A 56,941-nucleotide genomic window follows, 5' to 3' on the forward strand; every position below is an offset into this window, starting at 1 on the left:
GCGGGCAGGGCGGGCCGCTCCTCGTACGCCTGCTCCAGGCGCAGCGCGAGGGCCGGGCAGCGCCGTACAGCCCGCTGGGCGCGCGGGCGCAGGTGCACCGGCACCGAGGCGTCGGCGAGCGCCGGGTAGCCGTCGGGGCCCATCCTGATCAGCTCCGGCACCAGGTCGGCGCAGAGCCCGTGGCCCTGGCACAGCGTCCAGTCCACCGCCAGCCGCTCGCCGCTCGGCACCGACTCCTCCAGGTCCTGGTAGCCCGGCGCGGGCAGCGGCAGCACCCCGGTCACCGGGCGGCCGCAGCCGTCGCCCAGGACGTGCGCGGCCAGGTCGTCGGTGAACGCGCCCAGCGTCGACGCGAAGAACCGCGCCGATCCGTCGGGGTGCTTGCACGCCCCCCGGCCCTTCACGGCCTGCGTCACCTCGCGCAGGGCCTCCAGGGCCGCGGGTCCGCCGCCGTTCAGCAGGTCCGAGAGGCCGCCCGCGGCGGCGGGCAGGCCGAGCCGGCAGGGGCCGCACTGTCCGGCCGTCTCGGCGGCCAGCCACTGGGCGACCCGCAGTGATTCGCCCAGGGGGCAGGTCTCGTGGCCGAGCGGAAGGATCGCGCCCGCGCCCAGCGCGCCGCCCACGGCCGCCAGGGACGCCCGTGAGACCACGGCGTCGTGCACGGCGGCGGCGCCGATCCAGTTGCCGTGGTAGCCGCCGGTGAGGACGCCCTGGGGCTCCGCCGGAGCGCCCGCCAGCTGCAGTACGTACCGCAGCGGGACGCCCGTCGGGACCTCCACGACCATGGGGCGCGCGACCGCCCCGGACAGGGTCAGCAGCACCGTGCCCGGCTCGGTGTCCAGGCCGGTGTGCGCGTAGCGGCGGGGGCCGATCCGGGCGGCGACGGCCAGCTGCGCGAACGTCTCGGTGTTCGACAACAGGGTGGGCGCCCCGCCCACCCCCGACTCCGCGGCCCGTACCCGGCGTCCGGGCGGCAGCGCGGGTCCGCCCCCGGCCGCGCGGATCACCGCCGACGCCTCTCCGGAGACCATCCGCTCCGGGGTGCGCACCACGCGTGCGCGCAGGCGTTGTCCGCGCCGGTCCGACAGACCGCGCTCGGCGAGCGCGGCCCGGACGGACACCTCGGTGGAGTTGCGGGTGACGGCCACCACCAGGGTGCGCGCCCCGAGTGCCTCGGCGGCCAGCAGGGCGCCGTCCAGGACGAGGTGGGGGGCGCGGTTGAGCAGCACGGTGTCCTTGCGGCAGGCGGGCTCGCCCTCGCTGCCGTTGACGACGACCACGGGCCGTACCCCGCGCCGCACGGTCGCCTTGGCGACCGCCCGCAGCTTGCGGGCGAAGGGGAAGCCGGCGCCGCCGCGCCCGCACAGGTTGACCGCCTCGCACAGCGCCGCCAGGCGCTCCCCGTCCACGGGCTCCAGGGGGCCGTGGACCTTGAGGTGCATCGGCAGGTCGAGCCGGTCCACCAGGTCGAAGCCCTGGGTGAGCTGGGGGAGTCCGACGACGCGGACCTCGGGGACGTCGGGGAGGGGTGCGTTCACGGGCGCTCTCCTGCCGGGGGGTTCCACGGCTCGCCGGCCGGCGGGCGCGCGTACGAGGGGGACTGCGCGGGCGGCAGCGGTGACGGGGTGGGCCAGTGGCCCGCCCGGTGCGCGGGCCCGGGGACGACGGGCAGTTCCTCGGTCATGGGCACCCGTTCGGCCAGCGGCGCCTCCTGGGGGTCCTGGGGGCCGGGCGGCGGGTAGGGGGCGGCGGTCCCGCCCAGTGACACGGCGCGGTAGGCGGCGGAGAAGCCGGAGGGCCCCGGCGCGGGTCCGCGGTACGGGACGCCGGCGTCCGGCCGTGGAGGCGCGACCGGGGGCAGCGCGGTCCCGCGGCCCTGCCCCACGGGCGGCGCCAGGGGGCGCGAGGGCGGCACCGGGTCCGGCTCGGGGCGGCGCTGGGCGGGGATGACGCCCGACAGGCCCTGCGGGGCCCCTGCGAGCGGCTCCGCGGCCTCCGGCGGCGTCGGGGGCCCCTGGGGGCCCGGGGCGGCCAGGGCGGCGATCCGGGCCGCCACGCGGCGCTTCAGCGGGGGCGGCAGCAGCCGCAGGGAGACGGCGCCGGCCACCCCGGCCAGCGCCAGGCAGTACAGGGCCACCACCCAGCCCGCCGGGGGGCGCCCCGCGTACAGGCCGTGCACCAGGGCGGCGCACCAGGCGGGGTAGGCGAGCATGTGCAGCGGCCGCCAGCGCGCGGCGATCCGGCCGCGTCCCGCCAGGGCGCTGCGCAGCGCCCCGGTCGTGGCCGCGACGACCATCAGCAGCCCGGCCAGCGACCCGAGGCCGATCAGGCCCGCGGCGCCGTCCACGCCGAGGCCGAACGGCACCAGGGCGCCCAGCGGACGCACGTGCCCGAGCGAGACCTTCACGGTGCCGTGCAGCAGCAGGAAGCCCAGCGAGGCGACGGCGGTGGCGCGGTGCACGGCCTGGGCGAGCAGCCGGTGCCGGGTGGACAGGAACAGCCGGTCGGTGGCGAGCAGTCCCCAGCCGACCGAGGCGGTCAGCGCGACCAGGGACAGCACCCCGGTGGTGAAGTCGAGGGCGGCACGGAAGCGGTCACCGCCCCCGATCGCGACCAGGGGTATGAGCAGGACCGCCGCGACGGTCAGCCCGCCCCGTAACGGTCCGCTCCAGGTGCGGTCCAGAGCGGGCGAGGAGCGGATCTTGCGATGAGGGTTCATGGGTGCGACTCCGAATGGTGCGGACGATCGGTCCCCGTGTTGCGGCATGCTAAGTGGCGCCATACCGGTCGGTACGGGGTTTGCGCGTTTACGGAGCGCGGGTCCGGCGGAACGCTCCCGCTGTTGCCCCGGATAAGGGGGATACGCGGGGTAACCCATGGGGCGTTCAGGCCCTCCCGGAAGCTCGATGCGGCCCTCAGGGGCCCTGCGGTACCCTGACGCCATGCGTGCCGTACGCCTTCTGCTTAGCGAGCCGCGCTGATCAGTCCCGACGGGTCCGGAAACCCGGTCGGAATCGGCGCGGCGTCCCCTCCTGTGCGAGGGGCTTTTTCGTTTCCGAATTCGCAGGCAGAGACGACCGATGGAGCTTCAAGGGATCATGAGCGAGACGAATTCCGCCGCCGCAGAGACGGCAGCCCCGCACCGCTACACGGCGGCCATGGCCGCCGACATCGAGGCACGCTGGCAGGACTTCTGGGACGCCGAGGGCACCTACGAGGCGCCCAATCCCACCGGTGACCTGGCCGGTGACCCCGCCGTGGTCGCCCGCCCCAAGAAGTTCATCATGGACATGTTCCCCTACCCCTCGGGCGCCGGCCTGCACGTCGGCCACCCGCTGGGCTACATCGCCACGGACGTCTACGCCCGCCACGCACGCATGAGCGGCCACAACGTCCTGCACACCCTGGGCTTCGACGCCTTCGGCCTGCCCGCCGAGCAGTACGCGGTGCAGACCGGCACGCACCCGCGCGTGTCCACCGAGGCCAACATGGAGAACATGAAGGCCCAGCTGCGCCGGCTGGGCCTGGGGCACGACAAGCGCCGCTCCTTCGCCACGATCGACCCGGACTACTACAAGTGGACCCAGTGGATCTTCCTGCAGATCTTCGACTCCTGGTACGACACCGAGGCGGACAGGGCCCGTCCCATCGCCGAACTGGTCGCCCAGTTCGAGAGCGGTGAGCGGCCCGTCCCCACCGCCGACGGCTCCACGCGCGCGTGGAGCGACCTGAGCGCCACCGAGCGCGCCGACGCCCTGGGCGAGTACCGCCTGGCGTACGCCTCCGACGCCCCGGTCAACTGGTGTCCCGGCCTGGGCACCGTCCTGGCCAACGAGGAGGTCACCGCCGACGGCCGCTCCGAGCGCGGCAACTACCCGGTCTTCAAGGCCAAGCTGCGCCAGTGGAACATGCGCATCACCGCCTGCGCGGACCGCCTGCTGGAGGACCTGGACGCGCTGGACTGGCCCGAGGCCATCAAGCTGCAGCAGCGCAACTGGATCGGCCGCTCCGAGGGCGCCCGCGTCGACTTCCGGGTCGGCGACGACGCCATCACCGTCTTCACCACCCGCCAGGACACCCTGTTCGGCGCCACCTACATGGTCCTGGCGCCCGAGCACGACCTGGTCGAGAAGCTCGTCCCCGCCGCCTGGCCCGAGGGCACCCACGACGTGTGGACCGGCGGTCACGCCACCCCGTCCGAGGCCGTCGACGCCTACCGCAAGCAGGCCGCCTCCAAGTCCGACGTGGAGCGCCAGGCCGACGCCAAGGAGAAGACCGGCGTCTTCACCGGCGCGTACGCGACCAACCCGGTCAGCGGCGAGCAGGTGCCCGTCTTCATCGCCGACTACGTGCTGATGGGCTACGGCACCGGCGCGATCATGGCCGTCCCGGCGCACGACACCCGCGACTTCGCCTTCGCCCGCGCCTTCGAGCTGCCGATGCGCTGCGTCGTCGAGCCCTCCGACGACCGCGGCACCGACCCGGCCGCCTGGGACGACGCCTTCGGCTCCTACGAGGCCAAGCTGGTCAACTCCGCCAACGCCGAGGTCTCCCTGGACGGCCTGGGCGTCGTCGAGGCCAAGGCCGTCATCACCGACTGGCTGCGCGAGCGCGGCATCGGCGAGGGCACCGTCAACTTCCGCCTGCGCGACTGGCTGTTCAGCCGCCAGCGCTACTGGGGCGAGCCCTTCCCGATCGTCTACGACGAGGACGGCATCGCCCACGCCCTGCCCGAGTCCATGCTGCCGCTGGAGCTGCCGGAGGTCGACGACTACTCGCCGCGCACCTTCGACCCGGACGACGCCGACACCAAGCCCGAGCCGCCGCTGTCCCGCAACGACGACTGGGTCAACGTCACCCTGGACCTGGGCGACGGCCCGCGCGCGTACCGCCGCGAGACCAACACCATGCCCAACTGGGCCGGGTCCTGCTGGTACGAGCTGCGCTACCTGGACCCGCACAACGCCGAGAAGCTGGTCGACCCCGCCGTCGAGCAGTACTGGATGGGCCCGCGCGAGGGCATGCCCACCGGTGGCGTCGACCTGTACGTCGGCGGCGCCGAGCACGCCGTACTGCACCTGCTGTACGCGCGCTTCTGGTCCAAGGTGCTGTTCGACCTGGGCCACGTGTCCTCGGCCGAGCCGTTCCACAAGCTGTACAACCAGGGCATGATCCAGGCCTTCGTCTACCGCGACGCCCGCGGCATCGCGGTGCCCGCCGCCGAGGTCGAGGAGCGCGACGGCGCGTTCTACTACCAGGGCGAGAAGGTCAGCCGCGTCCTGGGCAAGATGGGCAAGTCCCTGAAGAACGCGGTCACCCCCGACGAGATCTGCTCCGAGTACGGCGCGGACACCCTGCGCCTGTACGAGATGGCCATGGGCCCCCTGGACGTCTCCCGTCCCTGGGACACGCGCGCGGTGGTCGGCCAGTACCGCCTGCTGCAGCGCCTGTGGCGCAACGTCGTCGACGAGGCGACCGGTGAGGCCACCGTCGTCGACGCCGCGCCCGACGAGGACAGCCTGCGCGCCCTGCACAAGGCCATCGAAGGCGTCTCGCAGGACATGGCGGCCATGCGCTTCAACACCGCCATCGCCAAGGTCACCGAGCTGAACAACCACCTGACCAAGTCCGGCGGTGCCATCTCCCGGAGCGTCGCCGAGCAGCTGGTCCTGCTGGTCGCCCCGCTGGCCCCGCACATCGCCGAGGAGCTGTGGCGCAAGCTGGGCCGCACCGGCTCCGTCGTCCACCAGGACTTCCCGGTCGCCGACCCGGCGTACGTCGTCGACGAGACCGTCACCTGCGTCGTGCAGATCAAGGGCAAGGTCAAGGCCCGCCTGGAGGTCTCGCCCTCCATCGGCGACCAGGACCTGGAAGCCCTGGCCCTGGCCGACGAGGGCGTCGTCGCGGCCCTGGGCGGCGCCGCCGTGCGCAAGGTCATCGTGCGCGCGCCGAAGCTGGTCAACATCGTCACCGGCTGACCACGTACCGGCAGGTGAGGGCCCCGGGGGCGGCGACGCCCCCGGGACTCGGGGTTTCCCCTACGGGCAGGTTGGGGGTTCCGCTGGAACCCTCCGCCTGCCCGCTCCGTTTACCTTGGAAGAACCACCCGGCGCACAGCCACCCGATCCGAGGGGACGTCCATGGAAGCCGCGATCCTGATACTGGCGCTGCTCTTCGTCGCCTTCGTAGCCGTCGGCGCCTACGTCACGGTCAAGGTGGTCGGAGCCGCCAAGCGCGGCGTGGAGCGCACCGTCACCCAGGCCAGGCGCACGGTCGAGGACACCACCCTGCGGGCCAGGAGCCTGGGCCAGGGCGGCGTCGCAGGGGAGCTGGCCCAGCTGCGCCTGGCCCTGCGCACGTCCATGCGCGCCACCCAGGAAGCGCTCCACGCGGGCGCCGTCGAGGACGAGTCCCTGCGCGAGTCCCTGGCCCTCTTCCAGCGCCTCAGCGCCCACGGGCACGAGCTCGACGACGACCTCAAGCGCCTGGAGCGGGAGCCGGACCGCGCCCAGGTCGCCGCCCAGCTGGACGACCTGCGCGAGCGCACCCAGCGCATCACGCACTCCGCGGACGCCCTGCGCTGGGCCGCCCGCGACCGGGCCCGCAAGTTCGCCTCCGACGACCTCACCACCCTGAGCGCCGAGATCGAGGTCGAGGCGGGCGCCCTGCGCCACTGGACGGACCCCGAGCCCTCCTGGGCCCCCGCCGAACCCGACGCCTCCCCGGCTCCTGCCGCGGCGCCCCGGCAGGAGCCCGTCCGCCCGCAGGAGCCCACCGTCCCCCAGGCGATCACCGCACGCGACCCCCGCCAGGAGACCGCCTACCCCTGGCAGAAGACGACCCGCCCCGAGACCACCAACTGACCGGCGAGGGCGTCGCCCGGGTGACGCGGGACGGCCGGAACCGATCACTCGGACGGTACGCCGCAGGGGCCGGGCTGCCGACCGGCGGCATCGCCGGGTAACCTCCCGCTCATGTCCCGCCATGTCGCGATCGTCACTGATTCAACGGCCTACCTGCCGCCGCGGATGATGGAGCGGCACGGCATCACCTCGGTGCCGCTGACCGTCGTACTGGGCGACCAGGTCCTCGAAGAGGGCAACGAGATCTCCGCCCGCTCCCTGGCCCAGGCCCTGCAGAAGCGGCGCTCGGTCACCACCTCCCGGCCCAGCCCCGAGGTGTTCGCCCAGGCCTACCGCGCCGCCGCCGAGGCCGGCGCCACCGGGATCGTCTCGCTCCACCTGTCCTCCGAGCTCTCCGGCACGCACGACGCCGCCGCCCTCGCGGCCAAGGACGCCCCCGTGCCCGTACGCGTCGTGGACACCGGGATGGTCGCCATGGCGCTCGGCTTCTGCGCCCTGGCCGCCGCCGAGGCGGCCGAGGCCGGCGGCACCCTGGACGAGGCCGTCGCCGCCGCCGAGAAGCGGGCCTCCGGCACCTCGGCGTACTTCTACGTCGACACCCTCGACTACCTGCGCCGCGGAGGCCGCATCGGAACCGCCCAGGCGCTCCTCGGCTCCGCGCTCGCCGTGAAGCCGCTGCTGGAGCTGGAAGGCGGGCGCATCGAGCTGCGGGAGAAGGTGCGCACCGCGTCCAAGGCCATCGCCCGGCTCGAGGAGATCGTCGCCGAGCGGGCCGGAACCAGCCACGTGGACATCGCGGTGCACCACCTCGCCGCTCCCGAGCGCGCCGCCGCACTGGCGGACCGGCTGCGGGAGAAGGTGCCGGGGCTTGAGGACCTGCACGTCAGCGAGGTGGGCGCGGTGATCGGGGCGCACACGGGGCCGGGGCTGCTGGGGGCCGTGGTCTCGGCGAGGTGAGCGGGGGCGCCGCTGCGTGAGGCGCGCTCTGACGTGGGGCGCCGTCGCTCAGGGGAGGGGCGCGCTTCTGCTGGGCGGAGCGCCGCTGCTTCAGGGGGCGGTCACTCGGACGGGTGACCGAGTTTTCCACAAGACGCCGGTTATCCACGGAAATTGAGGCGTCTCAGCGGATTCGGACGGGTGTGCCTACCGTCTTGTCCATGGTCACTTCCTCGTCTTCGCGTCCTCGTTCCGGCTCCGTCCCCGATCCTTCCTCCGGCCCTGCCCCGGGCTCGGTCCCAGCCCTGGTTCCGAGTCAGGTCCCGGCTCCGGTCCCGGGTCAGGTCCCGGCTCCGGACCTCGTGGGAGCTTCTCCTCCTGGCCCCTCCGCGCGCAGGGTCCGTGGCGGGCGCGCGGGCAGTGGGCCCGGCCGCGGACCCGGATCCGACGGTCGCGGTCGCGGGGCCGCGCGGGCGCGGGCGGTGGCGGCCGCCCGGCGGCGGGCCGACGCGCTGTTCGCGGACGCCCCGCTCCCGAGCACCCACCCACCGCCCGCGCCTCCACCCGCACCCACGCCCCCACCACCTCAGCCCCCGCCAACTGCCGTTCCTCCTACCGCGCTTGCTCCGTCCCCGTCCCCGTCCCCGGACCGGCGGGAGCGGCTGCGGCTCGCGTTAAGGGAACGGCTCCCGGTGTGGGTGCAACTGCGGTGCGGACTGGAACCGAGGAGCCTGGCGGCGCTCGCGGTGGTCCTGGTCGTGGCGACGGTCCTGGCCGTGCAGTACTTCCGCGCAGGCAGCCCGGAGGGCGTGCGGGCCCCGGAGGTGGTGCGGCAGGCGGCGGTCGCGTCCTCGCCGGACGCCTCGCGCAGGACGGCACCTCCCGCCGGCTCGCGCCCGGGAGGCCCGCCGTCCCCGGCGGGGAGCGCCGCCGGGTTCGTCGTGGTCGACGTGGCGGGGAAGGTGCGCAGGCCCGGGGTGCTGCGACTGCCGGCGGGGGCACGGGTCGCCGACGCGCTGAGAGCGGCCGGGGGCGCCCGGCCCGGCGCCGACCTGGCGAGCCTCAACCGCGCCCGGGTCCTGACGGACGGCGAGCAGGTCGCGGTGGACGTCCCCGGAGCACCCCAGCCGGTAGCGGCAGGAGGCGGTACGGGGACGGGCACGGGCGGAGGGCAGCCGGGCGGGCCGCTGAGCCTCAACTCGGCGACCGCGGAGCAGCTCGACACCCTGCCCGGCGTGGGCCCGGTCCTCGCGCGGCACATCGTGGACTACCGCACCGAGCACGGCGGGTTCCGGTCGGTCGAGGAGTTGCGCGAGGTCAACGGAATCGGCGAGCGCAGGTTCGCCGACCTCCGGGAGCAGGTGCGGCCATGACCCGCCCAGCGGTCCACCTCGCCTCCGGCCGGACCCTCGGGGCCAGTGACCCCCGCCAGGAGGCACCGGTCGATCTCCGGCTCGTCCCGCCCGCCCTGGCGGCCTGGATCGCCGCCGCCCTCGCGGTGGGGGCGCCGGGGCGCTGGACGGCGATCGGGGTGGGGGCGCTGGCCGTGGCGGGCGCGCTGTTGCTCGGGGCGGCCGTGGCGGCTTCCGGGGCGACGAGCACGGGGGCGTGGCGGTTGCGGACGTGGTGGCTCCGGACCGGGCGCGGGTGTCCGGGAGCGGGGCGGTCGCGGGCCGAGGGCGGACCGGGTCCGGGGGCGCGGTGGCGGGTCAACGCGACGGCCGGGGCCGGGGTGTTGCTGTGCGCCGCGGCCGGGGCGGCCTCGGCGGGGCTGCACGCTGCCGACGTGCGGCGGGGACCGCTGCCCGAGCTGGCCGGGGAGCACGCGCGGGTCACTGCCGAGGTGACGGTCACCTCCGACCCGCGGCCGGTGCGCCCCCGGGTGAGCGGGGACCACATGGCGCCCGACGCGGTGGTGCTGGAGGCCGAGGCGACCCGGGTGGAACGGCCCGGGCGGGGCGAGGCGGTCGGCGGTACGCGGACGCCGGTGCTGGTGATCGTCGCGCCGGGATCGCCCGGAGACACGGCGAAGTGGCGGGGGCTGCTGCCCTCGACCCGGCTGAGGGTCACCGCCAGGGCGGTGCCGCCCCGGGACGAGGGCGACCCGCTGGCGGCCGTCCTCCAGGTGAGCGGGGCCAGGCCCCCCGTGGTGACCGGCGGGCCGACGTCCGTACAGCGCACGGCGGGTGCGCTGAGGGCGGGGCTGCGGCGGGCCGCCGAGGGGCTGGCGCCCGACGCGCGGGCGCTGCTGCCCGGACTCGTGGTCGGGGACACCTCCGGGATCCCGCCCGATCTGCGGGCCGCCTTCGAGGCGACCGACCTCTCCCACCTGACGGCCGTCTCCGGGAGCAACCTGACCGTCGTGCTGCTCCTGCTCATCGGCCCGCCGGGGGCGGCGCTCAGGGCGGAACGCGGCGGGCTCGCGCCCCGGTTGGGCATCCCGCTGCGGGCGACGGCGGTGCTCGGCGGAGGACTCACCCTGGCGTTCGTGGTGGTGTGCAGACCGGACCCGAGCGTCCTGAGGGCCGCGGCGTGCGGGGCGGTGGCGCTCCTCGCCATCGCGACCGGGCGGCGGCGCTCGCTGCTCCCGGCGCTGGCGGCGGCGGTGCTCGGCCTGGTGCTGTACGACCCGTGGCTGGCCAGGAGCTACGGGTTCCTGCTCTCGGTGCTGGCCACCGGGGCGCTGCTCACGGTCGCCCCGCGCTGGAGTGCGGCGCTGCGGCGGTGTGGGGTGCCGGCCAGGGCGGCGGAGGCGCTGGGCGCCGCGATGGCGGCCCAGGTGGTGTGCGCGCCGGTGGTGGTGGTGTTCACGGCCCGGGTCGGCCTGGTGGCGGTGCCCTGCAACCTGCTGGCGGAGCTGGCCGTGGCCCCGGCCACCGTGCTCGGGTTCGCCGCGCTCGCCGCGGCGCCCCTGGCGATGCCGGTGGCCGAGGTGCTGGCGCGGTGCGCGGGCTGGCCGGCCGGGTGGATCGCCTCCGTGGCCAGGGCGGGGGCCGCGCTGCCCGGTGCGGAGATCGGCTGGGTGGGCGGCTGGTGGGGCGCGGCGCTGCTGGCCGGTGCGACCCTCCTCGTCCTCCTGCTCCTGGTGGCCCGCGGGCCACGACGGCGGCCCTGGGTGGTGGCCGGGTGCGCGGTGCTGCTGATGCTGGCGGTGGTGCGGCCCGCGCCGTTGCCCCGGGTGCTCACCGGGTGGCCGCCGCCCGGCTGGGTGTTCGCGATGTGCGACGTGGGCCAGGGGGACGCGACGGTCCTGGCCGCCGGGGACGGCACGGCGGTGGTGGTGGACGCCGGGCCCGACCCGGCGGCGGCCGACCGGTGCCTGCGCGAACTGGGGGTCGACCGGGTGGCGCTGCTGCTCCTGACCCACTTCCACGCCGACCACGTAGCGGGCCTGCCGGGGGTGTTGCGGGGGAGGAGCGTGGGCGTGATCGAGGTGACGCCCTTCGAGGAGCCGCCCGGGCAGGTGGAGTTCGTCCGCAGGGCGGCGGCCGGAGCCCGGGTGCCGGTGGTGCGGGCGGGGGCGGGGGAGGTGCGCAGGACCGGGCGGCTCGCCTGGGAGGTGCTCTGGCCGGGGGCGTTCGGGGCCGAAGGACCCAACGACGCGAGCGTGGCGCTGCTGGTGCGGGTGGTGGACGGGCCGGTCCTGCTGCTCCTGGGCGACCTGGAGCCGAGGGCGCAGGAGGGGCTGCTGCGGGCGTACCCGGGGCTGCCGGCGGTGGACGTGCTGAAGGTCGCGCACCACGGTTCGGCGCACCAGGAACCGGAGTTGCTGCGCCGGGTCCGGCCGAGGCTGGCCCTGGTGTCGGCGGGGCGCGACAACCCGTACGGCCATCCGTCGCCCCGCACGCTGGGCGCGCTGGAGGCGGGCGGGGCGGTGGTGCTCCGTACCGACCGGGACGGGACGATCGCGGTCACGGGGAAGGGAGGGAGGGGCGGGGACCTGAGGGCGGTGCCGGAGCCGTGAGGGCCACGGGAGGCGCTGGTGGCGGTGATGGCGATGGCGGTGGCGGCGTAGGACCAATGGCGCATGGTGGCCGGGGAGGGGCGGGGACAGACTGGGCTGATGCCGACCGTGACGACGCCCGACGGGGACCACGCCCCGACGGCCTCCGCCTCCACCGAGGACCGAACCGCCGACCGCAGTGCCGATCGCGCCTCCGGCCCCGCTCCCGCCCTCACCGGTGCCCAGGCCGACGCGTATCTGCGGCGGATCGGGGCGGAGGGGGTGTCCGTCGGGTGGGGGACGGGGGAGGGGCTGCGGGAGCTGCACCTGCGGCACTTGCGGTCCGTACCGTTCGAGAACCTCTCGCTGCACCTCGGGGAGGACGTGGTCCTGGCGGAGCAGGCGCTGTTCGACAAGGTGGTGGGAGCGCGGCGCGGCGGGTTCTGCTACGAACTCAACGGGCTGTTCGCCGCGTTGCTGAGGACGCTCGGCTACCGGGTGGACCTGTTGGAGGCGCGGTGCTTCCGGGAGGACGGCGGGCTCTCGATCCCGTACGACCACATGGTGCTCAGGGTGGTCGACGAGGAGGGGCGGAGCCGGCTGGCCGACGTCGGGTTCGGGGACCACTCCCAGCTGCCGCTGGAGCTGGGCGAGCGGGGCGAACAGGCCGATCCCGGCGGGGTGTTCCGGATCGTCGAGGCGCCCGAGGGGGACCTGGACGTCGTGCGGGACGGCACGCCGCAGTACCGGGTGGACCCGCGGCCCCGGGCGCTGGGGGACTTCGAGGTGGGGTCCTGGTACCAGCGGACCTCGCCCGCCTCGCACTTCACCCGGTCCCTGGTCTGTTCGCGGCTCACCGAGGAGGGGCGGGTCACGCTCAGGGGCGCCAAGCTCATCGTGACCGACTGCGGGGGCCGGCGGGAGCGGTGGCTTTCGGGGGAGGAGGAGGTCCTGGCCGCCTACCGGGACCTCTTCGGAGTGGAGTTGGACCGGTTGCCGCACGATCCGGCCGCCGGTCAGGACGCCTCCCCGGCGGGCTAATGGCTCAAAAAGGACCCTTGGGGAGTCAAGCGGCTCTTGCGGACCCTTGGTAACAGGTGACTCTGTTTGCCCCGAACACCTCAACAGTGATCGAATGCCTCTTCGTCAGAAGGCCGCCCACCCCGACGTCCACGTGTCGTCCTGCCGCGTGCGGCCCTTGGGGAAGTGAATCGCACGGGGGTGCGTGAGGAATGTTCAGCCGTTGGTTTGGCGGGCGCGCGACCGGAGCCGGACAGCGCGGCAACCCGCTCGCGGGGCTGCCCGTGCCGGCGTCGGCGGGCGTGCTCAGCTGCCGTGTCCTGGACCCGGTCAGCGAGCCGGTCCGGCAGGCGGAGTACGTGGTCAGCGACACCGCGGGGCGCAGGGTGCTGGGCGGGGAGACCGACCCGTACGGCAGCGTGCTCGCGACCGTTCCGGCGGGCGAGTACCGGCTCGCGGTGACCTCCGAGGGGTACACGCCCTTCCACGGCAACGCCACCGTCGCCGAGGGCGGCCACTCCGGCCTCGGCGACGTGACGCTGCAGATCGCCGCGCCGCCGCAGCTGCCCGAGCCGGGCGAGTGGGAGGTCGACCCGTCGCACTCCCAGATCGGCTTCACGGCCCGGCACATCGGACTGGCCCGGATCCACGGGCGGTTCAACAGCTTCGCGGGCGCGGTGCGGATAGCCGACCGCATGGAGCACTCCGCGATGCACGTCGTCATCGACGCCGCGTCGATCGACACCGGCGTGCAGATGCGCGACGACCACCTGCGGTCCAGCGACTTCCTGGACGTGGGCCGCTGCCCGACGATCGAGTTCTACAGCGAGCGCTTCACCCACCGCGGCGGCAGCCGCTGGAACGTGACGGGCGCGCTGACGCTGCACGGAGTGAGCCGTACGGTCACGCTGGACACCCAGTACCTGGGCCTCGGCAGCGGCCTCGAGGGCGAGACCCGCGCGGCCTGCCGGGCCTCGACCGAGCTGCACCGCGAGGACTTCACGCTCACCTGGCAGACGCTGCTGGCCCGCGGGATCGCGGCGATCGGCTCCAGCATCACCATCGACCTCGACATCCAGATCGTGCCGAAGAAGACCGGCTGATCCCGACGACCGGCTGATCCCGGCGACCCCCGAGCCCGATGGCCCGCTGAGCCCGGAGAGGGTCGGCCGGTCCGGTCCGGGGCGCCGCCGTCCGCCCGCGCGCTCCTACGGGGCCTCCAGCCACCCCTCGTACTCCGCGGCGAACGCGTCCAGCGCAGCCGGGTCCAGCCGGCCGTCCGGGTCCTCCACGACCACCAGCCACTGGGCGTCCTCGGCGTCGTCCTCGCCCGCCAGCGCGTCCCGCACCAGCTGCGGCTCGTCGCGCACGCCGAAGCGGGCGGCGAGCTCCTCGGTGACCTCCTCCGCGGCGTCGCGGTCGGGCAGCACCAGTACGTGTCTCACATCGCTCACCCGCACATTCTCCGCCACGGACCGGAGTGTCAGTGGCGCGTGGGATGCTGGAACGCGATGGCCACCAGGAAGAACAGCACCGACGACCCGCTCGCCCCCGTCACGATCGCCGTGGGCCAGGAGGACCTCCTCCTCGACCGCGCCGTGCAGCAGGTGGTGGCGGCCGCCCGGGCCGCCGACGCCGACACGGACGTGCGCGACCTCACCTCCGACCAGCTCCAGCCGGGGACGCTCGCGGAGCTGACCAGCCCGTCGCTCTTCGCCGAGCGCAAGGTCGTGGTCGTGCGCAACGCGCAGGACCTGTCCGCGGACTCGGTCAAGGACGTCAAGGCGTACCTCGGCGCCCCGGTCGAGGAGATCACGCTGGTGCTGCTGCACGCGGGCGGGGCCAAGGGCAAGGGACTGCTGGACGCGGCCCGCAAGGAGGGGGCCCGCGAGGTCGCCTGCCCCAAGACGACGAAGCCCGCCGAGCGGCTGACGTTCGTGCGCCAGGAGTTCCGGGCGCTGGGCAGGTCGGCGACCCCGGAGGCGTGCCAGTCCCTCGTCGACGCGATCGGCAGCGACCTGCGCGAGCTGGCGAGCGCGGTGACGCAGCTGACGGCGGACGTCGAGGGGACCATCGACGAGGCGGTCGTCGGGCGCTACTACACGGGCCGCGCGGAGGCCTCCAGCTTCAACGTGGCCGACCGGGCCGTGGAGGGGCGGGCCGCCGAGGCGCTGGAGGCGCTGCGCTGGTCGCTGTCGACCGGGGTGGCGCCGGTGCTGATCACGAGCGCCCTGGCGCAGGGCGTGCGGGCCATCGGCAAGCTGTCCTCGGCCCGTGGCGGACGCCCCGCCGACCTGGCCCGTGAGCTGGGGATGCCGCCCTGGAAGATCGACCGGGTGCGCCAGCAGATGCGCGGCTGGACGCCCGACGGGGTAGCGCTGGCGCTGCGCGCCGTCGCGGAGGCGGACGCGGGCGTGAAGGGCGGCGGGGACGATCCCGAGTACGCCCTGGAGAAGGTCGTGGTCACCATCGCCCAGGCCGCCCGCATGCGCCGCTGAGCCCGTTCCGTTCCACGCCCCCCACACATACACACAGGCACACGTACACACAGGCACCGGACACGGGCACCGGCTTCCCGCAGGCCGTCCGTCCGTACGCGCTATCCGTCCGTACGCGCATACGCGAGAACCCCCGCTCCGGGCCCTGGGGAAGGGCTGGGGCGGGGGTTCTCGGTGATGCTCTTGGAGCTGGATCCGCACCCGCGTGGCGAACGCAGGCCGCGTGCGGATCCGGGGTGCCGGTCAGGAGCGGGAGAGAGGGCCCGCTGGGTCCGTCCCGGCGTTCACATCAAAGGGATCCGGGGACCACCGGACCCGAGGGTCGGTGGAGCCGGGGTCCGGGAGGGACTCAGCCCTGGAGGGAGGACACCTTGGACGCCAGCGCCGACTTCTTGTTGGCGGCGGCGTTCTTGTGGATGACACCCTTCGAGACGGCCTTGTCGAGCTGGCGCGAAGCGGCGCGGGCAGCGGTGGTCGCGGCCTCGACGTCGCCGGCGGCAACGGCCTCACGGGCCTTGCGGATCGCGGTCTTCAGCGACGACTTGACGGACTTGTTGCGCAGGCGCGCCTTCTCGTTCGTCTTGTTGCGCTTGATCTGGGACTTGATGTTCGCCACGAGTGAGCCTTTTCAGGTTCGATGTTTCAACAAGGGTCGTGTCCACGCGGCTGAGAGGGCACACGAGACACAGCTGCCCAGGCTACCAGCCGTCCCCCGACCGGCCCAAACCGGTCGCCCGTCCGCAGCCGTGGGACCATGGAACCTACGTATCGCTCCTAAGTCGACCCGAGCCGAGACGCCCGGCGTCTCAAGAATCAGGACCCTGCGTGCCCGCGACCCCTACCAACGTGCCCGAGCCGAGCCGTACCGATCCGGCGTTGATCCGGAACTTCTGCATCATCGCCCACATCGACCACGGCAAGTCCACGCTCGCCGACCGGATGCTCCAGCTGACCGGCGTCGTCGACCAGCGGCAGATGCGCGCCCAGTACCTCGACCGCATGGACATCGAGCGCGAGCGCGGCATCACGATCAAGTCCCAGGCGGTGCGTCTGCCCTGGGCCCCCGCGGAGGGGCCGGGTCAGGGCAGTACCCACATCCTGAACATGATCGACACCCCCGGCCACGTCGACTTCACCTACGAGGTGTCCCGGTCGCTCGCGGCCTGTGAGGGCACCGTCCTGCTCGTCGACGCCGCCCAGGGCATCGAGGCGCAGACCCTCGCCAACCTGTACCTGGCGATGGAGAACGACCTGACGATCGTCCCCGTCCTGAACAAGATCGACCTGCCGGCCGCCCAGCCGGAGAAGTTCGCCGAGGAACTGGCGAACCTGGTCGGCTGCGAGCCGGACGACGTGCTGCGCGTCTCGGCCAAGACGGGCCTGGGCGTCGAGGCGCTGCTCGACCGCGTGGTGCGGGACGTGCCGGCGCCGGTCGGCGTCGCGGACGCGCCCGCCCGCGCGATGATCTTCGACTCGGTGTACGACTCCTACCGCGGCGTCGTCACGTACGTACGAGTGGTGGACGGCCAGCTCAACAAGCGCGAGCGGATCCGGATGATGTCCACCGGAGCCACCCACGAGCTGCTCGAGATCGGCACCAACTCGCCCGAGATGCTCCCGGCCGACGGCCTGGGCGTGGGCGAGGTGGGCTACCTGATCACCGGTGTGAAGGACGTCCGCCAGTCCAAGGTGGGTGACACGATCACCCAGCAGGTCAAGGGCGCGACCGAGGCGCTGGGCGGCTACAAGGACCCCAAGCCGATGGTGTTCTCGGGCCTGTACCCGCTGGACGGCTCGGACTACCCGGAGCTGCGCGACGCCCTGGACAAGCTCCAGCTCAACGACGCGGCGCTGGTGTACGAGCCGGAGACCTCGGCGGCCCTGGGCTTCGGCTTCCGGGTGGGCTTCCTCGGCCTGCTGCACCTGGACGTCATCCGCGAGCGCCTGGAGCGCGAGTTCGGCCTGGACCTCATCGCGACGGCGCCGAACGTGGTCTACCGCGTCCTGATGGAGGACGGCACCGAGCACACGGTGACCAACCCGAGCGAGTTCCCCGAGGGCAAGATCGACGAGGTGTACGAGCCCGTCGTGCGGGCCACGGTCCTCGCGCCCACCGAGTTCATCGGCGCGATCATGGAGCTGTGCCAGACCCGGCGCGGCACCCTGCTCGGCATGGACTACCTCTCGGAGGACCGGGTCGAGATCCGCTACACGCTGCCGCTCGCGGAGATCGTCTTCGACTTCTTCGACCAGTTGAAGTCCAAGACCCGCGGTTACGCCTCGCTGGACTACGAGCCCACCGGCGAGCAGGCCTCCAGCCTGGTCAAGGTGGACATCCTGCTGCACGGCGACAAGGTCGACGCGTTCTCGGCGATCACGCACAAGGACGCGGCGTACGCGTACGGCGTGCGCCTGGTCGCCAAGCTGCGCGAGCTGATCCCGCGGCAGGCCTTCGAGGTGCCCATCCAGGCGGCCATCGGCTCGCGGGTGATCGCCCGCGAGACGATCCGCGCCATCCGCAAGGACGTCCTCGCCAAGTGCTACGGCGGTGACATCTCCCGGAAGCGGAAGCTGCTGGAGAAGCAGAAGGAAGGCAAGAAGCGCATGAAGATGGTGGGCTCCGTGGAGGTTCCGCAGGAAGCCTTCATCGCGGTGCTCTCCAGCGACGAGTCCGGCGGCAAGAAGAAGTAGTCGCAGTTCAGAGCGTGGAAAAGCGCCCGTCCGTTCCACGGACGGGCGCTTTTTGCGTTGATGTGAGGATTGGAAAACCGTCAGGGGCATCCGGGTGATTGCCAAAAAGGCCGTGGAATAAGAGTTTCCGGGTTCGGGGTCGTCCCGTTACGAATACTGAAAGCGACGTTCCGAGCGGCCAGCAAGACGCTCGGGCGGCACGACGGTCGTGACCGTGACGGACGCCGCTTCAGAAAGGGATGCTGAGATGAAGTACACGAAGGCCGCCGCTGTCGTCGCCGGTACCGTCATGGCCATGGGTGTGGCTTCCCCCGCCTTCGCCGACGACGTCGACAACGCTCCGGCCACCAACAAGGCCGACGCCCGCTCCGCCGCGGACAACCTGGTGACCAGCGACACCGTCACCAAGAACGTCGTGAAGAAGCCGAACATCAACGTCGACGCGGTCGTCGGCGCGGTCACCCGTGCCGCCGACAAGGTCAAGGCCACGAACGACTCGGTCGCCAAGACCAACGTCGGCCAGGGCGCGAAGACCGCCGCGGGTCCGATGATGGGCGGCCTGCCGATCGGCGGCTGAACCCCTCAGGGTTCGACGGCCGCGCCGCTTCCACCGGCGACGGCAGTATGAATTCCAGCGGGCCCGGCGCTTGTCGCCGGGCCCGCTTTCGTATTCTTAATGGTCTCTTCAGGTGCTTCCCGGCGGTCGGGGAGTATTTCGAGCTGGGGGGTGGAATTCGGGATTCGAATAACAATCCCGTTTGAAGGAGGCAACATCATGAATCGAATCATCATTTCTCGTGCCGCCGGTGCCGTGCTCGCCGGTCTGCTGCTGACCGGTGCCGCCGCGGGTTCCGCCGCCGCGGACGAGAACCCGGGCGGTCTGGTGCGCAGCGAGGCGAGCACCGGCCTGAGCATCGGCAACCTGCTGACGGCCGGTGCGTCCAGCACCACCCACACGGCCGGTGGCGCCAAGTCGAAGTCGGGCGTGAAGGTCGACGGCCCGGCGGGTGCCGCGGTCGTCTCGGACGTGGACGCGAACGTCGGTCTGGACCTGAACATCCTGACCGACCTGCTGGTCGGCGTGAACGGGGTCATCGACCTCTGATATTTACCTGCTGGATACACCGATCGAGCCCCCGCACGGACCGTGCGGGGGCCCGTTCGTTATGAAGCGGGTATCAAGCGGCCCCACGCGGGGCCTTACGCGCAGGTCCCCTGGGCTCTACCCTGATCACGACTCGATGGTTACTCGCCAGTTAAACAACCAGCCCGTCGTGCAGCACTGCCGCAGGCCCGGAGGACGTCGTGAGCGATACCCAGACCCTGATCGAGAACCGCCCGCCCTCCGTGGCGCACCTCTTCGTGGAGCGCGTGGGCAGGACGCCGGATGCGGAGGCGTACCGCTATCCGGTGCCGTCGGCGACCGGCCAGGGTCCCGACGACTGGAAGTCGCTCAGCTGGCAGGGGGCCGCCGACCGGGTGTACGCGATCGCGGCCGGCCTGGTCGACCTGGGCGTCGAGCCCGAGGAGCGGGTCGCCCTCGCCGCCGCCACCCGGGTCGAGTGGATCCTGGCCGACCTGGGCGTGATGTGCGCGGGCGCCGCCACGACCACGGTCTACCCGCAGACGAACGCCGAGGAGTCGGCGTACATCCTGGCGGACTCCGGCAGCCGGGTGCTCATCGCCGAGGACGCCGCCCAGCTGGCCAAGGCCCGCGAGAAGCGCGCCGAGCTGCCCGACCTGGCGCACGTCGTGGTGATCGACGCGGCCGACGCGGTGCCCGCCGAGGGCGACCCCGAGGGCTGGGTGCTTTCGCTGGCCGACCTGGAGGCGCGCGGCGCCGAGTACCTGGCCAAGCACCCGGACGTGGTCCAGGAGCGGATCGCCGCGATCACCGCCGACCGGCTGGCCACCCTGATCTACACCTCCGGCACCACCGGGCGCCCCAAGGGCGTACGGCTGCCGCACGACAACTGGTCGTACATGGCCAAGGCCATCGCCGCCACCGGCCTGGTGACCCAGGAGGACGTGCAGTACCTGTGGCTGCCGCTGGCGCACGTCTTCGGCAAGGTGCTCACCTCCGGGCACGTCGAGGTCGGCGGGGTCACGGCCGTCGACGGCCGGGTCGACAAGATCATCGAGAACCTCCCGGTCGTCCAGCCGACCTACATGGCCGCCGTGCCGCGGATCTTCGAGAAGGTCTACAACGGGGTCGCGGCCAAGGCGCGGGCCGGGGGCGGCGCCAAGTACAAGATCTTCCAGTGGGCGGCGGGCGTCGCGCGGGAGTACGCCAAGGAGTCCCAGGACAACTTCCGGCGCACCGGCTCCGCCTCGGTCTCCTTCGCGCTCGGCGCCAAGCACAAGGTCGCCGACGCGCTCGTCTACTCCAAGCTCCGCGAGGCCTTCGGCGGGCGGCTGCGCGCCTGCGTCTCCGGCTCCGTCGCGCTCGCCCCCGAGATCGGCTTCTTCTTCGCGGGCGCCGGCATCCACATCCTGGAGGGCTACGGCCTCACCGAGACCAGCGCCGCCTCCTTCGTGAACCCGGGCGAGGCCTACCGCACCGGCACCGTCGGCAAGCCGCTGCCCGGCTGCGAGGTGCGCATCGCGGACGACGGCGAGATCCTGCTGCGCGGCCCGGGCGTGATGGAGGGCTACCACGGGCTGCCCGAGAAGACGGCCGAGGTCCTGGAGTCCGACGGCTGGTTCCACACCGGGGACATCGGCGTGCTGTCCCCGGACGGCTACCTGCGGATCACCGACCGCAAGAAGGACCTGTTCAAGACCTCGGGCGGCAAGTACGTGGCGCCGACCGAGATCGAGGGCCACTTCAAGGCACTGTGCCCGTTCGTCTCCAACATCCTGGTGATCGGCGCCGACCGGAACTTCTGCTCCGCGCTGATCGCCCTGGACGAGGCGGCGCTGCTCGGCTGGGCCGCCGACAACGGCCTGTCCGGCCGCAGCTACGCCGACGTGGTGGCCGCGCCGCAGACGCGCGCGATGGTCCAGGGGTACGTGGAGCGGCTCAACGGGAACCTCCAGCGCTGGCAGACCATCAAGCAGTTCCGGCTGCTGCCGCGCGACCTGGACGTGGAGCACGGCGAGCTGACGCCGAGCCTGAAGCTCAAGCGCCCGGTCGTCGAGCGCACCTACAAGGACCTGGTCGAGGAGATGTACGCGGGCGCCAAGGAGGCCTGAGCCCCCTCGCCCCCACCGTCCGCTCCTGCGGGGCGGCGGCCCTCGTGGCCCCGCCCCGCCGGAGCTCAGTGCGCGCGACCCCGCTTGAGGTCGCGCAGGAGTTCCTCGATGCGGGCCAGTTGCGCGCGCAGTCCGGGCTCGTCCTCGTCCCGCCCGTCGAGCAGCCGCCGCTCCAGCGCCGCGAGCCGGTCCCCGATCTGGCCGAGCTGCTTCTGCTCGCGCGCCAGCAGCCGCTCCAACTGGCGGTTCTTGCGGTGCAGTTCCAGGAAGACGTTGACCTTGGCGCGCAGCACCCAGGGGTCGAACGGCTTGGTGAGGAAGTCCGCCGCCCCGGTGGCGTAGCCGCGGAACGCGTAGCCGCTGTCGGCGTCGGTGCCGGTCAGGAAGATGATCGGGACGTCCTTGGTCTGGTCGAGCCGCTTGATGTTGGACGCCGTCTCGAAGCCGTCCATGCCGGGCATCCGCACGTCGAGCAGGACGACGGCGAACGTGTGCCGCAGCAGGGCCTTCATCGCCTCCTCGCCCGAACGGGCCCGTACCAGTGGTTCGTTGAGCGACCCCAGGACCGCCTCCAGGGCGACGAGGTTGTCCTCCATGTCGTCGACCAGGAGGATGCTCGCGCGGTCGACCGCGGGTGCCTCTGTGCTCATCGTGTCTGCCTCACGTGATCGTCGGCGGTACGGCAGTCTCTCCGCTGCTGGTGGCCTGCCCGGGGAGCGCGGACGGTCCGGCGGGAAGGCCCGCCCGGTCCGCGGGTTCGCCCTCCGGGTCGAGGAGGGCGCAGACGACCGCCAGGAGGCGGTCGACGTCCACGGGCTTGGGCACGTACTCGTTGGCGCCCTGGGCGATGGACTTCTCGCGGTCGCCGGGCATCGCCTTGGCGGTGAGCGCGACGATCGGCAGGTCCGTCCACAGGGGGCTGCGCCGGATGGCCTCGATGGTCTCGTAGCCGTCCATCTCCGGCATCATGATGTCCATCAGGACCAGTTCGACGTCCGGGTTGCGCTCCAGCGTCTCGATGCCCTCCCGGCCGTTCTCCGCGTACAGCACGGGCATCCCGACCCGGCCCAGGACGTGGGTGAGCGCGAAGACGTTGCGGATGTCGTCGTCCACGATCAGCACCCGGCGCCCGGGCAGTACCCGGCCGGCCCGGCCGGACCGCCACTCCTCCAGCTTGGTGGTGGTCGGCCAGGCGTCCTCGGGCTCCGGGCGCGGCAGGTGGTCGGCGTGGTGGCGCTCGCTGGTGGTGAGCGGCGCCGTCTCGTGCGGCGCGTCGGAGTCGCCGGACGCGTGGCCGGGGTAGAGCACGGGGACGTACAGCGTGAAGGTCGAGCCGCGGCCCGGCTCGCTCTCGGCGATGATCCGGCCGCCGAGCAGTCCGGCGATCTCGCGGCTGATGGACAGGCCGAGGCCGGTGCCGCCGTACTTGCGGTTGGTGGTGCCGTCGGCCTGCTGGAACGCCTCGAAGATCACCGGCAGCTTCTCGGCCGCGATGCCGATGCCGGTGTCCGAGACGGCGAACGCGACCAGGTCGTCCATGCCCTTGAGCAGCTTGTCCTCGGGGTCCTTGACCCGGTTGACGCGCAGCTCGACGCGGCCCGACGAGGTGAACTTGATGGCGTTGGAGAGCAGGTTGCGCAGGATCTGCTGGAGGCGCTGCTCGTCGGAGAACATCTCCCGGGGCACGTCCTCGCCCACCGCGACCTCGAAGGCCAGGCCCCGGTCCAGGGTGATGGGGCGGAACGTGGCGTGCACGTAGTCCAGCAGCTTGATCAGGGGGAGCTTCTTGGGGCGCACGTCCATCCGGCCCGCCTCGATCTTCGACAGGTCCAGGATGTCGTTGATCAGCTGGAGCAGGTCGGAGCCCGAGCGGTGGATGGTCGTGGCGAACTGCACCTCCTGGTCGGAGAGGTGGCCGTCGGGGTTGTCGGAGAGCAGCCGGGCCAGGATGAGCAGCGAGTTGAGCGGGGTGCGCAGCTCGTGCGACATGTTGGCCAGGAACTCCGACTTGTACTGCGAGGAGGTGGCCAGCAGGGCCGCCTTCTCCTCCAGCTCCGCGTTGGAGCGCTGGAGTTCGGCCTGCTGGCGCTGGAGCTCGTCGGAGCGCTCCTGGAGCTGCACGGCCAGCCGCTGGGACTCGCCGAGCAGCGCCTCCGTGCGGGAGTTGGCGATGATCGTGTTGATGGCGACGCCGATGGTGTTCACGAACTGGTCGAAGAAGGCCAGGTGGACGTCGGAGAAGCGGGAGAAGGTGGCCAGCTCGATCACGCCGAGCAGCTTGTCCTCGAAGAGGATCGGGATGATGACGACGCTGCTCGGGGAGGCCTCCCCGAGCCCTGAGTTGATCTTGATGTAGCCCGGCGGCGCCTCCTCCAGGAGGATCCGCTTCTTCTCCAGCGCCGCCTGGCGCACCAGGCCGTGCCCCGGCATGCCCGTGGTGTCGAAGGTGGCGGCCTGCGCGGAGCCGTACCCCGCGATGAACGCCAGGCCCTTGGTGCTGCTGGTGGTACGGGCCGGAGCGCCGTCGCCCCCCGGGTCGGCCAGGAAGAACGCCCCGTACTGCGCGTTCACCAGCGGGGTCAGCTCGCGCAGGATCAGGTCCGCGACCTCCATCAGGTCCCGGTGGCCCTGCATCAGCCCGGCCAGGCGGGCCAGGTTGGACTCCAGCCAGTCCTTGGCGCGGGTGGTCTCGCGCAGGTTGGACACCATCAGGTTGATGTTGTCCTTCAGCTCGGACACCTCGCCGCGGGTCTCCACCGTGATCGAGCGCGACATGTCGCCCTGCGCCACCGCGGAGGCCACCTCGGCGATCGCCCGGACCTGGGTGGTCAGGTTCAGCGCCAGTTCGTTCACGTTCGTCGTCAGGCGCTTCCAGGTGCCGTACACGCCCTCCACCCGGGCCTGGCCGCCCAGTTGCCCCTCCGAACCCACCTCCCTGGCCACCCGGGTGACCTCGGAGGAGAACGAGGACAGTGTGTCCACCATGGTGTTGATGGTGGTCTTCAGCTCCAGGATCTCGCCGCGCGCGTCCACGTCGATCTTCTTCGACAGGTCGCCCTGGGCCACCGCCGTCGCCACCTGGGCGATGTTGCGGACCTGGGAGGTGAGGTTGTCCGCCATGTAGTTGACGTTGTCGGTCAGGTCCTTCCACACCCCGGACACGCCCAGCACCTGGGCGCGCCCGCCGAGCCGCCCGTCCGTGCCCACCTCGCGGGCCACCCGGGTCACCTCGTCGGCGAACGCCCGCAGCTGCTCCACCATCGTGTTGACGGTGTCCTTCAGCTCCAGGATCTCGCCGCGCGCGTCCACGGTGATCTTCTTCGACAGGTCGCCGTTGGCCACGGCGGTGGTCACCTGGGCGATGTTGCGGACCTGGGAGGTGAGGTTGGAGGCCATGAAGTTGACGTTGTCGGTCAGGTCCTTCCACACGCCCGAGACGCCGCGCACCTGCGCCTGACCGCCGAGGTTGCCCTCGGTGCCGACCTCGCGGGCGACCCGGGTGACCTCGTCGGCGAACGCGGACAGCTGGTCGACCATGGTGTTGATGGTCGACTTCAGCTCCAGGATCTCGCCCTTCGCCTCGACGGTGATCTTCTTGCCCAGGTCGCCCTGGGCCACCGCCGTCGACACCAGCGCGATGTTGCGGACCTGGGAGGTGAGGTTGTCCGCCATGAAGTTGACGTTCTCGGTCAGGTCCTTCCACACGCCCGAGACGCCGCGCACCTGGGCCCGGCCGCCGAGGTTGCCCTCGGTGCCGACCTCGCGGGCGACCCGGGTGACCTCGTCGGCGAACGCGAGCAGCTGGTCGACCATGGTGTTGATGGTCGACTTCAGCTCCAGGATCTCGCCCTTGGCGTCCACGGTGATCTTCTGCGAGAGGTCGCCGTTGGCCACGGCGGTGGTCACCTGGGCGATGTTGCGGACCTGGGAGGTGAGGTTGGAGGCCATGAAGTTGACGTTGTCGGTCAGGTCCTTCCACACCCCGGACACGCCGCGCACCTGGGCCCGGCCGCCCAGCTGGCCCTCGGTACCGACCTCGCGGGCCACCCGGGTGACCTCGTCGGCGAACGCCGACAGCTGGTCGACCATCGTGTTCACGGTCAGCTTGAGCTCCAGGAGCTCGCCGGTCGCCTCCACCGTGACCGTACGGGTCAGGTCGCCGCGCGCCACCGCCGTCGTCACCGCCGCGATGTCCCGGACCTGCGCCGTCAGCCGCGCCGCCATCGTGTTCACGGCCTCGGTCACGTCGCGCCAACTGCCCGAGAGGCCGGTCACCTTGGCCCGCCCGCCGAGCCGGCCCTCGGTGCCGACCTCGCGGGCCACCCGGGTCACCTCGCCGGTGAACAGCGACAGCTGGTCGACCATCTTGTTGACCGCCCGGCCGAGCCGGCGCAGGTCGCCGCGCAGCTGCCGGTTGCCGTCGTGCAGGTCCACCCGCTGCGTCAGGTCGCCGCCCGCCACCGCGTCCAGCACCCGCGTCGCGTTCGCCGCGGGCACCACCAGCGCGTCCAGCAGGGAGTTGGCGCTGTTCACGTCCGAGGTCCAGGCGCCCTGGCCGGGCCCCGCCTGCAGCCGGTCGTCCAGCCGCCCGTGCCGCACCACCTCGCGCCGCACCCGGGTCAGTTCGTCGGCGAAGTGCTGGTTGCGGACCGCGATCTGGTTGAACACCGCGATGAGTTCGGCCGGCAGGCCCTCGTACGTCTCCGGCACCCGCACCCGGAAGTCGCCGTCCCGCATGGCCGTCATGGCCGCGAGCAGGGGCCGGAGTTCGGATGTCCGGATCCAGCCGCCGTCCGCCGTCGGCAACGTACTGTCTTTGTCCATTGTCCGCCCACTTCGATGACTCGGCGCTTATGGGCAGGCTCAGTCTGTCACCCTGTCGGTGTCCAGAGCGGCGCAATGCCAGAACCGACCAGGAGCCGCACCGTGGGGTCCATTCCGTCCCAGCGCGATACCGCTCACCAGCCCGCACTCCCGCACGACTTCCCCGAACACCGCGCCGACGCCCGCGCCCGCCCCGCGGCCCGCACCAGCCTGCCCGGCAACCCGCTGGCGCCCGCCGAGGGGCGCCGCTTCGTGCGCACCGCGCTGGCCGGCTGGACCGCGCTCGGCCCGGACGCCGCCGGCGCGCTCACCGACCGCGTCGCCGACGACGCCGTCCTCGTCGTCAACGAACTCGTCACCAACGCCGTGGTGCACGCGGGCACCACCGTCGAACTCCTGGTCCGCTTCGAGGAACCCGCCGACGACCACCCCGGCGCCCTCGTCCTGGAAGTCTCCGACCACCACCCCTCCCGCCCCGTGCGCGGCGAGCCGGCCGCCCGCGCGGAGCGCCGCACCGGCGGCACCGACGAGTACGGCCGCGGCCTGCAGCTCGTCGCCTCCCTCGCCGAGTGCTGGGGCATCACCTACCGCCCCGGCCTGAAGACCGTCTGGGCCCGCCTCCCGCTCGCCGGGTGGGACGCCCTGCCGCACCCCGCCGTCCCCGACCCCGCGCCGCGCGACGCCGTGGTCCCCGCCGTCGCCGCCCCTCCCGCCCCCGCGCACCGCCGCGGCGTCCGCGACGACGCCGACTGGGTCAGCAGGGGCGCCCTGTCCTTCCTCGCCGAGGCCTCCGACCTGCTCGCCGGGCAGCTCGACGAGGACCTGGTCGCCGCGCTCGCCGGACAGCTCCTGGTGCCCCGGCTCGCCGACTGGTGCGCCGTCTGGCTGGAGGGCGAGGCCGCGGGCGCCCCGCGGCTGGCCCGCGTCTGGCACGCCGACGAGTCCGCCATCGAGCGGCTGCGCCTGGCCCTGGGCAAGGAGCCGCCGCCCGCCGTGCCGCACCCCGGCCCCGTCCCCGTGCCGTGGCCGTGCGACCAGGAGCGCGACGGCCGGGCGGTGGCCTACCGGCTGGTCGCCGGGGGCCGGGCGCTGGGCACCCTGCTGGTCGGACGCGAGTGCCTCAGCCGCACCCCCGACGAGGTCTCCGCGCTCATCGAGGACTTCGCGCGCCGCGTCGCCCTCGCCATCGGGGCCGCCCGGCAGTACGCGCGCCAGGCCACCATCAGCCGGGTGCTCCAGCGCGGACTGCTGCCCAGCCAGGTCGCCCGGATCCCCGGCGTCGACACCGCCCTGGTCTACGAGCCCAGCGGCGACGGGGTGGCCGGCGGCGACTTCTACGACATCTTCCCGGCGGGCCGGGGCCGCGGCGGCGACCGCTGGTGCTTCGTCCTCGGCGACGTGCAGGGCAGCGGCCCCGAGGCCGCCGTCGTCACCGGACTCGCCCGCCCCTGGCTGCGTCTGCTCGCCCGCGAGGGGTACGAGGTCGGCGAGGTCCTCGACCGGCTCAACCGGCTCCTCCTCGACGACGCCATGGAGGCCGCCGAGGCCGCCGAGGCCGCCGCCCACATGGTCGTCGCCGCCGGCGGGCGCGGCGGCACCGTCCCCGACCTCCCGCAGCCCCGCTTCCTCTCCCTGCTGTACGGGGAGCTGGAGCCGCTGCCCGCACAGCAGGGCGGCGGCGCCCGCTGCACCCTGGCCAGCGCCGGGCACCCGCTGCCGCTGCTGCTGCGCCCCGACGGGTCGGTGCGCCCCGCCGCCTCCTCCCAGGTGCTCCTCGGGGTCGTCGACGACGTCGCGTACGAGAGCCGGAGCTTCGTGCTCGCCCCGGGGGAGACCCTGCTGTGCGTCACCGACGGGGTGACCGAGCGGCGCTCGGGCACCGTGATGTTCGACGACGGGGACGGGCTGCAGCAGGCGCTCGCCCGGTGCGCCCGGATGACCGCGCAGGGCGTGGCCGACCGGATCAGGCGCGCGGTGCACGACTTCTCCGAGGAACCGCCCGGCGACGACCTGGCCCTGCTGGTCCTGCAGGCCGGGTAGGACCGGTCCGGCCGGTCACGCCCGGGCCCGCGCGCCGGGCGGGCCCGCCGTGCCGGACAATGGGGGGCATGCCTTCCGTACTGCCCGACGGCGAACCCGTGCCCGACGACGGGGCGCTGCCCGCGTCCGCCCTGGCCGGGGCCGCCGACCGCCCGCTCGGGTTCTACCTCCACGTGCCCTACTGCGCGACGCGCTGCGGCTACTGCGACTTCAACACCTACACCGCGAGCGAGCTGCGCTCCACCGGCGGGGTCCTGGCCTCCCGCGACAACTACGCCGAGCAGGTCGTCGAGGAGGTCCGGCTCGCCCGCAAGGTCCTGGGCGACGACCCGCGCCCGGTGCGCACGGTCTTCGTCGGCGGCGGCACGCCCACGCTGCTGGCCGCCGCCGACCTCGTACGGATGCTGGGGGCGATCCGCGACGAGTTCGGCCTCGCCCCCGACGCGGAGGTCACCACCGAGGCGAACCCCGAGTCGGTCGACCCGCGCTACCTCGCCGAGCTGCGCGAGGGCGGCTTCAACCGGATCTCCTTCGGCATGCAGAGCGCCCGGCGGCACGTGCTGAAGGTGCTGGACCGCACGCACACCCCGGGCCGCCCCGAGGCCTGCGTCGCGGAGGCGCGCGCGGCCGGGTTCGACCACGTGAACCTGGACCTGATCTACGGCACCCCCGGCGAGAGCGACGACGACTGGCGGGCCTCGCTCGACGCGGCCGTCGGCGCGGGCCCCGACCACGTCTCCGCGTACGCCCTGATCGTCGAGGAGGGCACCCAGCTGGCCCGGCGCATCCGGCGCGGCGAGGTCCCGATGACGGACGACGACGTGCACGCCGACCGCTACCTGATCGCCGAGGAGGCGCTCTCGGCGGCCGGGTTCGCCTGGTACGAGGTGTCGAACTGGGCCACCACCGAGGCCGGCCGCTGCCTGCACAACGAGCTGTACTGGCGCGGCGCCGACTGGTGGGGCGCCGGGCCCGGCGCCCACTCCCACGTCGGCGGGGTGCGCTGGTGGAACGTCAAGCACCCCGGCGCCTACGCGGCCGCCCTCGCCGAGGGCCGCTCGCCCGGCGCGGGCCGCGAACTGCTCACCGACGAGGACCGCCGGGTCGAGCGGATCCTCCTGGAACTGCGCCTGCGCGAGGGCGTCCCGCTGTCCCTGCTCAGGCCCGCGGGCCTGGCGGCGTCGGTACGGGCACGGGACGAGGGCCTCCTCGCCCCGGAGCCGTACGGCGCGGGACGCGCGGTACTGACACTGCGGGGGAGGCTGCTGGCGGACGCGGTGGTGAGGGACCTGGTGGACTGATCACCCGGGTGGGTGAATCCGTGTGCAAGCGGGCGACGGCTGCCTACCCTGTTCCTAGGCTGCCGTCGACAGGGACGCGGCGGATGTGGAGGACCACGGAGATGACCGCTGTGGACGAGCGTGGGGTGGCGAAGTTCTTCGACGGGTTCGAGCCTCCCGAGGGCCTCACGGCCGAGTTGCTGCGGGGGGAAATCGTGATGATGGCGGGCCCGGACCTGGTCCACAACCTCATCGTCGAGGAAGTGCAGGACCAGATCCCGCGCGCAAGGTGGGCGCGACTCCAGACGCAGGACATCGACATCGTCAGCGAGTCGAGCGAGCCCATCCCGGACCTCGTGGTGCTTGAGCGTGAAGCGCATCCCGAATCAGGACGACTGCTCCCGTCCTCGCTGGTCACGATGGTGGTCGAGGTCGTCTCCCGGACCAGTGTCGACAGGGACTACGGCGTCAAGCGCTCGATCTACGCCGCCGGCCAGGTGCCCGTCTACCTGGTCATCGACCCGATCATGGCGCACTGCGTGCTCCTCACCCTCCCGGTCGGGACGGGGGAGGAGGCCGACTACCGGGCCCAGCAGATCACCAAGTTCGGCGAGCCCCTGGCGCTGGAGCCGTTCGGGATCGAGCTGGACACGAGCGGGTTCGGCACCTACAAGGGAGCCAGGCCGCACCGCCGTCCGTGACGGGGATGCTCACTCCTCGCCGGTGCCCGTGACGAAGTCGATCAGCTCTTCCACCCGGCCCAGCAGCTCCGGTTCCAGGTCCTTGTAGGACGTCACCCGGGACAGCACGTGCTGCCAGGCCGCGCCCGTGTTCGGGGGCCAGCCCAGGGCGCGGCACACGCCCGACTTCCAGTCCTCCCCGCGCGGCACCCGCGGCCAGCCCGGGATGCCCAGGGACGACGGCTTCACCGCTTCCCACACGTCGATGTACGGGTGGCCCACCACCAGCACGTCCGCGCCCGTCACCCGGGCCGCGATCCGGGACTCCTTCGAGCCGGGGACCAGGTGGTCCACCAGTACGCCGAGCCGGGCGTCCGGGCCCGGGGCGAACTCCGCGACGATCGCGGGCAGGTCGTCGACCCCCTCCAGATACTCCACGACCACGCCCTCCACGCGCAGGTCGTCGCCCCACACCTTCTCCACCAGCTCCGCGTCGTGGCGGCCCTCCACGTAGATGCGGCCCGCGCGGGCGACCCGGGCGCGGGCCTGGGGGACGGCGACCGAGCCGGAGGCCGTACGGGTGGGGCGGACCGGGGCCGGGGCGGCGGGGCGGACCAGGGTGACGACCCGGCCCTCCAGGAGGAAGCCGCGCGGCTCCAGCGGGAACACCCGGTGCTTGCCGAAGCGGTCCTCCAGCGTCACCGTGCCCGCCTCGCAGCGGACCACCGCACCGCAGAAGCCCGTCGTGACCTCCTCGACGACGAGGTCGCGGTCCGCGGGGACCTCCGGCGCGGGGGCCGTCTTCTTCCAGGGCGGGGTCAGGTCGGGGTCGTAGCTGCGCATTCGCGTGACGTTATGACACCGCGAAGCGCCGTGCCAGCTCATCGCGTTGACGGCGGACGAAGGCGGCGTCCACGGCCGCCCCGTGCCCGGGCACGTACACCGCGTCCTCCCCGCCCAGCGCGAGCAGCCGGTCCAGCGCGTCGGGCCAGCGCGCGGGCAGCGCGTCCGGGCCCGCCTGCGGCTCGCCCGACTCCTCCACCAGGTCCCCGCAGAACACCACCTCCGGCTCCCCCGGCCCGCCCGGCACGAACAGCGCCAGGTCGTGCCCCGAGTGGCCGGGGCCGACGTTCGCCAGCAGCACCCTGCGGTCGCCCAGGTCCACCGTCGTCTCCCCGCTGACCAGGTGGCGCGGCACCACCAGCACGTCCGCCGCCTCCTCCGCCGCGTCCCGCGCCAGGCCCTGGCGCACCGCGTCCTCGCGCAGCACCTCGCGCTCCCGCAGCATCAGCTCGTCGACGCCCACAGCGCCGTACACCTGCGCCCCCGAGAAGGCCGCGGTGCCGAGCACGTGGTCGAAATGGGGGTGGCTGAGTGCGACATGGGTCACCTTGCGGCCGGTCAGCCGCTGTGCCTGCGCCCGCAGCTCCGAACCCTCGCGCAGCGAGGACCCCGTGTCGTACAGCAGCACCCCCGTGCCCCCCGCCACCAGGCCGGCGGTGGCGTCCCAGCCAGGGAGCCTGCGCCTGCCGACCCCCGCCGCGAGCCGTTCCCAGCCCGCCCCTTCCCATCGCACGTCCATGCGACGACGCTAGCGGCAACGACCGGGGCCGCGCGCGGTAGCGTGGCCGGCCGCCTTGCCACGAGCGATCCCGGCCGCCGTACACTGGCCGGGGCCCGCTGGCACTCGAACAGGGCGAGTGCCAAGGAAAGCGGCGAAGGCGAACGACCACTGGAGGTGTGCGCGATGCTCAGTGAACGCAGACTGGAAGTCCTGCGCGCCATCGTCCAGGACTACGTGGGCACCGAGGAGCCGGTCGGCTCCAAGGCGCTGACCGAGCGCCACAAGCTCGGTGTCTCGCCCGCGACCGTGCGCAACGACATGGCCGCGCTGGAGGAGGAGGGGTACATCGCCCAGCCCCACACCAGCGCGGGCCGGATCCCCACGGACAAGGGCTACCGCCTGTTCGTGGACAAGCTGGCGGGGGTCAAGCCCCTGTCCACACCGGAACGACGGGCGATCCAGAACTTCCTGGACGGCGCCGTGGACCTGGACGACGTGGTGGGCCGCACGGTCCGGCTGCTGGCGCAGCTGACCCGGCAGGTCGCCGTCGTGCAGTACCCGTCGCTGACCCGTTCGACGGTGCGGCACGTGGAGCTGCTCTCGCTGGCCCCCGCGCGCCTGATGCTGGTCCTGATCACCGACACCGGACGGGTCGAGCAGCGCCTGGTCGACTGCCCGGCGCCGTTCGGCGAGACGTCCCTGGCGGACCTGCGGGCCCGGCTCAACAGCCGGGTCGTCGGGCGCCGCTTCGCGGACGTCCCGCAGCTGGTCCAGGACCTGCCCGAGTCCTTCGAGCAGGAGGACAGGGGCACCGTCTCGGCGGTGCTCGCCACGCTCCTCGAGACCCTGGTCGAGGAGCACGAGGAGCGGCTGATGATCGGCGGCACCGCCAATCTCACCCGCTTCGGACACGACTTCCCACTGACGATCCGGCCGGTGCTCGAAGCGCTCGAGGAGCAGGTCGTGCTCCTCAAGCTGCTGGGCGAGGCCAAGGACTCGGGCATGACCGTGCGCATCGGGCACGAGAACGCCCACGAGGGACTGACTTCCACGTCGGTCGTCGCGGTGGGCTACGGTTCGGGCGACGAGGCCGTCGCCAAACTAGGCGTGGTCGGACCGACCCGCATGGACTACCCCGGAACGATGGGAGCGGTACGCGCAGTGGCACGTTACGTCGGACAGATCCTGGCGGAGTCGTAAGTGGCCACGGACTACTACGCCGTACTCGGCGTGCGCCGCGACGCGTCCCAGGACGAGATCAAGAAGGCCTTCCGCAGGCTCGCCCGCGAACTCCACCCGGACGTCAATCCGGACCCGAAGACGCAGGAGCGCTTCAAGGAGATCAACGCGGCCTACGAGGTCCTCTCCGATCCCCAGAAGAAGCAGGTCTACGACCTCGGCGGCGACCCGCTGTCGGCGAACGGCGGCGGGGGCGCGGGCGGCTTCGGCGCCGGTGGCTTCGGCAACTTCTCCGACATCATGGACGCCTTCTTCGGCACGGCCTCGCAGCGCGGCCCGCGCTCGCGCACCCGCCGCGGCCAGGACGCCATGATCCGCCTGGAGGTCGAGCTCGGCGAGGCGGCCTTCGGCACCACCAAGGACATCCAGGTCGACACGGCCGTCGTCTGCACCACCTGCTCCGGTGAGGGCGCCGCGCCCGGCACCCAGGCGCAGACGTGCGACATGTGCCGCGGCCGGGGCGAGGTCTCGCAGGTCACCCGGTCCTTCCTGGGCCAGGTCATGACCTCGCGGCCGTGCCCGCAGTGCCAGGGCTTCGGCACGGTCGTGCCGACCCCCTGCCCGGAGTGCGCCGGTGACGGCCGGGTCCGCTCGCGCCGCACGCTCACCGTGAAGATCCCGGCCGGCGTCGACAACGGCACCCGCATCCAGCTCGCGGGCGAGGGCGAGGTCGGCCCCGGCGGCGGCCCCGCCGGCGACCTGTACGTGGAGATCCACGAGCTGCCGCACGCGGTCTTCCAGCGGCGCGGGGACGACCTGCACTGCACCGTCACCATCCCGATGACCGCGGGCGCGCTCGGCACCAAGGTGCCGCTGGAGACGCTCGACGGCGTCGAGGAGGTCGACATCCGTCCGGGCACCCAGTCCGGGCAGTCGATCCCGCTGCACGAGCGCGGCGTCACGCACCTGCGCGGCGGCGGCCGGGGCGACCTGATCGTGCACGTCGAGGTGACCACGCCGGCCAAGCTGGACCCGGAGCAGGAGCGGCTGCTGCGCGAGCTGGCGAAGCTGCGCGGCGAGGAGCGGCCCACCGGCCAGTTCCAGCCGGGGCAGCAGGGGCTGTTCTCGCGCCTGAAGGACGCCTTCAACGGGCGCTGACCCACCGCTCGTCTCCCGGAGGGCCCCGCGGCAGCCGCCGCGGGGCCCTTCCGCGTACCCGGGCCCTTCCGCGTACCCGGGTCGATTCGGTCACGGAGATCGGGCGTGGCACGATGCGTGCATGTCCACCGCGCTCACCGATCTCTGCCGCTACCCGATCGTGCAGGCCCCCATGGCGGGCGGCGCCTCGTGCCCGGCGCTCGCCGGTGCCGTGAGCGAGGCCGGCGGCCTCGGCTTCCTGGCCGCCGGGTACAAGACCGCGGACGGCATGTACCAGGAGGTCAAGCAGGTCAGGGGACTGACCTCGCAGCCCTTCGGCGTCAACCTGTTCATGCCGCAGCCCGGCCACGCCGACGCCGCGGCCGTCGAGGTCTACCGCCACCAGCTGTCCGGCGAGGCCGCCTGGTACGAGACGCCGCTGGGCGACCCGGACGCGGGGCGCGACGACGGGTACGAGGCCAAGCTGGCGATCCTGCTCGACGACCCGGTCCCGGTGGTCTCGTTCACCTTCGGCTGCCCCACCCGCGACGTCCTCGACGCGTTCGCCAAGGCCGGTACGTACACGATCGTGACCGTCACCTCGCCCGAGGAGGCGCAGGCCGCGCAGTGGGCGGGCGCCGACGCGGTGTGCGTGCAGGGCGTGGAGGCGGGCGGCCACCAGGGCACCCACAAGGACGACCCGGCCGCCGGGAACGCGGGCCTCGGCCTGCTCACGCTGCTCACCCTGGTGCGCGAGACGGTGCAGCTGCCGATCATCGCGACCGGCGGGCTGATGCGCGGCGGGCAGATCGCCGCGGCCCTGACGGCGGGCGCCGAGGCGGCGCAGCTGGGCACGGCGTTCCTGGTGTGCCCGGAGTCGGGCGCCAACGTGCTGCACAAACAGGCCATGACCAACCCGCTGTTCGGCCGCACCGAGCTGACCCGGGCGTTCTCCGGGCGGCCCGCGCGCGGCCTGGTCAACCGCTTCCTGCGCGAGCACGGGCCCTACGCCCCGGCCGCGTACCCCGAGGTGCACCACCTGACCAGCCCGCTGCGCAAGGCCGCCGCGGCGGCCGGGGACGCGCAGGGGATGAGCCTGTGGGCCGGACAGGGCCACCGGCTCTGCCGCGACGTGCCCGCGGGCCGCCTGGTGCAGGTCCTGGCCAACGAGCTGGCGGCCGTGCGGGGTGCGCGATGACCGCCCCGGTGTTCGTGGTCGACCGGGTGCCCGCCGGCCCCGAGTTCGTGCTCGACGGGCCCGAGGGGCGCCACGCGGTGTCGGTGAAGCGGCTGCGCGCGGGCGAGGACGTGGTCCTCACCGACGGGCTCGGACGGTTCGCCGAGGGCGTGGTGAAGGCCGCCGAGGGCAAGGACCGGCTGGTCGTCATGGACCTGCACACCGTCGAGGAGGAGCCGCCGCCAGCGCCCCGGATCACCGTGGTGCAGGCACTGCCCAAGGGCGACCGGGGCGAGCTCGCGGTGGAGACGATGACCGAGACGGGCGTCGACGCGATCGTGCCGTGGGCGGCCTCGCGCTGCATCACCCAGTGGCGCGGCGAGCGGGCGGCCAAGGCGCTGGCCAAGTGGCGGGCCACCGCGCGCGAGGCGGGCAAGCAGTCGCGCCGGGTGCGCTTCCCCGAGGTCTCCGAGGCGATGACCACGAAGCAGGTCGCCGAACTGCTCGCGGGCGCCGACCTGGCGGCCGTGCTGCACGAGGACCGGGAGTACGGCAGCGAGGCCCTGGCCACCGCCGAACTGCCCGCGTCCGGCGAGATCGTGCTCGTCGTCGGCCCGGAGGGCGGGGTCTCCCCGGAGGAGCTGGAGGCGTTCACGCGTGCGGGCGCGCGTGCGTACCGCCTCGGCCGCAGCGTCCTGCGCACCTCCACGGCCGGTACGGCCGCCGTGGCGCTGCTGCTGGGCCGCACCGGCCGCTGGTCCTGAGCCCTTCGCGCACTCGGCCCGGGCTCGCGTCCGGGTCGCGCGGGGCGGATGTGGCCGTCCGCGCTCTGGTCCGTACGGCCCGGCGGTGGGACGCTGCACCCCATGCGGGGATCGATGCGCGTGCGCGCGGCGGCTGCCGCCCTCGGGCTCGCCGGGGTGCTGGGCGCCGCCACGGCGGCCTGCCAGCCGATCGGCGACGGGCTCGACACGGCCGGGGTCGCCTTCACCACCGACCAGACCGGGACCAGGGAGCTCCAGCGGGCGGGCGTGCAGGTGAGCTGGCTCAACTGCCGCGCCTCGCTGACCGGTTCGCCGCGCCCCACGGCCGGCCCCCGGGCGACCGGGGCGCGACAGGTCGCCCAGGTGACCTGCGAGGGCGAGACCGAGGACGGCAAGCCGGTACGGATCGACGGCAGGGTCACCGAGGAGCGCGACGGCAAGTGCGTGCGCGGCGACCTCACCGCGAAGGCGGGCGGGCGCGAGGTGTTCCGCGCCAAGGTGCTCGGCGACTGCAACGCCCCCGACACCACGCCCCCGCCGGGCGGCGGCGGCCGTCCGGGCCCGACGGTCACCGTGACGGTCACGGTCACCGAGACCGCCCCCGCGGGCAAGTAGCGGCGCCCGCACTCGAACACGGGCCGACCGGTGTCGGTGCGTACGGCTAGCATGCCTGCGTACTGATCACCGAGGGCGAGGAGGCCCGCGCCATGGCGGGAGAGCCGCAGGCGGACTGCCTGTTCTGCAAGATCGTGGCCAAGGAGATCCCGGCCGCCATCGTGCGGGAGACCGAGACGACGCTCGCGTTCCGGGACATCAACCCCCAGGCGCCCACGCACGTCCTGGTCATCCCCAAGTCGCACTTCCCCGACGCGGCCTCGCTGGCCGCCGGCGACCCGGCCGCCGCGGCCGACGTGCTGCGCGAGGCGGGCGAGGTGGCCGCGCAGGAGGGCGCCGTGGAGTCGGGCTACCGGATCGTGTTCAACACCGGCGAGGGCGCGGGCCAGACCGTGTTCCACGCGCACGCGCACGTGCTGGCGGGCCGCGGCCTGACCTGGCCGCCCGGATAGCCGCGTTGTCCGTACGCGAGCTGGTGGTGCTCGGCACCGCCAGCCAGGTCCCGACCCGCCACCGCAACCACAACGGCTACCTGCTGCGCTGGGACGGCCAGGGCATCCTCTTCGACCCGGGCGAGGGCACCCAGCGCCAGATGCTGCGGGCCGGGGTCGCCGCGCACGACATCGACCGGATCTGCGTCACGCACTTCCACGGCGACCACTCGCTGGGTCTGGCCGGGGTGATCCAGCGGATCAACCTCGACCGGGTCCCGCACCCGGTCACCGCGCACTACCCGGCCGGCGGGCAGCACTTCTTCGACCGGCTGCGGTACGCCACGGCGTACCGCGAGACCGTGGGGATCACCGAGCACCCGGTGGCCGGGGACGGGGTGCTCGCCACCACCGGCGCGTACGTGCTGGAGGCGCGCGGGCTCTCGCACCCGGTGGAGTCCTTCGGCTACCGGCTGACCGAGCCCGACGGGCGGCGGATGCTGCCCGCGCGGCTCGCCGAGCACGGCATCGCGGGCCCCGACGTGGGGCGCCTGGCGCGCGAGGGCACGGTGCGCGGGGTGCGCCTGGAGGACGTCAGCGAGGTGCGGCGCGGCCAGCGCTTCGCGTTCGTCATGGACACCCGGATGTGCGAGGGCGTGGACGCACTCGCCGAGGGCTGCGACCTGCTCGTCATCGAGTCGACCTTCCTCGACCGGGACGAGCGCCTGGCCACCGAGCACGGCCACCTGACGGCCGGGCAGGCCGGGGACGCGGCCCGCCGGGCGGGGGTGCGCCACCTGGTGCTCGCGCACTTCTCGCAGCGCTACGACGACCCGGAGGAGTTCGGCCGCGAGGCGCGCGCCGCCGGGTTCGAGGGCGAACTGACCGTGGCCGCCGACCTGACGAGGATCGCGCTGCCCCGGCGCTGAGGGGCTCCGCCGCTCCTGGCCACCGACTAGCCAGGAGCGACAACGGGGGCGCGTGCCGAGCGCTCCCGCGCCAACTCTCGGTACGGACCCGGCCGTTCGACAACCCGCGTCGATCGTGCGTCGTATCGTCGGGGGATGCTGAGCGACGGCGGCGGCCCGGACGCGTCCGGACCCTGGCTGACCACGGGGGCCGTGGCCCTGCGGCTCGGCGTGGCACCGACCACGTTGCGCAGCTGGGAGCGGCGGTACGGGATCGGGCCGGGCGAGCGTCGCCCCGGCCGGCACCGGCGCTGGAGCCCGCGGGACGTGGCGCTCCTGGAGGACATGTGCCGGCTCACCGCCGCCGGGGTCGCCCCCGCCGACGCGGCCCGCGCCGCCCGGGCCGGGGACGCCGCCGCGGCCTTCGGCGAGCACGGCGGCGGTCCGGTGCGGCCCGGCCGCGGACAGGTCCCGCGGATGGTGCGGGGCCTGGGCCGGGCGGCGGTGCGCCTGGACGCGCCCCGGGTGGAGGCGCTGCTCGCCGGGGCGGTCGCCGAGTGGGGCGCGGCCGTCGCCTGGGACCAGGTCATGGCACCGGCCCTGCGGGCCGTCGGGCGGCGCTGGGCGGGCTCCGGGGACGCCGCGGGGGAGCGGTACGTGGAGGCCGAGCACCTGCTGTCCTGGCACGTCTCCACGGCGCTGCGGCGCGCCCCGGCCGGGCCCGCGCCACAGGAGGGCGAGCGGCCCGTGGTGCTGGCCGGGGCACCCGGGGAGCAGCACTCGCTGGCCCTGGAGGCGCTGGCCGCGGTCCTGGGCGAACGGGGCGCGGCGGTGCGGATGTTCGGCCCGGCCGTGCCGCCGGGGGCGCTGACGGAGGCGGTGCGCAGGACCGGCCCGCGCGCGGTGGTGCTGTGGGCCCAGACCCGGGGGACCGCCGACCGGCTGCTGCCGTCGCTGGTGCGCTCGGTGACCTGGGGCGTGGCCGGGGCGCGGGTGAGCCCGGCGGTGCTGCTCGCCGGACCGGGGTGGAGCCGCACGGGCCCGCACCCCGGGACGCTGCGGCCCATGAGCCTGGACGACGCCCTGGCCCTGCTGGGGCGGACGGGGCGGGTGGGGTACGGGGCCGGAACCGCTCCCCGTACCCTTCCGGCCATCGAGCCGCGGGTCCCTAGCCCCGCGACGACGGGCGGGCCAGCCGGAAGCGGCGGGCCGCCGGGACCACCTGCGGCAGTGCCACCTCGGTGACCTGCTGCTCCGGCGCGCCGACCTGCGGCGCGAGACCGGTCGCCGCGCCCGCGGTGACCGCCACCACGGCCGCCGGGGCGCCGCCCCTGCGGCGGATCGCACCGGGCACCAGCGGGCGGCCCGAGGTGTGCAGGGCCACCGCGGTCATCGGGACCGCGATCACCAGCAGCAGGGCGCACAGCACCAGGCCCATGCCCGGGTAGCCCGCGCGCTCGGAGAGCACGCTGCCCGCCAGCGGCCCGCAGGCCACCCCCAGCGAGGAGGCGGAGCCGACCAGGACCGCCCAGCGGCCGCGCGGGTCGAGGGAGGCGGCGAGCCCGTACACGTACGACAGGACGACCGGGTAGAAGGTGTTCCACAGCACCTCGCCGGTGGCGAAGGAGGCCAGGCCGTCGGCGGAGGAACTGAGCGCGATGCAGGCGGCGATGACGGCCGTGCCCGCTCCGATCGGCACCGCGCGCCCCAGCCGGGCGCCCAGCGCGCCCGCGCCGAGCACGCCCAGCAGCCCGGCGCCCAGCGCCACCGCGAAGACCGCGCCGACGGTGACCTCGCTCAGGCCCGCCTGGGTCAGCCCGATCCGCCCGCTGACGCCCCACAGCGCGTTCTGCGCCAGCGACCAGCACAGCACCGCGACCGCCAGGACCAGCCCGGCGCGCGGCCTGGGCAGCGGCGGCAGCTCCGCGCGCACCGCGCGCCCGGGACGCCGGGCGGCCGCCTCCAGACGGCCGGTGACCGGCCACACCAGGGCGGCCACCAGCGCGATCGCGGCGAACGGCAGGGAGTGCCCGCCGCCCAGCCGCGGGATCGTCAGGTACAGGGCGCCGGCCGTCGCCGACACCGAGAGCAGCCCGAGCGTGGACGCCCGGTGCGGATCGCGCTGGGCGGCGATCCCGGCGGCGGCCACCGCCGTCGCCGTGCCCGAGCCGAAGCCGCCGACGGCCGCGCCCGCCACCACCCAGGGCACGGTCGCGGCCAGCGCCGCGCAGCCGTACCCGGCGATCGCCAGGAGCAGCCCGAGCCGGGCCAGGGCGCGCGGGCCGTGCCGCTCCACCCGGGAGGCCAGGGTGAAGCCGGCCGAGGCGGAGCACAGCAGCAGCGTGGAGCCGGCCGCGCCCGCCTGGGCGGGACTGAGGCCGAGTCCGGCGGAGAGGCGGCCGACGACGGTCGGCAGCAGGTAGGCGGCCAGGTAGCCCGCGGTGAACAGGGCGACGAGCGGCCAGGGGGCACGAGGGCGTGCGGGCACGCGAGGGCGTGACGGCATGGGCGATCCCAAGCGACAGGGGGGTGAAAGAGGGGAGGAGCGCCCGGGGTTGCCCGGGTTCGCGGGGCAATTTGTATCAAGCACCGGACGTGCCGGAGAAGACGGCGAGGCGTGATCCGGGTCACACTCCGTTTACGTGCCGTTCGAAGGGGTAAAAGCAGCCACTTCCCTGGTGGCGCCCCGAGTTGGGCGCGACCCGAATCGGGCACACTGTCCTGATCCGTACGCGACCGGGGAGCACACCGTGACCACACCCTCGCCGATGAACAGAGGAGAGCGGCAACACGACGCCGGAGTCGACCCGTTGGGGGCGTTGCGCGCCCCCGCCGACCCCGACTGCGACGTCTTCCTGACCGGCACCGTCTTCCTCGACATCATCTTCACCGGCCTGGACAGCGCGCCCGTGCGCGGCACCGAGTCCTGGGCCCGCGGCATGGGGTCCAGCCCCGGCGGCGTCGCCAACATGGCCACCGCCCTGGCCCGGCTCGGCCTGCGCACCTCGCTGGCCGCCGCCTTCGGCGACGACCACTACGGCGAGTACTGCTGGGACGCCCTCGCACAGGGCGAGGGCATCGACCTGTCGCTGTCGCGCACCGTGCCCGGCTGGCACTCGCCGGTCACCGTCTCCATGGCCTACGAGGGCGAGCGCACCATGGTCTCGCACGGCCACGACGCGCCCACCGCCCTGTCCGCCCCCGACGCCCCGCCGCGCGCCCGCGCCGCCGTCGCCTCGCTGGCCCCCGGCCGAGCCGAGCCCTGGGTCGCCGCCGCCGCCCGCGACGGCGCCCGCATCTTCGCCGACGTCGGCTGGGACGACACCGGCCGCTGGGACCTGGCGGGACTGGCCGACCTGGAGCACTGCGAGGCGTTCCTGCCCAACGCCGCCGAGGCGATGCGCTACACCCGCACCGACTGCCCGCGCGCCGCCGCCCGCGCGCTGGCCGAGAAGGTGCCCCTGGCCGTGGTCACCCTCGGTCCCGAGGGCGCCTACGCCGTCGACTCCGCCACCGGCGAGACCGCCGACGTCCCGGCCATCGCGGTGGAGGCCCTCGACCCCACCGGGGCGGGCGACGTGTTCGTGGCCGGGTTCGTCACCGGCACCCTGGCGGACTGGCCGCTCGCCGACCGCCTCGCCTTCGCCGGACTGACCGCCGCCCTCTCGGTGCAGGAGTTCGGCGGCTCCCTCTCGGCGCCCGGCTGGGCCGAGGTGGCGGCCTGGTGGCAGTACGTGCGCGGCTGCGACGGGCAGGACCCGGCCGCACTGCGCCGGTACGCCTTCCTCGCGGACCTGCTGCCCACCGAGGCCCGGCCCTGGCCGCTGCGCCGGGCGGTGCCCACCATCGGCTTCCGCCGCTCGGCCTGAGCCGCGCTCGCGTCCCGCCCGGGTCCCGCTCGAGGCCGCCCGGGGTCCGCTCCCGCGGGCCCGGGCGGGCGCGGAAAAGACTTCGGTCCCGCCGGTGTCACGCCGTACGCTTGGTGTCCGAGAGGTTGTCGAGCAGCGAGAACCCCGCAACGGGAGGTATGTGCAGGCCACAGTGCCGGCCCATGACTCAGACACCACCCACAGACCGCACCCCCGCGCCGGGGCAGGCGCGCGCCCGCTTCTCGGTCCCCGCCGCCCACCCCATGGTGAGCGTCCTGGGCTCCGGGGACTCCCTGCTGCGCGTGATCGAGAAGGCGTTCCCGGCCGTCGACATCCACGTCCGGGGCAACGAGGTCAGCGCGCACGGCGAAGCGGCGGAAGTCGCCCTGATCCAGCGCCTGTTCGACCAGATGATGCTGGTGCTGCGCACCGGACAGCCGATGACGGAGGACGCCGTGGAACGCTCGATCGCCATGCTCAGGGCCAGTGAGGACGGGAACCCGGGCGACGGCGAGGAGACCCCGGCCGAGGTCCTCACCCAGAACATCCTGTCCAGCCGCGGCCGCACCATCCGGCCCAAGACGCTCAACCAGAAGCGGTACGTCGACGCGATCGACAAGCACACGATCGTCTTCGGCATCGGCCCCGCCGGTACCGGCAAGACGTACCTCGCCATGGCCAAGGCGGTCCAGGCCCTGCAGTCCAAGCAGGTCAGCCGGATCATCCTGACCCGCCCCGCCGTCGAGGCCGGCGAGCGCCTGGGCTTCCTGCCCGGCACGCTCTACGAGAAGATCGACCCCTACCTGCGCCCGCTGTACGACGCGCTGCACGACATGCTCGACCCCGACTCGATCCCGCGCCTGATGGCCGCGGGCACCATCGAGGTCGCGCCCCTGGCGTACATGCGCGGCAGAACCCTGAACGACGCGTTCATCATCCTGGACGAGGCGCAGAACACGAGCCCCGAGCAGATGAAGATGTTCCTGACGCGGCTCGGCTTCGAATCGAAGATCGTCATCACGGGTGACGTGACCCAGATCGACCTGCCGGGCGGCACCAAGAGCGGTCTGCGCCAGGTCCAGGACATCCTGGACGGCGTGCCCGACGTGCACTTCTCGCGCCTCACCTCCCACGATGTCGTACGGCACAAGCTCGTGGGCCGTATCGTCGACGCGTACGAGCAGTACGACAGCCGCAACGGCACGAACAACGGGAAGTAGCGGACAGGGCACATGTCGATCGACGTCAACAACGAGTCCGGAACCGAGGTCGACGAGCAGGCGATCCTCGACGTCGCCCGCTACGCGCTCACGCGCATGCGCATCCACCCGCTCTCCGAGCTGTCGGTGATCGTGGTGGACGAGGAGGCGATGGAGCAGCTCCACATCCAGTGGATGGACCTGCCCGGACCCACGGACGTCATGTCCTTCCCGATGGACGAGCTGCGCCCGCCGGCCAAGGACGACGAGGAGCCCCCGCAGGGGCTCCTCGGCGACATCGTGCTCTGCCCCGAGGTCGCCCTCAAGCAGGGCCGGGAAGCGGCCACGCAGCACTCCATGGACGAGGAGCTCCAGCTCCTGACCGTCCACGGGGTGCTGCACCTGCTGGGGTACGACCACGAGGAGCCCGACGAGAAGGCCGAGATGTTCGGCCTGCAGGCGGCCATCGTCGACGGCTGGCGCGCGGAGCGGGGCCTGACCGGCCCGTCACCGGCGCCCACCGTCAACTGACCCCGCGATGACCACCCAGCTCATCCTGGGCGCCGTCGCCCTGGTCGTCGTCGCCTGGCTGGCCGCCTGCGCCGAGGCCGGCATCGCCCGCGTCTCCAGCTTCCGGGCCGCCGAGGCGGTCCGCTCCGGGCGCCGCGGCGCGGCCCGCCTGGAGCAGGTCGCCGCCGACCCCACCCGCTACCTCAACGTGGCGCTGCTGGTGCGCGTCGCCTGCGAGATGGCCGCCGGCGTCCTCGTCACGTACGTCTGCCTGGAAGCCTTCGAGCGGACCTGGGCGGCGCTGCTGGTGGCGATCGCCGTGATGGTCCTGGTGTCGTACGTGGCCGTCGGCGTCTCGCCGCGCACCATCGGCCGCCAGCACCCGCTGAACACGGCCACCGCCGCCGCGTACGTGCTGCTGCCGCTGGCCCGGATCATGGGCCCGGTCCCGCAGCTGCTCATCCTCCTGGGCAACGCGCTCACCCCCGGCAAGGGCTTCCGCAAGGGCCCCTTCGCCTCCGAGGCCGAGCTGCGGGCCATGGTCGACCTGGCCGAGCAGGAGTCGCTGATCGAGGACGAGGAGCGCCGCATGGTGCACTCCGTCTTCGAGCTCGGGGACACCCTGGTGCGCGAGGTGATGGTGCCGCGCACCGACCTGATCTGCATCGAGCGCTACAAGACGATCCGCCAGGCGCTCACCCTCGCGCTGCGCTCCGGCTTCTCGCGCATCCCGGTGACCGGGGAGAACGAGGACGACATCGTCGGGATCGTCTACCTCAAGGACCTGGTCCGCAAGACGCACATCAACCGCGACTCCGAGGCGGACCTGGTCTCCACCGCGATGCGCCCGGCGAGCTTCGTGCCCGACACCAAGAACGCGGGCGACCTGCTGCGCGAGATGCAGCAGGAGCGCAACCACGTCGCGGTCGTCATCGACGAGTACGGCGGCACGGCCGGGATCGTCACCATCGAGGACATCCTGGAGGAGATCGTCGGCGAGATCACCGACGAGTACGACCGGGAGCTCCCGCCGGTGGAGGAGCTCGGCGGGGGCCGCTTCCGGGTCACCGCCCGGCTGGACATCACCGACATGGGCGAGCTGTTCGGCCTCGACGAGTACGACGACGAGGACGTGGAGACCGTCGGCGGACTGCTCGCCAAGGCGCTCGGCCGGGTGCCGATCGCCGGGGCCACCTCGGTGGTGGAGCTGCCCGACGGGCGTTCGCTGCGGCTGACCGCGGAGTCCCCGGCGGGCCGCCGCAACAAGATCGTCACGGTGCTGGTGGAGCCGGTGGGCCCGGCCGTGGACGCGGGGGAGGGCGCGGCGTGAACGGCGCGCGGCTGAGGGCGTTCTGCCTGGGGTTCAACGACGCGGTCGAGGAGTTCCCGTTCACCCCGGAGACCTCCGTCTTCAAGGTCGCGGGCAAGCTGTTCGCGCTGGCCGCGCTGGACGCCGAGCCGCTGCGGGTGAACCTCAAGTGCGAGCCGGAGATCGCGGTGCGGCTGCGCGAGGAGCACCCGGCGATCGTCCCCGGCTGGCACATGAACAAGCGCCACTGGAACACGGTGACCGTGGGAGAGCTCCCGGACCGCATGGTCCGGGAGCTGGTGGAGGACTCCTACGACCTGGTGGTGGCGGGCCTGCCCAAGGCCGTCCGCCTCCGCCTGGACCGCCCCTAGCCTCACTCGGCCCGGGCCCCGCCGCGCGAGCGCAGGCCCAGGCCCACCAGGACGCCCGCCGCGAGCACCACCGCGGCGTCGACCGCCACCACCGTGCGCACCCCGCCGAACAGGTCGCCGCCCGTCGTGGCGAGCACCCCCAGCAGCGGGATGCCGATGGTGATGCCCACCTGCTGGGTCGTCGTCACCAGGCCCGTCGCCAGGCCCTGCTCCCCGTCGGGCACGCCCGAGGTGGCCGTCAGGCCGTACGAGATGATCGCGCCCAGGTGCGCCATGCTGGCCAGCGACACCGCGACCGCCGCGAGCAGCGCCCCGCCGCCCCGGCCGACGCCGAGCAGCCCCGCGGTCAGCAGGCCCTGCGCGAGCAGCGACACCACCAGGGTGCGGCGGGCGCCGAAGCGGCCCACGACCTTCGGCACGACCGTCCCGGCGAACACCGAGAGCACGCCCTGGACGCCGAAGACCAGGCCGGTGGCGAACGCCGAGAGGCCCAGGACCTCCTGCAGGTACAGGGTCAGCACGAACACGATCGTCGACATCATCGAGAACGTCACCAGGCCGCCCAGGTTGCCGAACGCCACCGTGCGCCGCCGCAGCATCGGCAGCGACACCAGCGGCGCCGGGTGCCGGGACTCCACCCGGACGAACACCGCGAGCAGCGCCAGGCCCACGACCAGCGTCACCAACACGTCCGCGCCGCCGAAGCCGCGCTCGGCCGCCGTGGACAGCGCGTAGATCAGCGCCAGCAGGCCGCCGGTGACGGTGACCGCGCCGGGCACGTCCAGGCGCGGGCGGTCCGGGGTGCGCGACTCGGGCAGCAGCCGGGGCGCCAGCGGCAGCACCACCAGGGTGAACAGCGTCAGCAGGCCCATCGTGGAGCGCCAGCCCAGCACGTCGGTCATCACGCCGCCCAGCACCATGCCCACGGTGAAGCCCAGCGACAGCAGCGTGCCGGAGATGCCCAGCGCCCGATCGCGCTGCGGGCCCTCGGGGAACGTCGTGGTCAGCAGCGACATCCCGGTCGGCACGATCATCGCCGCGCCCAGGCCCTGCAGCGCCCGGCCGGCCAGGAACGAGGCCGGGTCCCAGGCGAGCGTCGCCAGCAGCGAGGCGGCGCCGAACACCGCGAGTCCGGTGAGGAAGAGCCGCTTGCGGCCGAACAGGTCGCCGATCCGGCCGAACAGCAGCAGGAAGCCGCCGGACGGCAGCGCGAACGCGGTCACCGCCCACTGCAGCCCGGACCGGCTCAGGCCCAGGTCGCGGCCGAGTTCGGGCAGGGCCACGTTCAGTACGGAGAAGTCCAGCGCCACCATGAACTGGGCGGCGCACAGCACGAACAGGATCAGCCGGGCCCGGCCGGTCAGCCGGGCGGGGGCGGCGGGCCCGGGGGCCGTGCCGCGGGCGGGGGCGGAGGTGTCGATTGCCATGTCCACACCCTGGGCGCCCGGGAACACCCGTGGGGAGCCGGTACTTATGCTGGTGGCCGCACCACCAGGCTGGGTGGCCTGGACGACACGGGTCCGACGGGGGAGAGAAGCGTGGCGGCAGCGGTACGGAGCACGACGGCGGACGACCACCGGCGCGCGGAACTGCGCGAGTTCCTGATGAGCAGGCGCGCCCGGGTCAGCCCGGCCGACGCGGGGCTGCCCGACGGCGGGCGGCGGCGCACCCCGGGGCTGCGCCGGGAGGAGGTCGCCGTCCTCGCGGGCGTCGGCGCCTCCTGGTACCAGTGGCTGGAGCAGGGGCGCGACATCACCGTCTCCCCGCAGGTCCTGGACGCGGTCGCCCGGGTGCTGCGGCTGACCTCGGTCGAGCGGCGCCACCTGTACGTACTGGCCGGGCTCAACCCGCCCGCCCTGGAGTCCGAGACGGCCTCCGACCACCTGTGCGACGGGCTGCGGCGGCTGATCGACGCCTGGACGCCGTTCCCGGCGCACATCATGGACGCGTACTGGAACACCGTGGTCTACAACGACGCGGCCGCGATGGTGCTGGGCATGCGCCCCGAGATCACGCAGAACTGCCTGGTGTCCTTCTTCACCGACCCGCTCTACCGCTCGCGCGCCCGCAGCTGGGCGCAGAACGCCGAGACGGTCGTCGCGCAGTACCGGGCGGCCTGCTCCGAGCGGCCCGGCGACGACGGCTTCCGGGAGGTCGTGGCGCAGGCGGCGGCGGCCAGCGAGGAGTTCGCCGCGCTCTGGGAGCGCCGCGACATCACCCTGGGCGGCCCGGTCCGCAAGGAGATGGAGCACCCGCTGGTGGGCACCCTGGTGGTGGAGTCCACCCAGCTGCGGGTGCCGGCCAGGCCGGACCTGGTGATCGTGCTGCACACGCCGCTGCCCGAGGCGGACACGGCCGCCAAGCTGGAGTGGCTGTGCTCGCCCGAGGGGCGGCGCGGGGCGATGTACCCCGTCGCCGGATAGTTGTTCGAATCCGGGTATCCTCTGCGGACCGCAGGGGAGGCGGGGGACCCGAACTCTCCCCGCCCCCTTCCCCGTTCAGGAGAGTTCACCCGATGCGCACCCGCACCCGCCGCGCCGCGGCCGTCGCCGCCGCCGTCTCCGCCCTGCTCACCGCGTCCGCCTGCACCGGCGACTCCGGCGAGGGCCAGAAGAAGCCCGCCGCCTCCCCGTCCGCCGCCGACGGCAAGGACGGCGGCGCGTCCGCGGGCGGCGCGGCGCTCACCGCCGCCCAGCTCACGGCCGCCACGCTGGAGGTCAAGGACCTCCCGGCCGGGTGGAAGGGCGACAAGGCCGAGGCCACCACCGCGGGCGCCCGCGCGGACAAGGCCGAGTGCCAGCCGCTGGCCGAGCTGATCAACCGCAAGGTCACCGGCGCCACCATGGGCCCCGACGCCGCCTTCGCGGGCCAGGGCGGCAACGCACTGCTCAACCAGCGCGTCTTCACCTTCCCCGGCGCCGGGGCGGCGGAGTTCACCAAGTCCATCGGCACGTCCCTGGACACCTGCAAGGGTTTCACCGCCTCGATCCAGGGCGGCCGGGCCGAGGTCACCGTCGAGAAGCTCACCGCCGCGCCGACCGGCACCGAGGAGACCCACGCGTTCCGCCTGAAGATGAAGCTGCCCGAGCTGGGCGGCATCACCATGGAGATGGACAACGCGGTGCTGCGCCAGGGCTCCGGCGTGACCAGCGTCTCCTTCCTGCCCGCGAACGCCGCCGGCCACCCGGCCTTCGCCGACCTGCTGAAGCGGGCCGCGGCCAAGTTCACCCAGGGCGCCGGGAGCTGACCGGGGGGCCCGACCTATGCTCGGGCCATGACGCAGAGCACCCCCGGCCTCGACCCCGAGGACCGCAAGATCATCACGCTGGCGCGCAGCGCCCGCGCCCGCAACGGCGTGCCCGAGGGCGCGGCGGTGCGCGACGAGACCGGCCGCACCTACGTCGCCGGGACCGTCGCCCTCGCCTCGCTGAAGCTCAGCGCGCTGCGCACCGCCGTCGCCATGGCGGTCGCCAGCGGCGCCACCTCGCTGGAGGCCGCCGCCGTGGTCTCCGCCGGGCAGGAGGTCAGCGCCGAGGACCGCGCGGCCGTCGCCGACCTGGGCGGCGCGGACACCCCGGTGCTGCTCGCGGGCCCCGACGGGGAGCTCGTGGCGACGGTCGCGGCGGGCTGATGCGCGACCGTACGACCTGGGCCGCCCTCGTCGTCTGCGGCGTGGGCGCGCTGATCAACGCGGTGGACGCGGTGGTACGCGGACGCCTGGAGCCGACCGACGCGTTCCCGCTGATCGTGGCCCTGGGGGCGGGCGCGGAGCTGCTGAAGCGGCGCCGGGCGGGCGCCGCGAAGGCGCTGAACGGCGCGGCGGGCGTGCTCCTGGTGGCCGCGGGGTCGGCCGCCGGGTACCGGGCCTGGACGACGGCGGTGCGGGAGGGCTCGTACGACTGGATCAACCTGGTCCTCGGCGTGCTGACCGTCCTGTTCGTCGCGGCCGGCGCGGCCCGGGTGCTCGCCCGGCTGCGCGTCCGCCGGGCCGGGCACGCCTGATCGGCTCGCTGGATCCGCTGGATCACGCCGCTAGATCACCCTGCTGACCTGCGGCGACGCGGATCTTGACAGTATCTGATGGGTCATCAGTCAAGGGAACGGGACTCCCTTGACTTCTTCCGTGCCCGGCACGTCAATGGCGCCCTCCCAACCCTCAGGAGGGGGCACACATGGCACCGGTACGAAGACCGCGCGAGCGGCGGCGCCGCTGTACCGCCGCGCTCGCACTCGCCCTCGGCACCACCGCGGCGCTCGCCGCACCCGGCCACGCGGCGACCGCCGCCCAGTCGGTCGACTTCCCCACCCACTGCGTGCCGCCGCCGATCGCGGGCATCCCGCCCATCGACGGCACCACCACCGCCGAGATCACCGTCGACAACGCGGCGCCCAAGGTGGGCGACACCATCGCCGTGACGTACACCGTCACCAAGCCCGCCGCCAGCAACCCCGTCGACCTGGCCCTGCCCGCCGACATCATGACGCCCAGCGGCAAGGTCGTCGCCAGCGGCGCCCAGAACGGCGACACGGCCGTCGTCGGCCCCAAGAAGAACCCGCCGGTCCCCGGCAAGGGCGCCTTCCCCGCCTTCTCCATGAGCGGCACGCTCAAGATCGAGAAGGCCGGGAGCATCACCCTGTCGCCCGGCGACTACAACATCCACACCAGCTACATCATGGAGCTGGACACCCCCTGCACCGTGACGAACCCGCCCGCACCGGGATCCGTCACCGTCGTCGCCACCGAGCAGCCCGGCGCCAACGAGCGCACCCTCGCGCTCGCCACCGCCACCGGCAAGCCCGGTGACACCGTCGCCGTCACCGGGGCCAAATTCTCCCCGAACGCCGACATCACCGTCGTCGGCCGCTCCGGGGCCGCCGAGACCGCCGACAGGACGACGGCCAAGGCCGACGCCGCCGGCGGCTTCAGCGCCTCCCTGACCGTCAACGACAAGGCCACCACCGGGATCGTCGCCTACGAGGGCGCGGCCTGGGACCCCGCCAAGGGCGCGGGCCCCGCCGCGTACACCGTCATCGACGACACCCCGACCCCGCCGAACAGCCAGAAGCTCGCCACCAGCGTCACCGCCGGACAGCTGTCGATGACCCAGGCGGGCGACAGCGTCCAGCTCTCCGCCGTCGACTTCGGCAAGGGCGGAGCCGCCGCCGGCGACCTGCGCACGGTCACCGTCCAGGACTTCCGCGGCGGACCCGCGGGCTGGTCCCTGACGGGCAAGGTCACCGACTTCACCGGACCCGGCGGGAAGATCGGCGCCGGGGCACTGTCCTGGACCCCCGCCTGCGCCACCAAGGCGGGCAGCCCCAGCACCTGCGCGGCCGGCTCCGCGGGCGGCGTCGGCAGCGCCGGCGCGACCCTGGCCTCCACCCCCAACGGGGCGCTCACCGGCGGTGAGTTCACCGTCGACGCCAAGCTGTCCCTGAACGTCCCGGCGTTCACGGCGCCCGGCGCCTACAACGGTGTGCTGACCCTCACGCTCACCTGACCGCACGGCGGGCCGGGCGCGCACCCGGTCGGCCCGCCCCACCCCCGGGGACCCCCATGCCGCGCACCCTCCGCACCGCCCTCCGCGCCCTGCTGCCCGCGCTGCTGCTCGGCCCGCTCCTCACCCTGCTCGGCGCACCCGCCGCCCACGCCGCCGACAACGGCGAGTTCGCCGTCTACCCGGCCGCCTCCCAGCTCGGCCAGCGCCCGTACTTCTACCTCGCCGCCGACCCCGGCGGCACCCTCACCGACAAGGTCGTCCTCACCAACCGCACCACCGGCCCGCTCACCTTCCGGCTGTACGGAGCCGACGCCTACAACACCGCGCGCGACGGCGGCTTCGCCGTGCGCTCCGCCACCGAGCGCCAGCGCGACGTCGGCGCCTGGACCCGGCCGGGACTGTCCCGCGTCACCGTCCCCGCGGGCCGCTCCGTCACCGTCCCCTACACCCTCACCGTCCCTGCCACCGCTGAGCCCGGCGACCACGTCGGCGCCCTCGTCGCCCTCGACGAACGCGTCGCCAGGACCTCCGGACAGGTCGCCGTCGGCGTCCAGAAGGCCGTCGGCGCCCGCCTCTACCTGCGCGTCAGCGGCCCCACCGTGCCCGCCCTGTCCGTCGAGGACGTCACCCTGCGGCACAGCGCCCCCCTGGTGCCCGGCACCGGCGACTCCACCGCCGTCCTCTCGTACACCCTGTACAACCGGGGCAACGTCACCCTCGACCCCAAGGTCGCCCTGCGCGCCGAGGGCCTCTTCGGGCGCACCCTGCTCGCCCGCGACCTCGCCGGAGTGCCCGCCGAACTGCTGCCCCGCCAGCGCATCCGGCTCACCGCCCGCTGGGACGGCGCACCCCAGCTCGACCGGGTCAGCGTCAGCCTCACCGCCACCGCCAAGGACGTCAGCGAGTCCGCCCGGGTGTCCTTCCTGGCCCTGCCCTGGCTCGCCGCCGGAGTGCTCCTGGCAGCCCTGCTGGCCGCCCTCGGCGCCCTGCTGCTGCGCGCCCGGAGGACTCGGGTGCTGCGGGCCGCCTGAGATCGGGGAGAATGGCCCCCATGAGCGTTCGTACCCAGTCAGCCGCACCCTCCGGGCCCGCCGCCCACCGGGCGGGCTTCGCCTGCTTCGTCGGCCGCCCCAACGCGGGCAAGTCCACCCTCACGAACGCCCTGGTCGGCCAGAAGGTGGCGATCACCTCCAACCGCCCGCAGACCACCCGGCACACGGTCCGCGGCATCGTGCACCGCCCCGACGCCCAGCTCATCCTGGTCGACACCCCGGGCCTGCACAAGCCGCGCACCCTGCTCGGCGAGCGGCTCAACGACGTGGTGCGCAGCACCTGGGCCGAGGTCGACGTCATCGGCTTCTGCCTGCCCGCCGACCAGAAGCTCGGCCCCGGCGACCGCTTCATCGCCAAGGAGCTCGCCGGGATCAGGAAGACCCCGAAGGTCGCCATCGTCACCAAGACGGACCTCGTCGACTCCAAGACCCTCGCCGAGCAGCTGATCGCCGTCGACCAGCTCGCCCGCGAGCTCGGCTTCGAATGGGCCGAGATCGTGCCCGTCTCCGCCGTCGGCGACAAGCAGGTCCAGCTGGTCGCCGACCTCATCGTGCCGATGCTCCCGGAGAGCCCGCCGCTCTACCCCGAGGGTGACCTGACCGACGAGCCCGAGCAGGTCATGGTCGCGGAGCTGATCCGCGAGGCCGCCCTGGAAGGCGTGCGCGACGAGCTGCCGCACTCCATCGCGGTCGTCGTCGAGGAGATGCTGCCGCGCGAGAACCGCCCCGCCGACAAGCCGCTGCTCGACATCCACGCCAACGTCTACATCGAGCGGCCCAGCCAGAAGGGCATCATCATCGGCCCCAAGGGCCAGCGCCTGAAGGACGTCGGCATGAAGTCCCGCAAGCAGATCGAGGCCCTGCTCGGCACCCCGGTCTTCCTCGACCTGCACGTCAAGGTCGCCAAGGACTGGCAGCGCGACCCCAAGCAGCTGCGCCGCCTGGGCTTCTGAGCCCGCGGCCCCGCCGCTCCCGGGGCCGCGCGCCCCGGGGGCCCGGGCGCCCCGGGAGGGGTCCCAGGTTCCCCGGGAGGGGGCTCAGGCGCCTTCCTTCAGCACCCTCGTCACCAGCGCGCGCTGCGCCTCGGTCAGGCTCGGGTCGGACGCGTACACCGTCCGCCCGTCCACCGTGATCTCGTACTGGAAGCCGTCCGGCACCCCGGCCGGCGGCGCCGGCGCGCACTCCGCGAAGGCCTGGTCCACCAGGTCGCGCCACTCCGCCGCGTCGAGGCGCCCCGAGGTGTCCACCTCCGCGCACCGCTCGATGCCCGCGAAGCCGCCCGTGCGTTTCACCTGAATCAGCATGGCTCCCTGTGTACCCCCCGACGGGCGGGGCGCACCCACCGGTACGCCCCGCCGTCCGCTCCCGTACCGGATTCAGCCGGTCGGCACGCCCACCTGCGACCAGGCCTTGAGCACCGCCTGCTGCTCCTCGCCGTCGCCGAACAGGGTGTGCGCCCTGGCCACCGTCAGCTTGGCGAAGTCGGCGAACGTGGCGTCCGTGGCCAGCTCCCCGCCGGTCAGCGTCTCGTACCAGATCTTCCCCGCGCGCTCCCACGCGTAGCCGCCCAGCGCGGTGGCCAGCAGGTAGAAGGCGTGGTTGGGGATGCCCGAGTTGATGTGCACGCCGCCGTTGTCACGGCCGGTCTTCACGTAGCCGTCCATGGTGCCCGGCTGCGGGTCCTTGCCCAGCACGTCGTCGTCGTAGGCGGTGCCCGGCTCCTTCATGGAGCGCAGCGCCACGCCGGTGACGTTGGGGCCGAGCAGGCCCTGGCCGATCAGCCAGTCCGCCTCGGCGGCGTTCTGCCCCAGCGCGTACTGCTTGATCAGCGAGCCGAAGACGTCCGACATGGACTCGTTGAGCGCGCCGGACTGCTGGAAGTACTCCAGGTTGGCCGAGTACTGCGTCACGCCGTGGGTCAGCTCGTGCCCGATCACGTCCAGCGGCAGCGTGAAGTCCAGGAACAGGTCGTTGTCCCCGTCGCCGAACACCATCTGCTGCCCGTCCCAGAAGGCGTTGTCGTAGTTCTCGCCGTAGTGCACGGTCGCGTTCAGCGGCAGGCCCTCGCCGTCGATGGAGTGCCGCCCGTACGCCTTCAGGTACAGCTCGAACGTGGCGCCCAGGCCCGCGTGCGCGCGGTTGACGGACGCGTCCTGGGAGGGCCCGTCGGACTCGGAGTGCACCTTGCGCCCGGGAGTGACCTCCTGGCGCTCGGCGTCGTAGATCGTCCGCTTGGGCTTGTCCGACGGCGTCCCGGGGGCGGCGGGGGCCAGGCCGCGCACCGTCGTCAGACGGCGGCGGGTGCGCTGGAGGGCGTCGTGCTCGAGGGTGCGGGATGCCGGGTCGGCGAGTGCGGGGTCCTCGTTGGTGGCCAGCTTGTCGAGGACGTGCGGCGGCACGATGGTGCAGAAGACCGGGTGGAACCGGTGGGCGTTGGCGTCCATGTCGGGAGGGTGGCACTCGGTTATGCCCGTGTCACTACCTGCGACCATGATTGCCGAAATGGAGTGATGGATCACCATTCACCCGTAACTCATTCGGCGTCCCGCATACTGAAACGGGACCGCCGTCCCCGCGTCGCTGGGCTAGGCTGCCGCCATCATGCGTTTCGGGCTGCTTCTCCTTAGCTGCCGCGGCGAGGGCCTGTAGTCGTAGGCCGACCCCCTCCCCGCGGGTTTCGGTGTTGCGTTCGACAGTCGGCCGTCCCTCCCGCTGGACCCGAGGAGCCCAACGCAATGTCCCAGCCCGTAGGCAGCCCGACGCCGGTCACCAACGCGACCCACACGCAGAAGCCGTCCGGCATGCCGATCCACAAGTACGGCGTGTACGAGCAGGTCGACATCCCGGACCGCAGCTGGCCGGACCGGCGCATCACCAAGGCTCCGCGCTGGCTCTCCACCGACCTGCGCGACGGCAACCAGGCCCTGATCGACCCGATGTCGCCCGCCCGCAAGCGCGAGATGTTCGACCTGCTGGTGCGCATGGGCTACAAGGAGATCGAGGTCGGCTTCCCCTCCTCGGGCCAGACCGACTTCGACTTCGTGCGCTCCATCATCGAAGAGGGCGCGATCCCGGACGACGTCACCATCTCCGTACTGACCCAGGCCCGCGAGGACCTGATCGAGCGGACCGTGGAGTCCCTGGTCGGCGCCAAGCGCGCCACCGTGCACCTGTACAACGCCACCGCGCCGACCTTCCGCCGCGTGGTCTTCCGCGGCTCCAAGGAAGACATCAAGCAGATCGCCGTCGACGGCACCCGCCTGGTGATGGAGTACGCCGACAAGCTGCTGGGCGACGAGACCGCCTTCGGCTACCAGTACAGCCCGGAGATCTTCACCGACACCGAGCTGGACTTCGCCCTGGAGGTCTGCGAGGCCGTCTGCGACGTCTGGCAGCCCGAGGCCGGCCGCGAGATCATCCTCAACCTGCCCGCCACCGTGGAGCGTTCGACGCCCTCCACGCACGCGGACCGCTTCGAGTGGATGAGCCGCCACCTGACCCGCCGCGAGCACGTCTGCCTGTCGGTGCACCCGCACAACGACCGCGGCACCGCCGTCGCCGCCGCCGAGCTGGCGATCATGGCAGGCGCCGACCGCATCGAGGGCTGCCTGTTCGGCCAGGGCGAGCGCACCGGCAACGTCGACCTGGTCACCCTGGGCATGAACCTGTTCTCCCAGGGCGTGGACCCGCAGATCGACTTCTCGCAGATCGACGAGATCCGCCGCACCAGCGAGTACTGCAACCAGATGGAGGTCCACCCGCGCCACCCCTACGCGGGCGACCTGGTCTACACCGCCTTCTCCGGCTCCCACCAGGACGCCATCAAGAAGGGCTTCGACGCCATGGAGGCCGACGCGGCCGCCAAGGGCGTCGGCGTGGACGACATCGAGTGGGCCGTGCCGTACCTGCCCATCGACCCCAAGGACGTCGGCCGCTCCTACGAGGCCGTCATCCGGGTCAACTCCCAGTCCGGCAAGGGCGGCATCGCGTACGTCCTGAAGAACGACCACAAGCTGGACCTGCCGCGCCGGATGCAGATCGAGTTCTCCCGCATCATTCAGGCCAAGACCGACGCCGAGGGCGGCGAGGTCACGCCGAAGGCCATCTGGGACGTCTTCCAGGACGAGTACCTGCCCAACCCGGACAACGCCTGGGGCCGCATCCAGCTGCGTTCCGGCCAGACGACCACGGACACCGACGGCCGCGACACCCTGACCGTCGAGGCCACCGTGGACGGCGCCGACACGGTGCTGACCGGCACCGGCAACGGCCCGATCTCCGCGTTCTTCGAGGCCCTGGCCGCCACCGGCGTCGACGCCCGGCTGCTGGACTACCAGGAGCACACGATGAGCGAGGGCGCCTCCGCGCAGGCCGCCTCGTACATCGAGTGCGCCATCGACGGAAAGGTGCTGTGGGGCATCGGCATCGACGCCAACACCACCCGCGCCTCCCTGAAGGCCGTCGTCTCGGCCGTCAACCGCGCGTCGCGCTAGTTCCCACCTCGTTCCCACGGCTTCCACCAGCACCGTTCGGACCCCGTCCGCCCCTTGGGGCAGGCGGGGTTCGGCCATGTCGTGGCGTTGTCATGACGAGGTGCTGACGCCACGTCGCCGATGTGGCTAACATCACGTCAACACGGCGATGTTGCCGGGACATGACGGAGGTGCGACGTGCTGCAAGCTCGATCACCGCGCGGCCGGAAAGTGCGCCTCTGCGGCATCCGCACGTCGTGGAACACGGTGGGGGACGGCGAGTTCTTCTGCCCCGACTGCGGAGGCGACCGCAACTACCGCCGTCGCACCGGCCGCCGCCGCTTCACCCTCCTCGGCGTCCCGCTGCTGCCCCGCGGCCTGGCCGGGCCGGTCGTCGAATGCGCCTCCTGCCGCGCCCACTTCGCCACCGACACCCTCGACCACCCCACCACCGCCCGCTTCTCCGCGATGCTGCGCGACGCCGTCCACACCGTGGCCCTCGCCGTGCTCGCCGCGGGCGGCACCTCCTCGCGCACCGTGCGCCGCACCGCCGTCGACACCGTGCGCGCCGCCGGGTTCGAGGAGTGCACCGAGGAGCAGCTGACGGCCCTCATCGAGGCCCTCGCCGCCGACACCGGCCGCTTCGTCAGCGACAGCGGCCCGTGCGGTGCCGCCCTCGCCATCGAGCTGCACGAGGCCCTGGAGCCGCTCGCCCCGCACCTGGCCCCCGCCGGGCGCGAGTCGATCCTGCTCCAGGGGGCCCGCATCGCCCTGGCCGACGGCGCCTACAGCCCCGCCGAGCGCGAGGTCCTCTCCATCGTCGGCGGCGCCCTCCAGCTGTGCGCCGACGACACCGCCCGGCTCCTGGCGACGGCCCGCACCCCGTCCTGACCGCGCGCGCCACCCCGCGCCG

The 56,941-nt window shown here is 73.5% G+C and carries 49 protein-coding genes (1 of these 49 running past the window's edge); 37 read left to right on the forward strand and 12 right to left on the reverse strand.

The window, feature by feature from the left end:
* Window positions 1-1,538 carry the 5' portion of an NADH-ubiquinone oxidoreductase-F iron-sulfur binding region domain-containing protein gene (locus ABT160_RS00470; protein ID WP_351641622.1) on the reverse strand. The gene continues 37 nt to the left of window position 1, outside the view, so the window shows 1,538 of its 1,575 coding nt (coding positions 1-1,538); the start codon lies at window positions 1,536-1,538; its stop codon lies off the left edge, out of view.
* Window positions 1,535-2,719 carry a ferric reductase-like transmembrane domain-containing protein gene (locus ABT160_RS00475; RefSeq protein WP_351641624.1) on the reverse strand — a complete coding sequence of 395 codons (1,185 nt, stop codon included), beginning with the start codon at window positions 2,717-2,719 and terminating at the stop codon, window positions 1,535-1,537. The genes ABT160_RS00470 and ABT160_RS00475 overlap by 4 nt, the downstream gene beginning before the upstream one ends.
* 379 nt (window positions 2,720-3,098) lie before the next feature.
* Between ABT160_RS00475 and leuS the strand changes: the two genes are divergently transcribed.
* The 7 genes from leuS (at window position 3,099) to ABT160_RS00510 (ending at window position 13,865) form a co-directional block, all read left to right on the forward strand.
* The gene (gene leuS / locus ABT160_RS00480; RefSeq protein WP_351641627.1) at window positions 3,099-5,978 is read left to right on the forward strand and encodes a leucine--tRNA ligase; all 2,880 of its coding nucleotides are present in this window, start codon (window positions 3,099-3,101) and stop codon (window positions 5,976-5,978) included.
* A 162-nt stretch (window positions 5,979-6,140) separates the two neighbouring features.
* Window positions 6,141-6,863 carry a hypothetical protein gene (locus tag ABT160_RS00485; protein ID WP_351641629.1) on the forward strand — a complete coding sequence of 241 codons (723 nt, stop codon included), beginning with the start codon at window positions 6,141-6,143 and terminating at the stop codon, window positions 6,861-6,863.
* Window positions 6,864-6,974: 111 nt separating this feature from the next.
* On the forward strand, window positions 6,975-7,820 hold the full coding sequence (locus ABT160_RS00490) for a DegV family protein (RefSeq protein WP_351641631.1): 846 nt from the start codon (window positions 6,975-6,977) through the stop codon (window positions 7,818-7,820).
* Between the two features lie 671 nt (window positions 7,821-8,491).
* A complete protein-coding gene (locus ABT160_RS00495) occupies window positions 8,492-9,172 on the forward strand; it encodes a ComEA family DNA-binding protein (RefSeq protein WP_351641634.1) in 681 nt (226 codons plus the stop codon).
* Window positions 9,169-11,763, forward strand: a complete 2,595-nt coding sequence (locus ABT160_RS00500; RefSeq protein WP_351641637.1) for a ComEC/Rec2 family competence protein — start codon at window positions 9,169-9,171, stop codon at window positions 11,761-11,763. Before ABT160_RS00495 ends, ABT160_RS00500 begins: the two co-directional genes overlap by 4 nt.
* A 99-nt stretch (window positions 11,764-11,862) precedes the next feature.
* Window positions 11,863-12,783 carry an arylamine N-acetyltransferase family protein gene (locus tag ABT160_RS00505; protein WP_351641640.1) on the forward strand — a complete coding sequence of 307 codons (921 nt, stop codon included), beginning with the start codon at window positions 11,863-11,865 and terminating at the stop codon, window positions 12,781-12,783.
* Between the two features lie 191 nt (window positions 12,784-12,974).
* Entirely contained in the window at window positions 12,975-13,865 is an 891-nt protein-coding gene (locus tag ABT160_RS00510; RefSeq protein ID WP_351641642.1) for a YceI family protein, read from the forward strand.
* Between the two features lie 105 nt (window positions 13,866-13,970).
* On the opposite strand, the gene ABT160_RS00515 is transcribed toward ABT160_RS00510, so the two are convergent.
* Window positions 13,971-14,216 carry a hypothetical protein gene (locus ABT160_RS00515; RefSeq protein WP_351641645.1) on the reverse strand — a complete coding sequence of 82 codons (246 nt, stop codon included), beginning with the start codon at window positions 14,214-14,216 and terminating at the stop codon, window positions 13,971-13,973.
* A gap of 57 nt (window positions 14,217-14,273) precedes the next feature.
* Here ABT160_RS00515 and holA point away from each other — a divergent pair, with 57 nt between their 5' ends.
* The gene (holA, locus tag ABT160_RS00520; RefSeq protein WP_351641648.1) at window positions 14,274-15,260 is read left to right on the forward strand and encodes a DNA polymerase III subunit delta; all 987 of its coding nucleotides are present in this window, start codon (window positions 14,274-14,276) and stop codon (window positions 15,258-15,260) included.
* A gap of 349 nt (window positions 15,261-15,609) precedes the next feature.
* Here holA and rpsT read toward each other — a convergent pair whose 3' ends face one another.
* Entirely contained in the window at window positions 15,610-15,876 is a 267-nt protein-coding gene (rpsT, locus tag ABT160_RS00525; RefSeq protein ID WP_351641650.1) for a 30S ribosomal protein S20, read from the reverse strand.
* Window positions 15,877-16,085: 209 nt separating this feature from the next.
* Between rpsT and lepA the strand changes: the two genes are divergently transcribed.
* From lepA to ABT160_RS00545, 4 genes are all read left to right on the forward strand, one after another.
* Window positions 16,086-17,951, forward strand: a complete 1,866-nt coding sequence (gene lepA / locus ABT160_RS00530; RefSeq protein ID WP_351641653.1) for a translation elongation factor 4 — start codon at window positions 16,086-16,088, stop codon at window positions 17,949-17,951.
* A 247-nt stretch (window positions 17,952-18,198) separates the two neighbouring features.
* The gene (locus tag ABT160_RS00535; RefSeq protein ID WP_351641655.1) at window positions 18,199-18,528 is read left to right on the forward strand and encodes a hypothetical protein; all 330 of its coding nucleotides are present in this window, start codon (window positions 18,199-18,201) and stop codon (window positions 18,526-18,528) included.
* Window positions 18,529-18,726: 198 nt separating this feature from the next.
* Window positions 18,727-19,056, forward strand: a complete 330-nt coding sequence (locus ABT160_RS00540; RefSeq protein WP_351641657.1) for a hypothetical protein — start codon at window positions 18,727-18,729, stop codon at window positions 19,054-19,056.
* Window positions 19,057-19,256: 200 nt separating this feature from the next.
* Window positions 19,257-21,146, forward strand: a complete 1,890-nt coding sequence (locus ABT160_RS00545) for an AMP-dependent synthetase/ligase (protein WP_351641660.1) — start codon at window positions 19,257-19,259, stop codon at window positions 21,144-21,146.
* A 65-nt stretch (window positions 21,147-21,211) separates the two neighbouring features.
* Here the strand turns inward: ABT160_RS00545 and ABT160_RS00550 are convergent, their stop codons facing one another.
* Both ABT160_RS00550 and ABT160_RS00555 read right to left on the reverse strand, forming a co-directional pair.
* Window positions 21,212-21,796, reverse strand: a complete 585-nt coding sequence (locus ABT160_RS00550; RefSeq protein ID WP_351641663.1) for a response regulator — start codon at window positions 21,794-21,796, stop codon at window positions 21,212-21,214.
* A 10-nt stretch (window positions 21,797-21,806) separates the two neighbouring features.
* Window positions 21,807-25,892, reverse strand: coding sequence for a HAMP domain-containing hybrid sensor histidine kinase/response regulator (locus tag ABT160_RS00555; protein ID WP_351642195.1), 4,086 nt, complete (start codon window positions 25,890-25,892; stop codon window positions 21,807-21,809).
* A gap of 153 nt (window positions 25,893-26,045) precedes the next feature.
* On the opposite strand from ABT160_RS00555, the gene ABT160_RS00560 reads away from it, so the two are divergent.
* From ABT160_RS00560 to ABT160_RS00570, 3 genes are all read left to right on the forward strand, one after another.
* Entirely contained in the window at window positions 26,046-28,010 is a 1,965-nt protein-coding gene (locus ABT160_RS00560; RefSeq protein ID WP_351641665.1) for a SpoIIE family protein phosphatase, read from the forward strand.
* Between the two features lie 59 nt (window positions 28,011-28,069).
* Window positions 28,070-29,311, forward strand: coding sequence for a radical SAM family heme chaperone HemW (gene hemW / locus ABT160_RS00565; protein ID WP_351641667.1), 1,242 nt, complete (start codon window positions 28,070-28,072; stop codon window positions 29,309-29,311).
* A 101-nt stretch (window positions 29,312-29,412) separates the two neighbouring features.
* Entirely contained in the window at window positions 29,413-29,991 is a 579-nt protein-coding gene (locus ABT160_RS00570; RefSeq protein WP_351641669.1) for a Uma2 family endonuclease, read from the forward strand.
* Between the two features lie 9 nt (window positions 29,992-30,000).
* Here the strand turns inward: ABT160_RS00570 and ABT160_RS00575 are convergent, their stop codons facing one another.
* Together ABT160_RS00575 and ABT160_RS00580 are read right to left on the reverse strand one after the other, a co-directional pair.
* Window positions 30,001-30,813 (reverse strand): DUF3097 domain-containing protein, encoded by an 813-nt coding sequence (locus ABT160_RS00575; protein WP_351641672.1) that lies wholly within the window; start codon window positions 30,811-30,813, stop codon window positions 30,001-30,003.
* A 10-nt stretch (window positions 30,814-30,823) separates the two neighbouring features.
* Complete coding sequence (locus ABT160_RS00580) at window positions 30,824-31,552, reverse strand: MBL fold metallo-hydrolase (protein WP_351641675.1); 729 nt, start codon at window positions 31,550-31,552, stop codon at window positions 30,824-30,826.
* Between the two features lie 165 nt (window positions 31,553-31,717).
* Here ABT160_RS00580 and hrcA point away from each other — a divergent pair, with 165 nt between their 5' ends.
* From hrcA to ABT160_RS00620, 8 genes are all read left to right on the forward strand, one after another.
* Window positions 31,718-32,734 carry a heat-inducible transcriptional repressor HrcA gene (hrcA, locus tag ABT160_RS00585; RefSeq protein ID WP_351641677.1) on the forward strand — a complete coding sequence of 339 codons (1,017 nt, stop codon included), beginning with the start codon at window positions 31,718-31,720 and terminating at the stop codon, window positions 32,732-32,734.
* Window positions 32,735-33,871, forward strand: a complete 1,137-nt coding sequence (gene dnaJ, locus ABT160_RS00590; protein ID WP_351641679.1) for a molecular chaperone DnaJ — start codon at window positions 32,735-32,737, stop codon at window positions 33,869-33,871.
* Between the two features lie 121 nt (window positions 33,872-33,992).
* Window positions 33,993-35,048 carry a nitronate monooxygenase gene (locus ABT160_RS00595; RefSeq protein WP_351641682.1) on the forward strand — a complete coding sequence of 352 codons (1,056 nt, stop codon included), beginning with the start codon at window positions 33,993-33,995 and terminating at the stop codon, window positions 35,046-35,048.
* Complete coding sequence (locus tag ABT160_RS00600; RefSeq protein WP_351641684.1) at window positions 35,045-35,791, forward strand: 16S rRNA (uracil(1498)-N(3))-methyltransferase; 747 nt, start codon at window positions 35,045-35,047, stop codon at window positions 35,789-35,791. Before ABT160_RS00595 ends, ABT160_RS00600 begins: the two co-directional genes overlap by 4 nt.
* 102 nt (window positions 35,792-35,893) lie before the next feature.
* Window positions 35,894-36,406 (forward strand): hypothetical protein, encoded by a 513-nt coding sequence (locus ABT160_RS00605; protein WP_351641687.1) that lies wholly within the window; start codon window positions 35,894-35,896, stop codon window positions 36,404-36,406.
* Between the two features lie 92 nt (window positions 36,407-36,498).
* Complete coding sequence (locus ABT160_RS00610) at window positions 36,499-36,858, forward strand: histidine triad nucleotide-binding protein (protein ID WP_351641689.1); 360 nt, start codon at window positions 36,499-36,501, stop codon at window positions 36,856-36,858.
* A gap of 5 nt (window positions 36,859-36,863) precedes the next feature.
* Window positions 36,864-37,766, forward strand: a complete 903-nt coding sequence (locus tag ABT160_RS00615; RefSeq protein ID WP_351641692.1) for a ribonuclease Z — start codon at window positions 36,864-36,866, stop codon at window positions 37,764-37,766.
* A 135-nt stretch (window positions 37,767-37,901) separates the two neighbouring features.
* Entirely contained in the window at window positions 37,902-38,990 is a 1,089-nt protein-coding gene (locus ABT160_RS00620) for a MerR family transcriptional regulator (protein WP_351641694.1), read from the forward strand.
* Here the strand turns inward: ABT160_RS00620 and ABT160_RS00625 are convergent.
* Entirely contained in the window at window positions 38,914-40,233 is a 1,320-nt protein-coding gene (locus ABT160_RS00625; protein WP_351642197.1) for an MFS transporter, read from the reverse strand. The genes ABT160_RS00620 and ABT160_RS00625 overlap by 77 nt on opposite strands.
* Before the next feature lie 280 nt (window positions 40,234-40,513).
* Here ABT160_RS00625 and ABT160_RS00630 point away from each other — a divergent pair, with 280 nt between their 5' ends.
* From ABT160_RS00630 to ABT160_RS00650, 5 genes are all read left to right on the forward strand, one after another.
* Window positions 40,514-41,614, forward strand: coding sequence for a PfkB family carbohydrate kinase (locus tag ABT160_RS00630; RefSeq protein WP_351642200.1), 1,101 nt, complete (start codon window positions 40,514-40,516; stop codon window positions 41,612-41,614).
* A 182-nt stretch (window positions 41,615-41,796) separates the two neighbouring features.
* Window positions 41,797-42,834 (forward strand): PhoH family protein, encoded by a 1,038-nt coding sequence (locus ABT160_RS00635; RefSeq protein ID WP_351641697.1) that lies wholly within the window; start codon window positions 41,797-41,799, stop codon window positions 42,832-42,834.
* Between the two features lie 12 nt (window positions 42,835-42,846).
* A complete protein-coding gene (gene ybeY / locus ABT160_RS00640; protein ID WP_351641699.1) occupies window positions 42,847-43,344 on the forward strand; it encodes an rRNA maturation RNase YbeY in 498 nt (165 codons plus the stop codon).
* A gap of 7 nt (window positions 43,345-43,351) precedes the next feature.
* A complete protein-coding gene (locus ABT160_RS00645; RefSeq protein ID WP_351641702.1) occupies window positions 43,352-44,653 on the forward strand; it encodes a hemolysin family protein in 1,302 nt (433 codons plus the stop codon).
* Complete coding sequence (locus ABT160_RS00650) at window positions 44,650-45,003, forward strand: MmcQ/YjbR family DNA-binding protein (RefSeq protein ID WP_351641705.1); 354 nt, start codon at window positions 44,650-44,652, stop codon at window positions 45,001-45,003. The genes ABT160_RS00645 and ABT160_RS00650 overlap by 4 nt, the downstream gene beginning before the upstream one ends.
* A 2-nt stretch (window positions 45,004-45,005) precedes the next feature.
* On the opposite strand, the gene ABT160_RS00655 is transcribed toward ABT160_RS00650, so the two are convergent.
* A complete protein-coding gene (locus ABT160_RS00655; RefSeq protein WP_351641708.1) occupies window positions 45,006-46,430 on the reverse strand; it encodes an MFS transporter in 1,425 nt (474 codons plus the stop codon).
* A 177-nt stretch (window positions 46,431-46,607) separates the two neighbouring features.
* On the opposite strand from ABT160_RS00655, the gene ABT160_RS00660 reads away from it, so the two are divergent.
* From ABT160_RS00660 to era, 7 genes are all read left to right on the forward strand, one after another.
* Window positions 46,608-47,426 (forward strand): helix-turn-helix transcriptional regulator, encoded by an 819-nt coding sequence (locus ABT160_RS00660; RefSeq protein ID WP_351642202.1) that lies wholly within the window; start codon window positions 46,608-46,610, stop codon window positions 47,424-47,426.
* A 92-nt stretch (window positions 47,427-47,518) separates the two neighbouring features.
* Window positions 47,519-48,250 carry a hypothetical protein gene (locus tag ABT160_RS00665; protein WP_351641711.1) on the forward strand — a complete coding sequence of 244 codons (732 nt, stop codon included), beginning with the start codon at window positions 47,519-47,521 and terminating at the stop codon, window positions 48,248-48,250.
* Window positions 48,251-48,277: 27 nt separating this feature from the next.
* Window positions 48,278-48,634, forward strand: a complete 357-nt coding sequence (locus tag ABT160_RS00670) for a cytidine deaminase-like protein (RefSeq protein ID WP_351641713.1) — start codon at window positions 48,278-48,280, stop codon at window positions 48,632-48,634.
* Window positions 48,634-49,005, forward strand: coding sequence for a hypothetical protein (locus tag ABT160_RS00675; protein ID WP_351641716.1), 372 nt, complete (start codon window positions 48,634-48,636; stop codon window positions 49,003-49,005). Before ABT160_RS00670 ends, ABT160_RS00675 begins: the two co-directional genes overlap by 1 nt.
* 170 nt (window positions 49,006-49,175) lie before the next feature.
* Window positions 49,176-50,504: a beta-xylosidase gene (locus ABT160_RS00680; protein ID WP_351641719.1), complete on the forward strand. Its 1,329-nt coding sequence runs from the start codon at window positions 49,176-49,178 to the stop codon at window positions 50,502-50,504.
* Window positions 50,505-50,560: 56 nt separating this feature from the next.
* Entirely contained in the window at window positions 50,561-51,535 is a 975-nt protein-coding gene (locus tag ABT160_RS00685; protein ID WP_351641722.1) for a WxL protein peptidoglycan domain-containing protein, read from the forward strand.
* A gap of 11 nt (window positions 51,536-51,546) precedes the next feature.
* Window positions 51,547-52,509 carry a GTPase Era gene (gene era / locus ABT160_RS00690; RefSeq protein ID WP_351641724.1) on the forward strand — a complete coding sequence of 321 codons (963 nt, stop codon included), beginning with the start codon at window positions 51,547-51,549 and terminating at the stop codon, window positions 52,507-52,509.
* An 84-nt stretch (window positions 52,510-52,593) separates the two neighbouring features.
* Here the strand turns inward: era and ABT160_RS00695 are convergent, their stop codons facing one another.
* Both ABT160_RS00695 and ABT160_RS00700 read right to left on the reverse strand, forming a co-directional pair.
* On the reverse strand, window positions 52,594-52,860 hold the full coding sequence (locus ABT160_RS00695) for a protealysin inhibitor emfourin (RefSeq protein ID WP_351641726.1): 267 nt from the start codon (window positions 52,858-52,860) through the stop codon (window positions 52,594-52,596).
* 72 nt (window positions 52,861-52,932) lie between these two features.
* Window positions 52,933-54,000, reverse strand: coding sequence for a M4 family metallopeptidase (locus tag ABT160_RS00700; RefSeq protein ID WP_351641729.1), 1,068 nt, complete (start codon window positions 53,998-54,000; stop codon window positions 52,933-52,935).
* 291 nt (window positions 54,001-54,291) lie between these two features.
* Between ABT160_RS00700 and leuA the strand changes: the two genes are divergently transcribed.
* Entirely contained in the window at window positions 54,292-56,049 is a 1,758-nt protein-coding gene (gene leuA, locus ABT160_RS00705; protein ID WP_351641731.1) for a 2-isopropylmalate synthase, read from the forward strand.
* Window positions 56,050-56,226: 177 nt separating this feature from the next.
* Window positions 56,227-56,919, forward strand: coding sequence for a TerB family tellurite resistance protein (locus tag ABT160_RS00710; protein ID WP_351641734.1), 693 nt, complete (start codon window positions 56,227-56,229; stop codon window positions 56,917-56,919).
* The last annotated feature ends 22 nt before the right edge of the window (window positions 56,920-56,941 follow it).

Origin of the sequence: Streptomyces sp. NPDC001941 (assembly GCF_040296945.1) — a bacterium.
GTDB lineage: Bacteria > Actinomycetota > Actinomycetes > Streptomycetales > Streptomycetaceae > Streptomyces.

What these genes read in the sequence shown, in the direction of transcription:
- ABT160_RS00475 (WP_351641624.1), bottom strand. Translation starts at nt 2,719, where the DNA reads ATGAACCCTCATCGCAAGATCCGCTCCTCGCCCGCTCTGGACCGCACC.
- leuS (WP_351641627.1), top strand. Translation starts at nt 3,099, where the DNA reads ATGAGCGAGACGAATTCCGCCGCCGCAGAGACGGCAGCCCCGCACCGC.
- ABT160_RS00485 (WP_351641629.1), top strand. Translation starts at nt 6,141, where the DNA reads ATGGAAGCCGCGATCCTGATACTGGCGCTGCTCTTCGTCGCCTTCGTA.
- ABT160_RS00490 (WP_351641631.1), top strand. Translation starts at nt 6,975, where the DNA reads ATGTCCCGCCATGTCGCGATCGTCACTGATTCAACGGCCTACCTGCCG.
- ABT160_RS00500 (WP_351641637.1), top strand. Translation starts at nt 9,169, where the DNA reads ATGACCCGCCCAGCGGTCCACCTCGCCTCCGGCCGGACCCTCGGGGCC.
- ABT160_RS00505 (WP_351641640.1), top strand. Translation starts at nt 11,863, where the DNA reads ATGCCGACCGTGACGACGCCCGACGGGGACCACGCCCCGACGGCCTCC.
- ABT160_RS00510 (WP_351641642.1), top strand. Translation starts at nt 12,975, where the DNA reads ATGTTCAGCCGTTGGTTTGGCGGGCGCGCGACCGGAGCCGGACAGCGC.
- holA (WP_351641648.1), top strand. Translation starts at nt 14,274, where the DNA reads ATGGCCACCAGGAAGAACAGCACCGACGACCCGCTCGCCCCCGTCACG.
- ABT160_RS00535 (WP_351641655.1), top strand. Translation starts at nt 18,199, where the DNA reads ATGAAGTACACGAAGGCCGCCGCTGTCGTCGCCGGTACCGTCATGGCC.
- ABT160_RS00540 (WP_351641657.1), top strand. Translation starts at nt 18,727, where the DNA reads ATGAATCGAATCATCATTTCTCGTGCCGCCGGTGCCGTGCTCGCCGGT.
- ABT160_RS00550 (WP_351641663.1), bottom strand. Translation starts at nt 21,796, where the DNA reads ATGAGCACAGAGGCACCCGCGGTCGACCGCGCGAGCATCCTCCTGGTC.
- ABT160_RS00555 (WP_351642195.1), bottom strand. Translation starts at nt 25,892, where the DNA reads ATGACGGCCATGCGGGACGGCGACTTCCGGGTGCGGGTGCCGGAGACG.
- ABT160_RS00560 (WP_351641665.1), top strand. Translation starts at nt 26,046, where the DNA reads ATGCCAGAACCGACCAGGAGCCGCACCGTGGGGTCCATTCCGTCCCAG.
- hemW (WP_351641667.1), top strand. Translation starts at nt 28,070, where the DNA reads ATGGGGGGCATGCCTTCCGTACTGCCCGACGGCGAACCCGTGCCCGAC.
- ABT160_RS00570 (WP_351641669.1), top strand. Translation starts at nt 29,413, where the DNA reads ATGACCGCTGTGGACGAGCGTGGGGTGGCGAAGTTCTTCGACGGGTTC.
- ABT160_RS00575 (WP_351641672.1), bottom strand. Translation starts at nt 30,813, where the DNA reads ATGCGCAGCTACGACCCCGACCTGACCCCGCCCTGGAAGAAGACGGCC.
- ABT160_RS00580 (WP_351641675.1), bottom strand. Translation starts at nt 31,552, where the DNA reads ATGGACGTGCGATGGGAAGGGGCGGGCTGGGAACGGCTCGCGGCGGGG.
- hrcA (WP_351641677.1), top strand. Translation starts at nt 31,718, where the DNA reads ATGCTCAGTGAACGCAGACTGGAAGTCCTGCGCGCCATCGTCCAGGAC.
- ABT160_RS00595 (WP_351641682.1), top strand. Translation starts at nt 33,993, where the DNA reads ATGTCCACCGCGCTCACCGATCTCTGCCGCTACCCGATCGTGCAGGCC.
- ABT160_RS00600 (WP_351641684.1), top strand. Translation starts at nt 35,045, where the DNA reads ATGACCGCCCCGGTGTTCGTGGTCGACCGGGTGCCCGCCGGCCCCGAG.
- ABT160_RS00605 (WP_351641687.1), top strand. Translation starts at nt 35,894, where the DNA reads ATGCGGGGATCGATGCGCGTGCGCGCGGCGGCTGCCGCCCTCGGGCTC.
- ABT160_RS00610 (WP_351641689.1), top strand. Translation starts at nt 36,499, where the DNA reads ATGGCGGGAGAGCCGCAGGCGGACTGCCTGTTCTGCAAGATCGTGGCC.
- ABT160_RS00620 (WP_351641694.1), top strand. Translation starts at nt 37,902, where the DNA reads ATGCTGAGCGACGGCGGCGGCCCGGACGCGTCCGGACCCTGGCTGACC.
- ABT160_RS00630 (WP_351642200.1), top strand. Translation starts at nt 40,514, where the DNA reads ATGAACAGAGGAGAGCGGCAACACGACGCCGGAGTCGACCCGTTGGGG.
- ABT160_RS00635 (WP_351641697.1), top strand. Translation starts at nt 41,797, where the DNA reads ATGACTCAGACACCACCCACAGACCGCACCCCCGCGCCGGGGCAGGCG.
- ybeY (WP_351641699.1), top strand. Translation starts at nt 42,847, where the DNA reads ATGTCGATCGACGTCAACAACGAGTCCGGAACCGAGGTCGACGAGCAG.
- ABT160_RS00645 (WP_351641702.1), top strand. Translation starts at nt 43,352, where the DNA reads ATGACCACCCAGCTCATCCTGGGCGCCGTCGCCCTGGTCGTCGTCGCC.
- ABT160_RS00655 (WP_351641708.1), bottom strand. Translation starts at nt 46,430, where the DNA reads ATGGCAATCGACACCTCCGCCCCCGCCCGCGGCACGGCCCCCGGGCCC.
- ABT160_RS00660 (WP_351642202.1), top strand. Translation starts at nt 46,608, where the DNA reads ATGAGCAGGCGCGCCCGGGTCAGCCCGGCCGACGCGGGGCTGCCCGAC.
- ABT160_RS00665 (WP_351641711.1), top strand. Translation starts at nt 47,519, where the DNA reads ATGCGCACCCGCACCCGCCGCGCCGCGGCCGTCGCCGCCGCCGTCTCC.
- ABT160_RS00670 (WP_351641713.1), top strand. Translation starts at nt 48,278, where the DNA reads ATGACGCAGAGCACCCCCGGCCTCGACCCCGAGGACCGCAAGATCATC.
- ABT160_RS00675 (WP_351641716.1), top strand. Translation starts at nt 48,634, where the DNA reads ATGCGCGACCGTACGACCTGGGCCGCCCTCGTCGTCTGCGGCGTGGGC.
- ABT160_RS00680 (WP_351641719.1), top strand. Translation starts at nt 49,176, where the DNA reads ATGGCACCGGTACGAAGACCGCGCGAGCGGCGGCGCCGCTGTACCGCC.
- ABT160_RS00685 (WP_351641722.1), top strand. Translation starts at nt 50,561, where the DNA reads ATGCCGCGCACCCTCCGCACCGCCCTCCGCGCCCTGCTGCCCGCGCTG.
- era (WP_351641724.1), top strand. Translation starts at nt 51,547, where the DNA reads ATGGCCCCCATGAGCGTTCGTACCCAGTCAGCCGCACCCTCCGGGCCC.
- ABT160_RS00695 (WP_351641726.1), bottom strand. Translation starts at nt 52,860, where the DNA reads ATGCTGATTCAGGTGAAACGCACGGGCGGCTTCGCGGGCATCGAGCGG.
- ABT160_RS00700 (WP_351641729.1), bottom strand. Translation starts at nt 54,000, where the DNA reads ATGGACGCCAACGCCCACCGGTTCCACCCGGTCTTCTGCACCATCGTG.
- leuA (WP_351641731.1), top strand. Translation starts at nt 54,292, where the DNA reads ATGTCCCAGCCCGTAGGCAGCCCGACGCCGGTCACCAACGCGACCCAC.